Source organism: Pseudomonas promysalinigenes, from assembly GCF_014269025.2.
Classification (GTDB): Bacteria; Pseudomonadota; Gammaproteobacteria; order Pseudomonadales; family Pseudomonadaceae; genus Aquipseudomonas; species Aquipseudomonas promysalinigenes.
The window spans coordinates 112,115-169,785 of sequence record NZ_CP077094.1 but is presented as its reverse complement, the minus strand read 5'-3'; the positions used below and the strand labels follow the sequence as shown (position 1 = coordinate 169,785).

The following is a 57,671-nucleotide window of genomic DNA, read 5'->3' as shown; positions in this document are numbered from 1 at the left end:
CCAAGCACGGCGTACCTGAAGCTCTAATTGTCACCTTAGAAGGGACAATGTTTCTCCGTTGCAGCAGATTGTTTGAACCGTGCTCACCCGCCAGAATGGTCCGCAACTTTGTTCAATCGCTGCCCCCGGCAGCTCATGGAGTACGAGCCAATGCCACACGAAGGCAGCCTTCTACAGACTGCGGTAATTTTTCTGCTAGCCGCAGTCGTTGCCGTCCCATTGGCCAAACGCCTGCAACTGGGCGCCGTAATTGGTTACTTGCTTGCCGGCGTGGCCATCGGCCCTCAGGCCCTGGGCTTGATCCGTGACACCGAAAGCGTTGCGCACATTTCCGAGCTGGGCGTGGTCTTGCTGTTGTTCATAATCGGTCTGGAGCTGTCGCCCAAACGCCTGTGGCTGATGCGCAAGGCGGTGTTTGGCGTCGGAGCTGCCCAGGTGCTGCTGACAGGCGCTGTGCTCGGTGCCATCGCGCTGTTCGGCTTCGGTCAGTCGCTGCCGGCAGCCGTCGTGCTCGGCCTGGGCCTGGCCTTGTCGTCCACCGCCCTCGGCCTGCAAAGCCTGGCCGAAAACAAACAACTCAACGCCCCTCATGGCCGCTTGGCGTTCGCCATCCTGCTGTTTCAGGATATCGCCGCTATCCCTCTGATCGCCCTGGTGCCCCTGCTGGCCGCCAGCGGCCCGGACAGCAGCCACGGCGACAGCCTGCAACATGGGCTAAGGGTGTTGGCCAGTATCGCCGTGGTCATTATCGGTGGCCGGTACCTACTACGCCCCGTGTTTCGCACAGTGGCCCGCACCGGGCTGCCGGAGGTATCCACCGCCACCGCGTTGCTGGTGGTCATCGGTACTGCTTGGTTGATGGAAGAAGCTGGCATCTCCATGGCCTTGGGAGCCTTCCTGGCAGGCTTGCTTTTGGCCGACTCGGAATACCGGCACGAACTGGAGTCGCAGATCGAGCCGTTCAAGGGCCTACTGCTTGGGCTGTTCTTCATCAGTGTGGGCATGGGTGCCAATCTGAGCCTGCTGCTTGAGATGCCCTGGGTGCTACTGGGCCTGACCTTGCTGCTAGTTGCCGTGAAGCTAGTGCTGCTGATCGGCGTGGGGCGCCTGGCTGGCGGCCTGAACAGCGCCAGCGCACTGCGCTTGGGCATGGTGCTGGCCGCTGGCGGGGAGTTCGCCTTCGTAGTGTTCAAGTTGGGCAAGGATCAAGGCTTGTTCGATACCCAGACCTACGACCTGCTGCTGATGACCATCACCCTTTCAATGGCCATCACTCCGCTGTTGATGCTTGCCTGCGCCCGCGCCCTGAAGCGCCCGCAACCAGCGCGAGAGGTACCCGAGCAGTACAAAGCCATCGACGCCGGCACGCCGCGTGTGGTGATCGTCGGCATGGGGCGCATGGGGCAGATCGTGGCGCGCATTCTGCGGGCGCAGAAAATCCCCTTCCTTGCCTTGGAAACCTCGGTGGACGCCATCGAAATGACGCGCATGTTCGAACAGGTACCCGTGTTCTACGGCGATCCCTTGCGCCCCGAGGTACTGCAAGCGGCCAAGGTGGGCGAGGCTGAGTATTTGATCATCACCATCGACGATCCTGAAGCGGCCATCCATACAGCGGAACGGGTCAAACGCCAGTATCCCCACTTGAAAGTGCTGGCCCGGGCGCGCAATCGCCAGCACGTGCACAAGCTGGCCGATGTCGGTGCCGAGCCGATTCGCGAGACATTCTATTCAAGCTTGGAGATGACCCGCAGAGCGCTGGTCGGGCTTGGCTTGAGCAATGAGCAGGCGGCCGATCGCATCGAGCGCTTTGCCCAGCATGATGAAGAAGTATTGCAAGCCCAGGGATTGGTCCGCGACGACCGTGCCAAGGTCATGCAGACAGCCATGGAGGCGCGAGTAGAGTTGGCGCGGTTGTTTGACTCTGACGCGGACTGATTGCACCTGCCTGAGGCTGAGGCCCCAGGCAGTTCGGGGAGCACGCAGTCAACGCCTGGCAACGTCCTTCCAGCCGCCACCCAAGGCCAGGAACACGCCAATCTGCCCCAGTGCCACTTGGCTGTTGGCCGCCGCCAACTGTGAGCGCACATCGGTGTATGTACGGGTCGCCTGCAAATCCGCCAGGAACGAGGCGCGCCCCGCCTGGTAGAACCGATGCGTTTGGTCCGCCGCTTCCTTTGCCGACTGCGCAGCCTCCACCAGTGCGTCACGCCGGTCCAGCAGGGCGCTGTACTGCGCCAGACGCGTCTGGGTCTCGCGGATAGCGTTCAGCACAACGCCGTCGAAATGCGCCAAGGCGGCCTGAGTGGACGCCTCGGCCATGCGAATGCGAGCGCGGGTGCCGTTGGTGGGGATGCTCCAGCTGATCTGCGGGCCGAAACCCCAGCGGTTGGTCGACGGGTCGCCAAGGTCTTCAAGGATACCAATAGTGCCCACCTGAGCCCCGATGCTGATATCCGGATACAGCGCACCGGTGGCTACGCCGATTTCAGCGGTGGCGGCAGCCAGCTGCCGTTCCGCCTGGCGTACGTCCGGCCGGCGCTTGAGCAGAGCCGCACCATCACCCACAGGCACGAGCTGGGCAAGGCGCGGCAGCTCGGCGCAATCTGCGGTGCCAGCGGGCAACTTGTCCACAGGCTGGGCGAGCAGCGCCGCAAGGGTGTAGAGGCCCGTTTCGCGTTCAGCCTTGAAACGCGGCAACTCGGCGCGCAATGACTTGAACTGGGTCTGCGAGCGGGTGACCTGAGTTTCATCGCCGCGGCCCGCATCGCGCAGGCGCTGGTTGAGTGTCACGCTCTGCTGCTGCAGGTCAAGGGACTCGTGGGCGATGTGGTATTCCTCGTTAGCCGAACACACTTGGGTGTAAGCCTTGACTACGTCAGCCACCAAGGTGATACGCGCGGTGTCGGCCGCAGCCTGCACTGCATCGGCATTGGCCTTGGCCGCCTCGGTGCCGCGCTTGAAAGTGCCCCACAGGTCGAACTGGTACGACGCGCTGATGATCGCCTCGCCGATGTTGGCCACAGGCACTTTTTCTGGGAGCAAGAAGGCTTGGCCGGACTCTTGCAGCCGCTGGGCGCCAGCCTTGATGCCACCATTGAAGCCACCCTGCGACTCGGCCACTTCGACCTGGGCCCGGGCTTTGGCGATATTGGCCGCTGCTACGCGCAGCTCGGTGTTGGCACGCAAAGCCTGGCGCACCAGCTCATTGAGGCGCTGATCCTGGTACAACTGCCACCAGTCCTCGGGCACCGGCGCCGACACCACGCTATCGGCATCCTGGCGCAGTGGGCCGTTGAGATCGCTGCGCTGTACCGCGGCGTCCTGGGGCACTTGGTAATCGGGGCCGACCATCATGCACGCCCCCAAAGACAGGCAGAACCCTGCCAGGACCAACTGTTTCATGGGCGCTCGCCCTCAAGAATCGATACCGTGGCGGTGCGCCCGGCGATCATGCGGAAGTCTTGCGGCACTTGGTCGAAAGCGATACGCACAGGAATGCGCTGGGCCAGGCGCACCCAGCTGAACGCCGGGTTGACGTTGGGCAACAGATTGCTGCCACTGCTGCGATCACGGTCTTCGATACCGGCAGCAAAGCTCTGCACGTGGCCACGCAAACGCGTGTTGTCCCCCATCACACGGATGTCCACAGCGTCGCCAACGTGGATTTTACCGAGCTTGGTCTCTTCGAAATAACCATCGACGTGGTACGAAGCGCTATCGACTACTGACAGCACTGGGCGCCCGGCGCTGACGAATTCATGGTCGCGCGGAGCACGGTCGTTCAGGTAGCCATCTACCGGGCTACGCACTACCGAGCGGTCCAGGTTGAGCTGTGCGGTGTCCACCGCCACCTGGGCTTCGCTGACCGCTGAGCGTGCGCGGGCTTCACGGGACTGGCTTTCTTCCAGCTGCTCGGCTGCCACCAGGTTGCCCAGTTTGCGATTACGCTGCGCTTCGCGGGAGGCCTGTGCCAGCGTTTCTTGGCGTTCGCCAAGGGTCGCCTTGGCTTGACGCAATGCCAGCGTGAAGCGGTCCTGGTCGATGGTGAACAGCACGTCGCCGCGCTTGACGGTCTGGTTGTCGCGTACCTCGACCTTCTGGATCAGCCCGGACACATCCGGGGCGATCTGGATCACATCAGCGCGGATGTGGCCGTCACGGGTCCAAGGGGCGAACATGTAGTACACCACCATCTGCCACACGAGCACTGCGGCGAAAGTCACTACCAGCAAAGTCAGGACCACACGGCCCAAGGTCAATAAAGGTTTTTTCATGGCAGCATCAGGCTTCGGCAAAAATGATCCACCGCGCCTAGGAGCACGGCATACAGGGCAACGTTGAACAGCGCCCGGTGCCAGACCAGGCGGTAGAAATGCAAGCGCAGCAGCACCGCATGCACCCCTAGAAACAGCAGGTAGGTGCCAAACATCATCACCAGCAGCGTGGGCAGGAAGACCCCACTGATATCCACTTCACCGATCACAGGGGCGCTCCATCCAGCCCGGGGGGCAGTTGCGGTTGTTCGGCAGGCTCGAGCATCACCTCTACACCCGGCAACAGCGCCAGGCGCAGGCCGCTCAGGGCATGCAGCAGATGGGTACGGGCATTGCCGCGTTCGTAGAGTTCATCCAGGTTCAGCGCCAGGCGCGCACGCTCCATGTTGCGCAGCAGTGCGGGCGGCGCATGCAGGCGCTCCCCTGCACGCAAGCAAGCCGCGTAGTGCGCGCCCACTTCTTCGATGACCGTGCGCAGCCTGGCGCGAGCTGGCTGGCTGGCTCGCGGCATGTAGGCCAGCAGGTCGAGCAAGTTCAGCCCCACACGCAAGTCGCGCAGCGCAACACCGCTGTCCTGGCCGGTTTGCGACAAGCGCGGCAAGTGCTGCATCAGCCTGTCGAGCATCTGTACCCCGACTTGGCGGTGCTCGGCCAGCGTCGCGGTCTCGGTCATGCCGACGATGTCACGCCAGGCGAAGCGAGTCATGCGCTTGGCTGCCAGCTCGACACCGAACGGGCGCATCACCAAGGTCCAGATGAAAGCAAACAGCAGGCCCACGGGGCCCGCCAGATTGGCGTTGAGGAAGGTGAAAAAGTCAGCGTCGTAGGCACCCTGGATGCTGATGAAGGTCGAGGTGTTGACGATGGTCAGCAAGGTGCCGAGATAAAAGCGCGGCTGGACGGTCAGGGTTCCGATACAGATGAACGGGACGGCGAAGGCCAGCACCAGCATCGGGAAGTCGTGCAGGTTGGGCAGCACCAGAAACAGGTAAAGGCTTGAGAAGATCACCGACATCAAGGTCCAGAAGAAGAACCGGTAGATCTGCGGTGCTGGGTCGTCCATGGCGGCGAAAAAACTGCACGACACGGCTGCGAGAATCACCGCACTGGCGCCATCGTTCCAGCCAAGGCCGATCCACAGGCCACACGCGACGATGATCGCCAGCACCGTGGAGGCCACCGAATAGAGCATCAGCCCTCGGTCGAAGAACGCAGTCAGCCGGCCTAGCCGCCAATGCCGGTACACCGCACGCCAGGGCTTGGCGTCGTCAGTGCGCAGCGCATGCTGCAGCGAACAGCAGTCCTGCCACAGGTCGGCCCACTCGGTAAGCCGGTAAAGCGCGTTGGACAGCAGCAACTCGGCGCGCTGATCAAGCGCCGCAGCGCCCGGCTGCAAGCGGTCGATCTGCTCATGCAGGCTAGCCCAACGCGTCACCGAGGCACTGTCGGCAGTGCCCTTGAGCCACTGCCGGGCTGCTTCGAGCACTGGTTGAAGCTGGGCAAAATGAGCCGGAGCGCGGCCCTCGAGGGCGACGAGTGCGTCGTCGAGGGCATCGATCACCGGCAACAGGTGGATCATCCGTCCGCGCAATTCACGCGCGTTCTTGAGGGTGTGTGGGCCCGCACCTTCGTGGCCGAGTTGGCCGATCATCAACTCCAGCGAATTGAAGGTGGTCACCATCGCGACACGCATGCCCCCGACTTTGTCGGCGCTGGCATCGCGGGAAAGGTAGGTATCGCTGTAGCGAATCGCTTCGCTGAACCAGTTGCCGGTCGCACCGACCACCACAGGGGCCAGCCGGCGCGGCCAGAATACCGCCCCGACCACTGCTGCGCAGACGATCCCCAAACAGATTTCCTGAGCCCGAGACGATGCCACATCGAACACCGCCAACGGGTTGTCGACTACCGCCAAGGCAATCATTGGCAAGGTGTAGCCGGCCAGCATCAGCACGTAGTTGTTGGCCGTGCGCAAGTTCAGCGAAAGAAACAGCAAGGTGCCGGTCCACAAGGCAATGGCGATGCTCAACAGCAATGGCGACTGCACCAAGGGTGGAACCAGGAAGATCGCCCCGGCGGCACCGAGCAAGGTGCCCAGCGCACGGTACAGTGCTTTGGAGCTGGTCGGCCCGACGAATGGGCTCGAGACGATGTAAACCGTGGCCATGGCCCAGTACGGACGCGGCAACTGCAGCAGTAGCGCAATGTACAAGGCGATCATCGATGCGGCGAAGGTGCGCACCCCGTAGAACCAGTCACGAGCCGGCGGGACCGAGCTGAAGAAACCGTTCATGCCACCCCACCGGCGGTGCCGAGGCCAGCGGCCTCGAAGGCTCGCAACACACGCAGAGCAGCTTGCAGGTCGGCCTCGTCGATGCCTTTGAGCACCTCATGGCGCACGCGTACCAGTTCGGCCTCAATGGCTTCGGCCAGGCGTCGGCCTTCGGCAGTCAAGCTCAAAGCCTTGGCGCGGCGGTCGAGGGGGTCTTCACTACGGCAGACCAGCCCAGCCTTGCACAACTGATCAAGCAGGCGTACCAGCGACGGGCTTTCCAGGCCGGCCGCCTGAGCGACGGCCACTTGGTGCACGCCGTCGCCCAGACGCACGATCATCAACAGCGGTGCGGCGCAGGCTTCGGAGATGCCGTAGCCAATCAGTGCGTTGTGGCAGATCCGCCGCCAGTGGCGGGCGGCCACCACCATGCCACTGCTGACTTGCAGGCGCAGGGAGTCAATAGACATTCAGGGAACCAAGGATATTCATAGTTTGCTAACTATCAATATACGCCTGTGCCTCCCCCTGTCGTCAACCGCGACCGACGACAGGCGTCGATCACATGCTGGTTTTCAGGTTGCCGCCCTGCGTGGGTAAATCCGCTCCTGCAGACACCTCAGGCCTGGGTACTGTGCATAGCTGGATGAACGGATTACCTACGAACGGCCGCACCAACATCTGATCGATCAGGGCTGAACTTGATCCTCCAGCTTCATGGTCAAGGCCAAGCTGCTACCCATTTGCACTGCCCGGTCGCGCCAATCTCGGTAACGCGCGTCATCCCCGCGGCTGAAATGGACAGCCAACTCCTCGGCCGCCTGTATTACGCCGGTTGCCGCTGCAAGCTCCAGCCAGTACAACGCTGCCCTGGTGTCTGGGTTCACATGTAGGCCATGCAACAAACGGTAACCCACTTCGAACCGGCAACGCGCCTCACCCTCCTCGGCCCCGCGGAAAAACCATTGGTAGGCCTGATCCATGTCCACCTGCCAGCCCAGCGCGGCATCGCAGACTTCTTCTTCGTACAGGTCACCCAGCGCAGCAGCGGCATGCAGTAAGCCGCGCTCGAAGGCCTGCCGGTAACACGCCTCGGCCTGCACGTAGGAGGTTGCAACGCCCTTGCCGAAGTAGTGCTGCTGCCCCAGGTTGAACCAAGCCGCTGCATTTCCCTGCAGCGCCGCCATGCGCAGCAGGTGCCCCGCCAGCCCGGTGTCGGCCCGCCAATATTTGCCGTTGAGCCATATCCAGCCCAGATCGTTGAGAGCTGCCACGCTACCGGCCAGCGCCAGCTCGCGTAGGTCGGCATAGATCACCTGCAGGTCGTGGGCCTCGTCCAGTCGGTTGACCAATAAAGCCCGCTGGCTGGGTAGACCAACCCCTACGAACTGCCGCTGTCGCCTTCCGGGCGATGCTGGTGGGCAATTGATCTGCTCAGGCAGAAGACGGGCGAGCAGCGAATGGATATTGCTGGCAGCAGACATGTTCATCCTCATTGAACGACCCACAGGCCCGACCACGGCTGTGACGAGGGATGATTCTGCGCGACGCCACGTCAAAACCTGTCGCGAACAATCTTGGTAAGGCAACCAAATGAGTATTCCTTGATCCTAACCAGTTATGGCTAATTGCCATGACCCGCCCCAGCCGCCATCCTGATGTGGCAAGCCTAGACAAGGACGTTATCTTTTGCCGTTCGCCAGCACCCGCGCCACCCTCAGCCGCCAATGGGCATTACTGCGTCAGCTACCCCACCGCTCCCCCGGCATTACGAGTGCCGAATTGGTGTGGCGCCTGCGTGACGTAGGCTTCACTGTCAGCAAGCGCACGGTCGAGCGCGATCTGAACGAGCTGTCGCTGATTTTTCCGCTCGATCGCAATGACAAGAGCATTCCATTTGGCTGGCATTGGTCGGCCAGTGTAGTAGGCGAAGTGCGCGGCAACTTCGATCTGCAAGGGTACCTGCGAGGTGATTCGCTTAAGCCAGTGGCCGGTGAAGGAATCGAGATACTGGCCTGGGTCAGCGACCCGTTGGCTCGACAGCTGCGCGAAGCGCCTTTGAGCGCAGACATGCAATTGACCGCCCTGGAACAGGGCCACCGGCTAACGGCCACCGTGGAAGATGGATGGGCACTGCGCTTGTGGGTGCTTAGTCAGGGGGCCGGCGTGGTGATAGAACAGCCCAGCGAACTTCGCACTGAGATATCGAGAACACTGTTTGAGGCGGCTGCGCAGTATCTAGGTATAGATTTAGCTTGACCGTTTGGCCATAAAAGTGAAGTCAGCAGGCTAAAAACCCTTTACTTTGTAGTCAGCTTCGGAAGGTCCCGATCCATAAGCAGAGTACTGTTAGCGATTCAAGCAAAAGCAGATGAAGCAGCCACAACGTAACAAGCAATTTTTTAATCTGGTCTGGAACTGTCTCCACCTCCCCAGGATCTACTAGGCCTTTACCAACACAGAATCGACTCATGGACAACATTGCGGATATAGCACCGATTCGCATTACACGTCCTAGCAAACCAACACTGGCCCAATTATGTCGATTACTAACAACTATCTTGCTACATTTAAAAAAGCCTCCACTTGATAGAGATAGCGGTAGGCCACAACAATCCAGACAGTGAACATCTTTACTGGAGCCGCAATCATACCGATACCCAGGATGGCTATCTGCATATCTTTCGTTTTCTAGCCTCATACAAAATCTGCCCGAGCCCTTCACCGCCCATAGATCCTAACCCAGCACCCGCCATGCCACTCACGCCGCCTACTATCACAACGCAAGCGAGCGAACCCATTCCAGCGGTCGGTACGCCAACGGCTCCACAGATGATAGGAGCTACGAAGCCTGCCACTGCTCCTGCGAAAGTTCCGAGGCTCACGCTGCCGATAAAATTACTCGAATTGTGCGCCCATTATGCCCCCAACTGAAAAAACATTGTAATAACCTGGAGGGAATAAGTTTAAAAAAATTAGGTCAGAGCGTCGCGGGTGCACACTATCAAAAATATCCGAGCGCAAGGAAAGCAATTGATGCACCACACATCGTGCACCACGCCACTACAAGAATTCTTCTCAATGAGCGTGGAAAGATTTGTAATTGCGGCTCATTAACCAGCCCTCTTCGAGCGAATAGGCGTGGTGTAGTTAACAGCGTTGCAATAGTGCAAATACGCATGATCCGCCCCAAAACGCCCGCGTGCAAATAAAGCTTTCTATTTCCAGCTACAAATAGACTTCCCGATAGCGAACTTTCAATTTCATCAAGATATCTAAAAGACACAAATGTAAGCACGCAAAATGCCAGTAGCCCCAAGACGAAGAAACCTATAGCAGCCACGTTCATATCATATGTGCTCATGGTTGAACGCGCTCATAAAGGACTTCACCAAACCACTCGCCGCCCGCTTTACCTTTTTCGCCACCCACCTCCCCACCTACAACGCCCCCCGCTACGGCACATCCTAGTGCGCCAAGCCCACCGGACGGTAGTCCAAACACTACTGCACATACAAAGGTACCGGCGGCTCCGCCTACTGCCCCCATCATAACGCTTGCACCGACACCTCCAATTAACCCACCTCCTTCCACATATTTAGCCTTTCTACACGCTTCCTCCCGACCGACTGTGCATGCCCTATGGATAGACAGCCCCGTTGCCCCCACATCTAATGCAACCCCAACATATGATCCCTTCTTAATCAAATTCGCAGCCTTCGCCACCCCAGTCACTTTCTCTGCGTAGCCGGAAATCTCCCCGCTACTCAGGTAGCGTTTGGTAGAAAGCTGCAGCATGCGCTTGATCGACCCCTGATTTCTAAGACCAGCGCCGAAGGCGGCAGCCCTTCCTAGCTGTTTATCCAACGTGCTGAACAACCCCGCACGCTTGGCGTAGAACGCCTCCCGTGCCCTTAAAACACCTCCACTGATATGCTCGCGGTGTACTTGCTCAATCTGTTCCAGCGTGATTCTGATCGCATCCAGATACCTGGCCCAGCCATCGCTCGCAACCCCCGCCCCCATCGAGGCATGGGCTAGCAAGCTCTGCAACATCTCGAAGTTTTCCAGCATGAACCCGTCGACACCTCCACCGTTAAGCACAATATCGCGGTGGATGCCCATCGCTTTACCCATGAGATAGGCTTCATGGCCGGTGCACAAGGGCGTGCCGGGATCACCCACGATCACCAGCTCCCCTGCCAGCACCACGGTGTTCACGATATGCCCATTGAGCACATCGAACTTGGCCTGCTGGTTGGCATTCATCGGCGTGCCATGCTTCAGGGACGCGTAATTCTGAGCTGTGGGATTTATGAAACTGCGTGCCTCGGACATGGGCGCCCCTCACGCATGTTTTCTGTTGGCGATCCGGTCCCAACCGCCGGTGACATTGCCACCGGCACGCCCGTCAGCACGCTGTTGCCGGGTGTAGGTGGTTTTGATGCGGCCGTAGTCAAGCTGGATGATCTCAATCGGCACGCCGGTTTGGGCGCTTTGTGCGTAGTCGGCGATGATCACTTCCTCAAGCACCAACTCATAGTATTTGAGCTTGTCACCACCTGCGCGACAGACCACCAACCTGACCTGCTTCAGATGCTGCCCAGCGCAACTGGCTTCGAGCAACTTGCAGCTGGCGTTGTCCAGGTATTTGGTAAAGCAGAGTTTGCTGAGGCTTGTGCGCCCCGAGGTGGCGCCGCCTGCCGAACTTGCAGTGGCAGAAGTGCTTTGGCTGGTGCCGAACGAGTAGCCGAGGATTTCGATCCAGTTGGCGTATTGCGCGTCCTTCGCTTCACCAGCGATTTCATCGATTTGAATGTAAGCGTCGAAAGCCATTGTCACTGTTCCCTGTAAACGACTGAAAGGAACAGGCTAGGCATTAGAAAATGCAATTCACAATAGTTTGCCGGAGATCAAGCTATTATTCGGACGTTTCCTACAATTTCGACGGAATCCGGGTTTAGGCACACATTCAGTTCTATCGGGTGGTTCATGGCCCTGCTATCTGTCGAATAACGAAAGGGCCATTACCAGCTTTCCTCATTAACGCTGCATCCCCCAACGCCGCACAGTCAGCCGCTCCACAGTATTGAACACCAGCCCCTCCACCAGTAGGCCGATGAGAATCACTACCGCCAGCCCGGCAAACACCTTGTCGGTATACAGCTCGTTGCGGTTCTGGAAAATGTACCAACCCAGCCCACCCTTTCCGCTGCTGGCACCGAACACCAGCTCGGCGGCGATCAGGGTACGCCATGCGAACGCCCAGCCGATCTTCAGCCCGGAGAGAATCGACGGCAAGGCAGCTGGCACCAGGATGTGCAGCACCAGACGCAGGCCTTTGAGGCCGTAATTGCGCCCGGCCATGCGTAAGGTTTCCGACACGCCTAGAAAGCCCGCGTAGGTATTGAGCGCCAGTGCCCACAGCACCGAATGCACCAGTACGAAGATCAGGCTGTTGTCACCCAGCCCGAACCACAGCAGTGCCAACGGCAGCAAGGCGATTGCCGGCAGCGGATTGAACATCGAGGTCAGAGTGCCGAGTAAGTCGCGGCCAAGCTGGGTCGATACGGCAAGGCTGGTCAAGCCAAAGGCCAGAACGATACCCAGCACGTAGCCTTTGAGCAGAATCACCAGCGATACGCCAACCTTGGCCGGCAGTTCACCACTGACCAGGCCGTCCCACAGCGCGGCGGCGGTTTGCAGGAAAGTAGGCAGCAGCAGGTCGTTGTCCTGGTAGCGGGCGATCGCTTCCCAAAAAATTGCGAGCACCAGCAGGATCACCGCCTTGCGCAGCCAGCCGTGCTGCCACAAGCGCTGTGCCAGAGGTAGGTTACGCGCTACAGGTACGCTGAGCAGTGGCTCCAGCTGCACCTCGTATTCCTGGCGCACAGGTCTAGAAATCATGAGGCAAATTCCTGTCAGTAGGCTATGCGGATATCGTTGAAGCTCAGATCGGTGGGCTGCTCTGGGGCTTGCGCTTCGTCGAACAGCAAGCGGTGGATACGCCGCGCACTGGCCTGAAAGTCCGCAGCGCCAAGGCTGCCAAGGTCGTACTGGTGGCTATGCACCTCCCCCCGGACTCTCCCTGGATGGGGGGAGAGCAACAGGATGCGGTTGCCCACCACCAGCGCCTCCTCAATCGAATGGGTAACGAACAGCAGCGTAAAGCGCACTTCCTCCCATAGCTGCAGGAGCTCTTCCTGCATTTTGCGCCGGGTCAGTGCGTCGAGCGCTGCGAAAGGCTCGTCCATCAGCAGTATCTTTGGCTGGGTCGCTAGCGCCCGGGCGATTGCCACTCGGGCCTTCATGCCGCCCGACAGCGTGTGCGGGTAGGCGTCTGCAAAGGCCGCCAGCCCAACTTTGTCCAGATAATGCAGGGCTCGGTCCTGAGCTTCAGCCCGCTTTAACTGCCCAGACACGACCAGCGGAAACATGATGTTCTCTTTCACCGTCTTCCACGGTGGCAATTGGTCGAACTCTTGAAACACCACGATGCGATCAGGCCCAGGGCTGCTGACCGGGTGGCCTTGCAGGAGGATTTCTCCTTCCTGGGGAGCGATGAAACCGGCAACGGCCTTGAGCAATGTGGACTTGCCGCAGCCGGAGGGCCCAAGCAGGACAAACCGGTCGGCTTGATCCACTTCAAAGCTGACCTGATGGGTGGCCCGCACCACGCGCTGCGCGGTGCGGTATTCGAGGCTAAGGCTGTGCACCTCAAGCAACGGCGGCGGTGTCTCACGGCTCAGGTTGCTGGCCGTGTGGCCTGGCAATGGGGCGGTCATGGTCGATCAGCTCCCCTGCAGCGGGCGTTCATCCTGGAAGAAGTAATCCTTCCAAGACGCCGGCTTGTGCTTGATGGCGCCTACCCGGTACAGGAACTCGGCAAGCTTGTAGGTGTTCTTTGGGGTGACGGTGAACTCGTACTGCGGGTTGTCGATCAACTTGATCAGCGTGTCGCGGTCGATCTTGGCCTTGGTCACGCGAATGTAGGTATCGGCCGCCGCAGCCTTGTCCTTCTGGGCAAAGTCCGCCGCCTCGGCCAGGGCGTCGACGAAAGCCTTGTATGTCTTGGGGTTGTCCTTGCGGAATTTTTCGGTGGCGAACAGCAGGGTCGGCGAATTGGGGCCGAGCAGATCATAGCTGTTGAGCACCACGTGCACGCTCTTGTTGGCCAGCGCCTGGTCCTGGAATGGCGGGTTAGAGAAGTGCCCATTCAGCTCAGTGCCACCGGCCAGAAGCGCTGCGGTAGCATCCGGGTGGGGTACAGCCAGGGTGTACTTGTCGAGACGGTTGTATTGCTCGTCGCCCCACTGCTGGGCGGCAGCGTACTGCAGAAACCGCGACTGCACCGACACCCCAACGGCAGGCACGGCGATGCGGTCCTTTTCTGAAATGTCGGCGATGGTCTTCACGTTCGGGTTGCTACTGACCAAGTAGTACGGGAAGTTACCCAGCGAGGCGACGGCCTTGACGTTCTGCCGCCCGTACGTGCGATCCCAAACAGTCAGCAACGGCCCAACCCCGGCACCCGCAATGTCCACCGAACCGGACAGCAGTGCGTCATTGATCGCCGAGCCGCCGGACAACTGGGCCCAGTCGACTTCAATATCGATACCCTGCTGCTTGCCGTGCTTTTCGATCAGATGTTGGTCACGCACTACGTTGAGCAGCAGATAGACGATGCCAAACTGCTCGGCGATGCGAATCTTGCCTTCGGCTTGGGCCGCGACGGGGGCCGCCAGGCTGCCTAGAACCAAGCTGGCACCCAGGCCAATGGATGCCGCCAGGCGGCTGATGGATTTACGCATGATGAATTCCTCAGTCGTCAGAACGGGGCATCGCCCTGGATGGTGGTGCGGTACAGTTTGCGCCGCAGATGCGCGGGGCATCCGCTGGCGAGATGGATCAGCGACCGGTTGTCCCAGAACACCAGGTCATGTGGCTGCCACTGGTGGCGGTAGATGTTCTGCTCCAGGACGCTCAAACCGTAGAGCTGCTGCAGCACGTCGTGGCTTTCATCGTCCGGCAGGCCGATGATGCGGGTGGTGAAGCCCTCGCTGACGAATAGCGCCTGGCGGCCGTTTTCAGGGTGAGTGCGTACAACGGGGTGGATGACTTCCTTGACCTGCGCCAGTTGCTCGGCGGTCAGAGTTGGCCGCCAGTTGCCTTCGAACTTGGTTTCGGCGTAACGCGCTGTGTAGGAATGAGCGGCACTGCGACCCTCGACCACCTTGCGCAAGGCCCCGGGTACCGCTTCCCAGGCTTTGTGCATGTCGGCGAACAAGGTGTCGCCGCCTTCACTGGGCAGTTCCTGGGCATGCAGCATGGAGCCGAGGCTTGGCAGCTCTTTGTACGAGAGGTCCGAGTGCCAGAATTTACCGGCATCGCCCAAGCCGATGTTCTGACCATTTTCGATGATATTGGAGACGATCAGGATTTCCGGATGGCCCGCCAGTAGAAACTGTTTGAGCACATGGATCTGCAGCTCGCCGAAACGGCGGCTGAAGCTAATTTGTTGCTCCGGGCTGATTCGCTGTTCACGGAACACCAGCACGTGGTGGTCGAGGTGGGCGCGATGGATACGGGTGAAATCCTCGGCAGTGACCGGTTTGGCCAGGTCCAGGCCGATGATCTCGGCGCCAACGGCGCCGGAGAACGGGCGAATTTCAAAACTTTGCGGCTGGGCGCTGTCGATGGTCGACAAGGCGTTCGAGGCTGGCATGTGTCACTCCCACGCAGTGCGCGACTCAATGGCGCGCAACGATCAGAAACGCACGGGGTTCACCCGTGTGGATTCAAGTCGTGCGGCGCATCGATTGGTCGACGGGTACGCAGTGAGAGCGACTATAGAGGCATAAGAAATATAATTTAAATATCTTTAAAGAATATACATATGAAGTCACGCTTTACGGGGAGCCCGTAAAGCGTGCTGGCAGGGATCAACGCTCGCGCAGCGCCTCAGCCCGAGCCTTCATGATCGGTTTGAGCAGATAGCTCATGATGGTCTTCTTGCCCGTCATGATGTCCACCGTCGCGACCATGCCTGGGATGATCAGTAGCGGTTTCTGATCAGTTCCTAGGTGGCTCTTCTCGGTTCGCAACCTGATCAGGTAGTAGGTGGTTTTCTTGTCTTCGTCAGTGATGGTGTCTGCGCCGATCTGCTCGAGCTTGGCCTTCAGGCCGCCGTAGATGGTGTAGTCGTAGGCGGTGAACTTGACGGTCGCTTCCTGGCCAGGGTGCAGGAATGCGATGTCTTTTGGCAGGATCTTGGCTTCGACCACCAGCGAGTCATCCAGCGGCACGATTTCGATGATATCGCTGCCTGGCTGGATCACGCCGCCGATGGTATTGACCAGCAGTTGCTTGACGACGCCACGCACTGGCGAGGTGACCAGCGTTCGGCTCACGCGATCATCCAGCGCCTTGCTGGTCGCGGTGGCCTTGTTGAGTTCCGTGCGGGCCTCATTGAGCTTGGTCAGGGCCTCACTGCGGAACTTGCCACGGGTCTCTTCAATCTTGCTTTCGACTTCCTTGATGGCCGCCTCGGCACGTGGAATGGCGAGGGCCGTCGAGTCCATCTGACCCCGGGTTTCCACCTCCGCGCGGCGAAGCCGCAGGATTTCGACCTGAGACACCGCGCCCTGAGCGACCAAAGGTTCGGACATGCCGATTTCCTGGCGCAGCAGCTGCAGGCTGTTGGCGTACTGAGCACGCTTAGAGGTGAATTCGCGCAGTTCCTGCTGTTTTTGCACCAATTGCTGCTGCAGACCACCGAGCTCATCTTGCAGTTGCTGGCGGCGGCTCTGGTACAGCGACTCCTCATCCGCTGCCTGGCTGGGGGCAGCTTTGCGCAGCTCTTCATCGATCTTCAGCGGTCGGTCTTCGACTTCCGCGCTCAGGCGCTGCACCCGAAGGGCCATGGCCAGGCGATCGGCTTCGGTTTCACCTACGTTGGAAGCGAAACGGGTCTCGTCAAGGCGCAGCAGCGGTTGGCCAACCTCGACCACCTGCCCTTCCTTGGCGAAGATCTCGGCGACGATGCCACCTTCGAGGTTCTGAATTTTCTGCACCTTGGACGAAGGGATTGCCTTGCCCTCGCCACGGGTCACCTCATCGATGGGGGCGAAGCAGGCCCAGATAATCAAGAACAGGAAGAACGCGATCACCCCCCAGATGGTCAGGCGCACGATACGAGGCGCGTCCTCGATCAGCGCTTTGCTGACCTCTGGCAGCGGTTGCCCGTGCAATGACTCGGAACCTTTGAAATAGCGGCGCAGGCCGTTCTTGAACACGCTGAAATCCAGGTTACGCAACACTGATCTGCCCCTTCTTCAGTGCATCCATGACCGAAGCTTTCGGGCCATCGGCAACAATTTGGCCGCGATCGATAACGATCAGCCGGTCCACCAGCGTCAGCAGCGAAGCACGGTGAGTCACCAGCAGCACCGTCTTGTGCTCGATGACCGCCTGCAGGCGCTGTTTGAGGCGTTCCTCACCCGTGTTGTCCATGGCAGCAGTGGGCTCATCGAGCAGCAGGATCTGCGGGTTGAGCAACAGGGCGCGGCCCAGCGCGACGTTCTGCCGCTGACCGCCGGAGAGGTTTTGCCCACGCTCACCCACTTGCAGCTCGTAACCGTCCGGGTGCAGACGGGCGAATTCGTGGACCCCGGCCAGTTCGGCGGCCTGCAGGATCAGCTCGTCCTCAATGTAACGGGCACCGCTGACCAAGTTATCGCGCAAGGTGCCAGCCAACAGCTGAATATCCTGAGGTACATAGCCCACATTGTGACGCAGCTCGCTGACGTCGATCTGGCGTATGTCTACGCCGTCGACCAGCAGCGAGCCGTTGTCGGCTTCGTAGAGGCCGACGATGAGCTTGGCCAGCGAGCTCTTGCCCGAGCCGCTACGGCCGATGATGCCGATTTTTTCGCCTGGGCGGACACTGAGGTTGATGCCTTTTAGCGCGAGGTTTTGCTGGTTCGGGTAGGTGAAGTCGACGCCACGGAATTCGATAGCGCCCTGCAACACCTGGCGGCTCAAAGGGCGCTCTTCGAAGTTGCGCTCTTGGGGCAGCTCCATCATCTGATTGGTCGAGGCCATGGTGACCTTGGCCTGCTGGTAGCGGGCAAGCAGGCCGTTCAGCGAACTCAGCGGGCCCAACGCGCGGCCGCTGAGCATGTAGCACGCCACAAGGCCGCCCATGCTCAGGTTGCCGTCGATGATCAAGTACACGCCGACGCAGATCATCGCCACACCAGCCAGTTGCTGAATCAGCAAGGTAATGTTCATCGCCAGGCTAGACAGCACCTTGACGCGCAATTCCAGGCGGCTGAGGGTGCCAAGCGTCTGCTCCCACATGTACTGGCGCTCGCTTTCGGCATTGTTGACCTTGACCGCGTCCAACCCAGCCAAGGTTTCAATCAGGCTCGATTGACGTTCCGAGGCCAGTGCCATGGTGCGTTCCATGGTCGCCATGAGTGGCCGTTGCAGGGCATATCCAATGCCCAGAGCCAGGGGGAAGGCGAGGATAGGGATCCACACCAAATGCCCACCGATGATGGCAATGACCAGCAGAATGATGAAGGTGAACGGCAGATCGATCAGGCTGGTCAGAGTCAGCGAAGCTAGAAAGTCACGAAGCCCCTGAAACTCATGGATGTTCTGGGCAAAGCTGCCGACCCGGGCCGGGCGGTACTTCATCGACATACCGACGATGCGCTCGAACAATGTCGCAGAGATGATCAAGTCGGTCTTCTTGCCAGCCAGGTCCAGGCATAACCCTCGCAGCCCCTTGAGGATCAGGTCGAACAAGTAGGCCCCGGTGATGCCCACCGCCAGCACCCATAGCGTGGAGGTGGCCTGGTTGGGGACGACGCGGTCGTAGACGTTCATCACGAACAATGGGGCAGCCAGCGCGATCAGGTTGATCACCAGGCTTGCAGCAATGGCATCGATGTACAGCCACTTGCTGCGCAGCAGCGTGTCGCGGAACCAGGAACGGGCACGCGGGATCAGGTTACCGTGATTGACGTCGAACTTGTGCTGAGGCTGTGCGAAGAACACTTTGCCGCTGTAATCCTCGACAAGCGCCTCACGGCTGATCAAGACCTCGCCACCATCACTCTCGCTGAGCAGCAAGCGCGCATTGTCTTCGCCCTCCCATCCCAGCAGGACGGCAGCGCGACCCTCTTTGAGCAGCAACATGGCCGGCATGGCAATGCTCGGGATCTGCTCGAGCTTGCGCTGCAGCAAACGCCCTTGCAGCCCGGCACGCGCGGCGGCACGTGGCAGCAGTTCGGCATTCAGCCGCTGGGCCGGCAGTGGCAGGCCTGTGGTGAGCATCGCCCGGCTCGCGGGTTTCTGATGCAAGACACACAAGGTCAGCAGGCTATCCAGTAGCGGATCGTCGTGCTGACTACGTGGATCGTGGTTGAGTTGGGCTCGACTGACTTCGGATTCCACGCGGGGCTCTCTTCAACCTGAAGGGTAAGGTTTTGGGTGAACCTCAGTTTGGACCTGACGGGTTCACCTGTGGTTTCAATTGGTTCTGCTCGCTCAAGATGGCGGGCGGTGCGATGACACCCCGGCGCTTGAGCAGTTGGCCAATGGTCGCCTTGATTCGTTACTGAGTAAACAACTGAATGGCCATCACTGCCACTCAATGGAGCTAAGCAGTAGTGGTTTCATTTATCTCTACCCAACCGATTCCCGTGAGTGTCAGGTATTCGGTTCTTCCGGGCAGGGCACTGCCAAATGATCGGCGCCTAGGCTTCGGCGTTTAGTGCGGATCTGGCGATGCTTGGCTTTTCTATGGGTTCAAGCACCCCACTCCCGGCCTCAATTAGGCCGCTTGGCAGGCTTTTGGCATGCACCGTAGAGTGCCAAAATCCCGATGGGGAGCGTCAAACAAACCTATACGAATATTTATGAAATCTATCAGAACACTCATCGTTATGGGTCATGAATGGATTGCTACCGGGGTGCAAAATGCCATCCTCTTTCACCGCTAGATGACCTCCAGTCCGGGCCTTTGAGCGGTATATCAGAACCATCGAATAATTGAAGAAATATCAATGTGACATTATTTCGCCGATTGTTTAGGATGAGAGATATTTGGTCAATAGTTTGGCATAAACGTAATTCCAATTGGTTATAGCCAGTAAGTTGACGCGCATTTTTAACATATTTATTGACACCATTGCGCCTGATGAGCATCAAAGATGCCTTTCGGGTCAGGGACGTCCCACCATCGGGTAAGTCGGAGAGTCTAATGAGCAGCGTTGTTGCCATCGTCAAAAGCATTGTTGGCCAAGTCATCGCAGTATCCCCAGAAGGCATCCGGCGCGTCCTGATCGAAGGCGATCGCCTGTTCGCGGGCGAGCAAGTGTTAACCGGCGCAGGTGGAGCGGTAACGCTGGAGCTGGCTGATGGCCGCTTGCTGGACCTTGGGCGCGATACTCAGTGGAGCGCAGACGCACCGGACAGCAGCACTGACCTGGGCCTGGCCGCCGCGCAAGCTGCGCCGTCGGTTGAAGAACTGCAACAAGCGATTGCCGCCGGCGCTGACCCGACCACCGAGCTCGAAGCTACGGCTGCTGGCGCTACCGCTGCAGGTGGCGGCGCAGCGGGGGGCGGGCATAGTTTCGTTATGCTCGATGCCACGGCGGGCAGTGTCGATCCGACAGTGGGCTTCCCCACCGACCCTCTGAATTTCGCAGCCGCCGCTACTGCCGAGGAAACCGGGGCACTTACCGCAGCGTCCACTACGGCGGACACTCCGATCGCCACGGACCTTACGCTGAGCGCAACCCCTTCGATCAGCGAAGCCGGTGGCGTCATCGTTTATACCGCAACCGTTGGGCAGGCGCCGGCCACCAACCTGACCGTGACCCTCTCGAACGGCGCAGTGATCATCATTCCAGCCGGGCAGACCTCGGGAACAGTCAATTTTCCAGTTGCGGGCAATGATACGCCCTACATTGATGGTGGGCAGATCTCTACAACAGTGACTGGCACTACCGGTGGTGGCAACGTAGTCGTCACGCTGCCGCAGACACCGGTGGTGACTGAAATCACAGACACCATCGACACCACCACCGCCACCCTGACCGCTACTCCAAGCGTGACCGAAGGTGGCGTGATCACTTACACCGTGACGCTGAGCAACCCTGCTCAGACGCCGGTGACCGTGACCCTGTCCAACGGCCAGACCATCACTGTTGCTGCTGGCCAGAGCACCGGTAGCGTCGACTTTCAGACGCCGGCCAACGACGTCTACAACAATGGTTCGACCGTTAACACCACTATCACCGCAGCAACCGGTGGCAACTTCGAACAGCTGACGCCGAATCCAGCCCCGGCCACGACCGTGATCGCGGACTCCGTCGACACCACCACCGCTACCCTGACCGCTACTCCAAGCGTGACCGAAGGTGGCGTGATCACTTACACCGTGACGCTGAGCAACCCTGCTCAAACGCCGGTGACCGTGATCCTGTCCAACGGCCAGACCATCACTGTTGCTGCTGGCCAGAGCACTGGTAGCGTCGATTTCCAGACGCCGGCCAATGACGTCTACAACAATGGTTCGACCGTTAACACCACTATCACTGCAGCAACCGGTGGCAACTTCGAACAGCTGACGCCGAATCCAGCCCCGGCCACGACCGTCATCGCGGACTCCGTCGACACCACCACCGCCACTCTGACCGCTACCCCAAGCGTGACCGAAGGTGGCGTGATCACTTACACCGTGACGCTGAGCAACCCCGCTCAGACGCCGGTGACCGTGACCCTGTCGAACGGCCAGACCATCACTGTTGCTGCTGGGCAGAGCACCGGTAGCGTCGATTTCCAGACGCCGGCCAATGACGTCTACAACAATGGTTCGACCGTTAACACCACTATCACCGCAGCAACCGGTGGCAACTTCGAACAGCTGACGCCGAATCCAGCGCCGGCCACGACCGTGATCGCGGACTCCGTCGACACCACCACCGCTACCCTGACCGCTACTCCAAGCGTGACCGAAGGTGGCGTGATCACTTACACCGTGACGCTGAGCAACCCCGCTCAAACGCCGGTGACCGTGACCCTGTCCAACGGCCAGACCATCACTGTTGCTGCTGGGCAGAGCACCGGTAGCGTCGATTTCCAGACGCCGGCCAACGACGTCTACAACAACGGCTCGACCGTTAACACCACTATCACTGCAGCAACCGGTGGCAACTTCGAACAGCTGACGCCGAACCCGGCGCCGGCCACGACCGTGATCGCGGACTCCGTCGACACCACCACCGCTACTCTGACCGCTACTCCAAGCGTGACCGAAGGTGGCGTGATCACTTACACCGTGACGCTGAGCAACCCCGCTCAAACGCCGGTGACCGTGACCCTGTCCAACGGCCAGACCATCACTGTTGCAGCTGGCCAGAGCACTGGTAGCGTCGATTTCCAGACGCCGGCCAATGACGTCTACAACAATGGTTCGACCGTTAACACCACTATCACTGCAGCAACCGGTGGCAACTTCGAACAGCTGACGCCGAATCCAGCCCCGGCCACGACCGTGATCGCGGACTCCGTCGACACCACCACCGCCACCCTGACCGCTACCCCAAGCGTGACCGAAGGTGGCGTGATCACTTACACCGTGACGCTGAGCAACCCTGCTCAAACGCCGGTGACCGTGACCCTGTCCAACGGCCAGACCATCACTGTTGCTGCTGGGCAGAGAACCGGTAGCGTCGATTTCCAGACGCCGGCCAACGACGTCTACAACAATGGTTCGACCGTTAACACCACTATCACCGCAGCAACCGGTGGCAACTTCGAACAGCTGACGCCGAATCCAGCGCCGGCCACGACCGTGATCGCGGACTCCGTCGACACCACCACCGCTACCCTGACCGCTACTCCAAGCGTGACCGAAGGTGGCGTGATCACTTACACCGTGACGCTGAGCAACCCCGCTCAAACGCCGGTGACCGTGACCCTGTCCAACGGCCAGACCATCACTGTTGCTGCTGGGCAGAGCACCGGTAGCGTCGATTTCCAGACGCCGGCCAACGACGTCTACAACAATGGTTCGACCGTCAGCACCACTATCACTAGCACCACCGGCGGCAATTTCGAGCAGCTTGATGTGAGCTCCACACCTGCCGTTACATCAATCACTGACTCGATAGATATTTCGACCGTAACCCTAACGGCCACCCCAAGCGTGACCGAAGGCGGCACCGTGGTGTACACCGCCACTGTCAGCGCCCCTGTTACCGGTGCCCCACTGGTGATCACCCTGGCCAACGGCCAGACCATTACCATTCCGGTCAACGCAAGCTCCGGCTCGGTCGACTACGTTGCGCCGAACAACGTCTACAACACAAACACGCCGCTGACCAACAGCATCACTAACGTCACTGGCGGTAACTACGAGAAGCTGGAGACTGCTGGTAATCCGACCACTTCGGTTACTGACGATCCGGCGAAGCTCGACAGTACTGGCCTCACCTTGTCCGCCACCGGTACCGTCCAGGAAGGCGGCAGCATCGTTTACACCGCTACTCTGACCAATCCGGCTGGTAGCGAAATGAAGATCACCCTGAGCAATGGTGAAGTCATCACTATTGGCAAGGGTTTGACAGAAGGCTCGATCACTGTCCCAGCACCAGCCAACACCGTCTATGTCGATGCCGGCAATGTCAGTGTGAATGTCACCGGCACCACCGGTGGTGACTTCGAGAAGCTGGACGTCAGCCCAGCGCCGGCTGTGACCGCAATCACCGATACCATCGATACTTCGACGGTAACCCTGACCGCGACCCCAAGCGTGACCGAAGGCGGCACTGTGGTGTACACCGCCACTGTCAACGCCCCGGTTACTGGTGCTCCGCTGGTGATTACTTTGGCTAACGGCCAGACCATCACCATCCCGGTAAACGCCAGCTCTGGCTCGGTTGACTACGTTGCGCCAAACAACGTCTACAACACCAACACCCCGCTGACCAACAGCATCACCAACGTCACCGGTGGCAACTACGAGAAGCTGGAAACGTCTGGTAACCCAACCACTTCGGTTACCGATGATCCGACCCAGCTGGACAGCACTGGCCTCACCTTGTCCGCCACTGGCACCGTCCAGGAAGGTGGCAGCATCGTTTACACCGCCACCCTGACCAATCCAGCCGGTAGCGAGATGACGGTTACCTTGAGCAATGGTGCCGTGATCACCATCGCCAAAGGCCAGACTGAAGGCAGCGTTTCGTTCGATGCACCAGCTAACACCGTCTATGTCGATGCGGGTAATGTCAGTGTGAATGTTACCGGCACCACCGGGGGTGACTTCGAGAAGCTAGACGTCAGCTCAACACCGGCTGTGACCGCAATCACCGATACCATCGATACTTCGACGGTGACCCTGACGGCCACTCCGTCCGCTGTTGAAGGTGGCGTGGTCACCTACACGGCGAGCGTGACTTCGCCAGTTACCGGTACTCCGCTGGTGATCACTCTGGCCAACGGCCAGACCATCACCATCCCGGTCAACGCAAGCTCCGGCTCGGTCGACTACGTTGCACCGAACAACGTCTACAACACCAACACGCCGCTGACCAACAGCATCACCAATGTCACCGGTGGTAACTACGAGAAGCTGGAAACGGCTGGTAACCCAACCACTTCGGTTACCGATGATCCAGCCAAGCTGGACAGCACCGGCTTGAGCCTCAGCGCCACTGGCACCGTTCAGGAAGGCGGCAGCATCGTTTACACCGCTACTCTGACCAATCCGGCTGGCAGCGAGATGAAGATCACCCTGAGCAATGGTGAAGTCATCACCATTGGCAAAGGTTTGACCGAAGGCTCGATCACGGTCCCAGCACCAGCCAACACCGTGTATGTCGATGCTGGCAATGTGAGTGTGAGCGTCACTGGAGCTACTGGTGGTGACTTCGAGAAGCTGAACGTCAGCCCGGCACCGGCTGTGACTGCAATCACCGACACCATCGATACTTCCACAGTGACTCTGACGGCCACTCCGTCCGCTGTTGAAGGTGGCGTGGTCACCTACACCGCGAGCGTGACTTCGCCAGTCACCGGCACTCCTCTGGTGATCACTCTGGCCAACGGACAGACCATCACCATCCCGGTCAACGCAAGCTCCGGCTCGGTTGATTTCACAGCGCCGAACAACGTCTACAACACCAACACGCCGCTGACTAACAGCATCACTAACGTCACCGGTGGCAACTACGAGAAGCTGGAAACCGCTGGTAACCCGACCACTTCGGTTACCGATGATCCGGCGAAGCTGGACAGCACTGGCCTCACCTTGTCCGCCACCGGTACCGTCCAGGAAGGCGGCAGCATCGTTTACACCGCTACTCTGACCAATCCGGCCGGTAGCGAAATGACGGTTACCTTGAGCAATGGTGCAGTGATCACCATCGCCAAAGGCCAGACTCAAGGCAGCGTGTCGTTCGATGCCCCAGCCAACACTGTCTATGTCGATGCCGGCAATGTGAGTGTGAATGTCACCGGCACCACAGGTGGTGACTTCGAGAAGCTGAACGTCAGCCCGGCACCGGCTGTGACCGCCATCACCGACACCATCGATACCTCGACGATGACTCTGACCGCGACCCCAAGCGTGACCGAAGGCGGCACCGTGGTGTACACCGCCACCGTCAACGCACCGGTTACTGGTGCTCCGCTGGTGATCACCCTGGCCAACGGCCAGACCATCACCATCCCGGTCAACGCCAGCTCTGGCTCGGTTGACTACGTTGCACCGAACAACGTCTACAACACCAACACGCCGCTGACTAACAGCATCACCAACGTCACCGGTGGCAACTACGAGAAGCTGGAAACGGCTGGTAACCCGACCACTTCGGTTACCGATGATCCGGCGAAGCTCGACAGCACTGGCCTCACCTTGTCCGCCACCGGCACCGTCCAGGAAGGTGGCAGCATCGTCTATACCGCGACCCTGACCAATCCGGCCGGTAGCGAGATGACGGTCACCTTGAGCAACGGTGCCGTGATCACCATCGCGAAAGGCCAGACTGAAGGCAGCGTGTCGTTCGATGCCCCAGCCAACACTGTCTATGTCGATGCCGGTAATATCAGTGTGAATGTCACCAGCACCACCGGTGGTGACTTCGAGAAGCTGGACGTCAGCCCGGCACCGGCTGTGACTGCAATCACCGACACCATCGATACTTCCACAGTGACCCTGACGGCCACTCCGTCCGCTGTTGAAGGTGGCGTGGTCACCTACACCGCGAGCGTGACTTCGCCAGTTACCGGTACTCCGCTGGTAATCACCCTGGCTAACGGTCAGACCATCACCATCCCGGTCAACGCAAGCTCCGGCTCGGTCGACTACGTTGCGCCAAACAACGTCTACAACACCAATACGCCGCTGACCAACAGCATCACTAACGTCACCGGTGGCAACTACGAGAAGCTGGAAACGGCTGGTAACCCAACCACTTCGGTTACCGATGATCCGGCGAAGCTCGACAGCACTGGCCTCACCTTGTCCGCCACCGGCACCGTCCAGGAAGGCGGCAGCATCGTCTACACCGCGACCCTGACCAATCCGGCCGGTAGCGAGATGACGGTTACCTTGAGCAATGGTGCAGTGATCACCATCGCCAAAGGCCAGACTGAAGGCAGCGTTTCGTTCGATGCGCCAGCTAACACCGTGTATGTCGATGCGGGTAATGTCAGTGTGAATGTCACCGGCACCACCGGGGGTGACTTCGAGAAGCTAGACGTCAGCTCAACACCGGCTGTGACCGCAATCACCGATACCATCGATACTTCGACGGTGACCCTGACGGCCACTCCGTCCGCTGTTGAAGGTGGCGTGGTCACCTACACGGCGAGCGTGACTTCGCCAGTTACCGGTACTCCGCTGGTGATCACTCTGGCCAACGGCCAGACCATCACCATCCCGGTCAACGCAAGCTCCGGCTCGGTCGACTACGTTGCACCGAACAACGTCTACAACACCAACACGCCGCTGACCAACAGCATCACCAATGTCACCGGTGGTAACTACGAGAAGCTGGAAACGGCTGGTAACCCAACCACTTCGGTTACCGATGATCCAGCCAAGCTGGACAGCACCGGCTTGAGCCTCAGCGCCACTGGCACCGTTCAGGAAGGCGGCAGCATCGTTTACACCGCTACTCTGACCAATCCGGCTGGCAGCGAGATGAAGATCACCCTGAGCAATGGTGAAGTCATCACCATTGGCAAAGGTTTGACCGAAGGCTCGATCACGGTCCCAGCACCAGCCAACACCGTGTATGTCGATGCCGGCAATGTGAGTGTGAGCGTCACTGGAGCTACTGGTGGTGACTTCGAGAAGCTGAACGTCAGCCCAACACCGGCTGTGACCGCTATCACCGACACCATCGATACCTCGACGGTGACCCTGACGGCCACTCCGTCCGCTGTTGAAGGTGGCGTGGTCACCTACACCGCGAGCGTGACTTCGCCAGTTACCGGTACTCCGCTGGTAATCACCCTGGCCAACGGCCAGACCATTACCATCCCGGTCAACGCCAGCTCCGGCTCGGTCGACTACGTCGCACCGAACAACGTCTACACCACCAATACCCCACTGACGAACAGCATCACTAACGTCACTGGCGGCAACTACGAGAAGCTGGAAACCGCTGGTAACCCAACCACTTCGGTTACCGATGATCCGGCGAAGCTCGACAGCACTGGCCTCACCTTGTCCGCCACCGGCACCGTCCAGGAAGGCGGCAGCATCGTCTACACCGCTACCCTGACCAATCCGGCTGGCAGCGAGATGAAGATCACCCTGAGCAATGGTGAAGTCATCACCATTGGCAAAGGTTTGACCGAAGGCTCGATCACGGTCCCAGCACCAGCCAACACCGTGTATGTCGATGCCGGCAATGTGAGTGTGAGCGTCACTGGAGCTACTGGTGGTGACTTCGAGAAGCTGAACGTCAGCCCAACACCGGCTGTGACCGCTATCACCGACACCATCGATACCTCGACGGTGACCCTGACGGCCACTCCGTCCGCTGTTGAAGGTGGCGTGGTCACCTACACCGCGAGCGTGACTTCGCCAGTTACCGGTACTCCGCTGGTAATCACCCTGGCCAACGGCCAGACCATTACCATCCCGGTCAACGCCAGCTCCGGCTCGGTCGACTACGTCGCACCGAACAACGTCTACACCACCAATACCCCACTGACGAACAGCATCACTAACGTCACTGGCGGCAACTACGAGAAGCTGGAAACCGCTGGTAACCCAACCACTTCGGTTACCGATGATCCGGCGAAGCTCGACAGCACTGGCCTCACCTTGTCCGCCACCGGCACCGTCCAGGAAGGCGGCAGCATCGTCTACACCGCTACCCTGACCAATCCGGCTGGCAGCGAGATGAAGATCACCCTGAGCAATGGTGAAGTCATCACCATTGGCAAAGGTTTGACCGAAGGCTCGATCACGGTCCCAGCACCAGCCAACACCGTGTATGTCGATGCCGGCAATGTGAGTGTGAGCGTCACTGGAGCTACTGGTGGTGACTTCGAGAAGCTGAACGTCAGCCCAACACCGGCTGTGACCGCTATCACCGACACCATCGATACCTCGACGGTGACCCTGACGGCCACTCCGTCCGCTGTTGAAGGTGGCGTGGTCACCTACACCGCGAGCGTGACTTCGCCAGTTACCGGTACTCCGCTGGTAATCACCCTGGCCAACGGCCAGACCATTACCATCCCGGTCAACGCCAGCTCCGGCTCGGTCGACTACGTCGCACCGAACAACGTCTACACCACCAATACCCCACTGACGAACAGCATCACTAACGTCACTGGCGGCAACTACGAGAAGCTGGAAACCGCTGGTAACCCAACCACTTCGGTTACCGATGATCCGGCGAAGCTCGACAGCACTGGCCTCACCTTGTCCGCCACCGGCACCGTCCAGGAAGGCGGCAGCATCGTCTACACCGCTACCCTGACCAATCCGGCTGGCAGCGAGATGAAGATCACCCTGAGCAATGGTGAAGTCATCACCATTGGCAAAGGTTTGACCGAAGGCTCGATCACGGTCCCAGCACCAGCCAACACCGTGTATGTCGATGCCGGCAATGTGAGTGTGAGCGTCACTGGAGCTACTGGTGGTGACTTCGAGAAGCTGAACGTCAGCCCAACACCGGCTGTGACCGCTATCACCGACACCATCGATACCTCGACGGTGACCCTGACGGCCACTCCGTCCGCTGTTGAAGGTGGCGTGGTCACCTACACCGCGAGCGTGACTTCGCCAGTTACCGGTACTCCGCTGGTAATCACCCTGGCCAACGGCCAGACCATTACCATCCCGGTCAACGCCAGCTCCGGCTCGGTCGACTACGTCGCACCGAACAACGTCTACACCACCAATACCCCACTGACGAACAGCATCACTAACGTCACTGGCGGCAACTACGAGAAGCTGGAAACCGCTGGTAACCCAACCACTTCGGTTACCGATGATCCGGCGAAGCTCGACAGCACTGGCCTCACCTTGTCCGCCACCGGCACCGTCCAGGAAGGCGGCAGCATCGTCTACACCGCTACCCTGACCAATCCGGCTGGCAGCGAGATGAAGATCACCCTGAGCAATGGTGAAGTCATCACCATTGGCAAAGGTTTGACCGAAGGCTCGATCACGGTCCCAGCACCAGCCAACACCGTGTATGTCGATGCCGGCAATGTGAGTGTGAGCGTCACTGGAGCTACTGGTGGTGACTTCGAGAAGCTGAACGTCAGCCCAACACCGGCTGTGACCGCTATCACCGACACCATCGATACCTCGACGGTGACCCTGACGGCCACTCCGTCCGCTGTTGAAGGTGGCGTGGTCACCTACACCGCGAGCGTGACTTCGCCAGTTACCGGTACTCCGCTGGTAATCACCCTGGCCAACGGCCAGACCATTACCATCCCGGTCAACGCCAGCTCCGGCTCGGTTGACTACGTTGCACCGAACAACGTCTACAACACGAACACGCCGCTGACCAACAGCATCACTAACGTCACTGGCGGCAACTACGAGAAGCTGGAAACCGCGGGTAACCCGACCACTTCGGTTACCGATGATCCAGCCAAGCTGGACAGCACTGGCTTGAGCCTCAGCGCCACCGGCACCGTTCAGGAAGGCGGCAGCATCGTTTACACCGCTACCCTGACCAATCCGGCCGGTAGCGAGATGAAGATCACCCTGAGCAATGGTGAAGTCATCACTATTGGCAAAGGTTTGACCGAAGGCTCTATCACCGTCCCAGCACCAGCCAACACCGTCTATGTCGATGCCGGCAATGTGAGTGTGAATGTCACCGGCACCACCGGTGGTGACTTCGAGAAGCTGGACGTCAGCCCGGCACCGGCTGTGACCGCCATCACCGATACCATCGATACTTCGACGGTGACCCTGACCGCGACCCCAAGCGTGACCGAAGGCGGCACTGTGGTGTACACCGCCACTGTCAACGCCCCGGTTACTGGTGCTCCGCTGGTGATTACTTTGGCAAACGGCCAGACCATCACCATCCCAGTCAACGCAAGCTCTGGCTCGGTCGACTACGTTGCGCCAAACAACGTCTACAACACCAATACGCCGCTGACCAACAGCATCACTAACGTCACCGGTGGCAACTACGAGAAGCTGGAAACGGCTGGTAACCCAACCACTTCGGTTACGGATGATCCGGCGAAGCTCGATAGCACTGGCCTCACCCTGTCCGCTACCGGCACCGTCCAGGAAGGCGGCAGCATCGTCTACACCGCTACCCTGACCAATCCGGCTGGTAGCGAGATGAAGATCACCCTGAGCAATGGTGAAGTCATCACCATTGGCAAAGGTTTGACCGAAGGCTCGATCACGGTCCCAGCACCAGCCAACACCGTCTATGTCGATGCTGGCAATGTGAGTGTGAATGTCACCGGCACCACCGGTGGTGACTTCGAGAAACTGGACGTCAGCCCGGCACCGGCTGTGACCGCTATCACCGACACCATCGATACCTCGACGGTGACTCTGACCGCGACCCCAAGCGTGACCGAAGGCGGCACCGTGGTTTACACCGCCACCGTCAACGCCCCGGTTACTGGTGCTCCGCTGGTGATCACCCTGGCCAACGGCCAGACCATCACCATTCCGGTCAACGCAAGCTCCGGCTCGGTCGACTACTTTGCACCGAACAACGTCTACAACACGAACACGCCGCTGACCAACAGCATCACCAATGTCACTGGCGGCAACTACGAGAAGCTGGAGACTGCTGGTAACCCAACCACTTCGGTTACGGATGATCCGGCGAAGCTCGATAGCACTGGCCTCACCCTGTCCGCTACCGGCACCGTCCAGGAAGGTGGCAGCATCGTTTATACCGCTACCCTGACCAATCCAGCCGGTAGCGAGATGACGGTTACGTTGAGCAATGGTGCCGTAATCACCATCGCCAAAGGCCAGACTCAAGGCAGCGTGTCGTTCGATGCGCCAGCCAACACCGTTTATGTCGATGCTGGCAATGTCAGTGTGAATGTCACCAGCACCACAGGTGGTGACTTCGAGAAGCTGGACGTCAGCCCAGCGCCGGCTGTGACCGCCATCACCGACACCATCGATACTTCGACGGTGACTCTGACCGCGACCCCAAGCGTGACCGAAGGCGGCACTGTGGTGTACACCGCCACTGTCAACGCCCCGGTTACTGGTGCTCCGCTGGTGATCACTCTGGCCAACGGCCAGACCATTACCATCCCGGTCAACGCCAGCTCTGGCTCGGTTGACTACGTTGCGCCAAACAACGTCTACAACACCAACACGCCGCTGACCAACAGCATCACTAACGTCACTGGCGGCAACTACGAGAAGCTGGAAACCGCTGGTAACCCAACCACTTCGGTTACCGATGATCCGGCGAAGCTCGACAGCACTGGCCTCACCTTGTCCGCCACCGGCACCGTCCAGGAAGGCGGCAGCATCGTCTACACCGCTACCCTGACCAATCCGGCTGGCAGCGAGATGAAGATCACCCTGAGCAATGGTGAAGTCATCACCATTGGCAAAGGTTTGACCGAAGGCTCTATCACGGTTCCAGCACCAGCCAACACCGTCTATGTCGATGCTGGCAATGTGAGTGTGAGCGTCACTGGAGCTACTGGTGGTGACTTCGAGAAGCTGAACGTCAGCCCAACACCGGCTGTGACCGCTATCACCGACACCATCGATACCTCGACGGTGACCCTGACGGCCACTCCGTCCGCTGTTGAAGGTGGCGTGGTCACCTACACCGCGAGCGTGACTTCGCCAGTTACCGGTACTCCGCTGGTGATTACTTTGGCAAACGGCCAGACCATCACCATCCCAGTCAACGCCAGCTCCGGCTCGGTCGACTACGTTGCGCCAAACAACGTCTACAACACCAACACCCCGCTGACCAACAGCATCACCAATGTCACTGGCGGCAACTACGAGAAGCTGGAGACTGCTGGTAACCCAACCACTTCGGTTACCGATGATCCAGCCAAGCTGGACAGCACCGGCTTGAGCCTCAGCGCCACTGGCACCGTTCAAGAAGGTGGCAGCATCGTTTACACCGCGACCCTGACCAATCCGGCTGGTAGCGAAATGACGGTCACCCTGAGCAATGGTGCAGTAATCACCATCGCCAAAGGCCAGACTGAAGGCAGCGTGTCGTTCGATGCCCCAGCCAACACTGTCTATGTCGATGCCGGCAATGTGAGTGTGAATGTCACCGGCACCACAGGTGGTGACTTCGAGAAGCTGAACGTCAGCCCAACACCGGCTGTGACCGCCATCACCGACACCATCGATACCTCGACGGTGACTCTGACCGCGACCCCAAGCGTGACCGAAGGCGGCACCGTGGTGTACACCGCCACCGTCAACGCACCGGTTACTGGTGCTCCGCTGGTGATCACCCTGGCCAACGGCCAGACCATCACCATCCCGGTCAACGCAAGCTCCGGCTCGGTCGACTACGTTGCACCGAACAACGTCTACAACACAAACACGCCGCTGACCAACAGCATCACCAACGTCACCGGTGGCAACTACGAGAAGCTGGAAACGGCTGGTAACCCGACCACTTCGATTACCGATGATCCAGCCAAGCTGGACACTACCGGCGTGAGCCTCACCGCTACAGGCACCGTTCAAGAAGGCGGCCAAATCACCTACACCGCCAAGCTGACCAACCCAGCCGGCAGCGAGATGAAGGTCACCCTCAGCAATGGTGAAGTCATCACTATTGGCAAAGGTTTGACCGAAGGCTCGATCACGGTCCCAGCGCCAGCAAACACCGTGTACGTCGACGCCGGCAGCGTCAGCACGACCATTACCGGCACCACCGGCGGTGACTTCGAGAAGCTGAGCGTCAGCCCAACCCCGGCGGTAACCGCCGTGACCGACACCATCGACACCAGCACCGTAACCCTGACGGCCACCCCAAGCGTGACCGAGGGCGGCGTTGTGACCTACACCGCCACCGTGACCGCGCCTGTGACGGAGAAACCGCTGGTGATCACTTTGGCTAATGGCCAGACCATCACCATCCCAGTCAACGCAAGCTCTGGCTCGGTCGACTACGTTGCGCCAAACAACGTCTACAACACCAATGCACCGCTGACCAACAGCATCACCAATGTCACCGGCGGCAACTACGAGAAACTGGTTACCACCGGTACTCCTAGCACCACGGTCACCGACGACCCGGCGAAGCTGGACACCACCGGTGTCACCTTGACGGCTACCAACACCGTCCAGGAAGGCGGCCAAATCACCTACACCGCCAAGCTGACCAACCCAGCCGGTAGTGAGATGAAGGTCACCCTCAGCAATGGTGCGGTCATCACCATCGCCAAGGGCCTGAGCGAAGGCACCATCACCGTCGACGCACCGAAAAACACCGTGTACGTCGACGCCGGTAAGGTTGAAGCGACCATCACCGGCACGACCGGTGGTGACTTCGAGAAGCTCAACGTCAGTTCGACGCCGGCGGTTACTTCGGTCACCGACACCATCGACACCAGCACCGTGACCCTGAGCGCCACGCCATCGGCCGTCGAGGGTGGAGTGGTCACCTACACCGCTACCGTCAGCGCGCCGGTCACTGGTTCGCCATTGGTGATCTCCCTGGCCAACGGCCAAAGCATCACCATTGGCCTGAATCAGACCACCGGCTCCGTGGACTTCGTGGCACCTAACAACGTATATGCCACCAACCCGACGCTGACTAACAGCATCACGGGCGTAACGGGCGGCAACTACGAAAAACTGGTCACCGCTGGTACACCGACCACCACGGTAACCGACAACCCTGCCAACCTGGACACCACTACCGTCAGCCTCAGCGCCACCGGTACCGTCCAGGAAGGCGGCCAGATCACCTACACCGCCAAGCTGACCAACCCGGCCGGCAGCGCGATGACGGTGACCCTGAGCAACGGTGCAGTCATCAATATCGCCAAGGGCCAGAGCCAAGGTACTGTCACTGTCGATGCACCGAAAAACACCGTGTACGTCGATGCCGGCAGCGTCAGCACGACCATTACCGGCACCACCGGCGGTGACTTCGAGAAGCTGAGCGTCAGCCCAACCCCGGCGGTAACCGCCGTGACCGACACCATCGACACCAGCACCGTAACCCTGACGGCCACCCCAAGCGTGACCGAGGGCGGCGTTGTGACCTACACCGCCACCGTGACCGCGCCTGTGACGGAGAAACCGCTGGTAATCAGCTTGGCCAACGGCCAGACCATCACTATCGGCGTGAACGAGACCAGCGGGTCGGTCAACTACACCGCACCGAACAACGTCTACAACACCAATGCCCCGCTGACCAACAGCATCACCAATGTCACTGGCGGCAACTACGAGAAACTGGTTACCACCGGCACACCAAGCACCACGGTTGTCGATGGCGCCAACACCAAGGACACCACCGGCCTCAGCCTGACCGCCACACCGACCGTTGCCGAAGGCGGCCAGATCACCTATACCGCCAAGTTGACCAACCCAGCTGGCACCGAAATGAAGATCACCCTGAGCAATGGGGAAGTCATCACCATCGGCAAAGGCATGAGCGAAGGCAGCGTGACCATCAACGCGCCAGCCGATGATCCGTACATCGATGCCAGCACACTGAAGGTCAATATCACTGGCTCTACAGGCGGTGATTTCGAGCAGCTGGTTACCGACGGGGCGTTCATCGAAACCAAGGTCACCGACACCATCGACAACACAGGCCTGAGCCTGAGCGCCACGCAAACTGTCGCTGAAGGTGGTCAGATCACCTACACCGCCACCTTGACCAACAAGGCTGGTACCGACATGACCGTCACGCTGAGCAACGGCGCGGTAATCAACATTGCTGCTGGCAAGACCTCCGGCACCGTCACCGTCCCTGCCCCGGCAGACGATGTGTACATCGATGCAGGTAACGTCTCGGCCAAGATCACCGGCACCAGCGGTGGCAACTTCGAGCAACTGACCGTCAGCGACACGGCGGCAGTCACTGCCGTCACCGATACCATTCAGACCACCACACTGAGCATCAACGGCACTGCCGCGGTGGCTGAGGGCGGTACCGCGACCTACACCCTGTCGCTCACCAACCCTGCGCAAACCGACGTCACCGTGAAACTGAGCTACAGCGGCACCGCCACCAACGGTGCCGATTACACTGGCGTGGTCAGCGTGGTGATCAAGGCCAACAGTTCGTCTGCGACCTTCAGCATCCCGACGATCAAGGACAACATTACCGAGGGCACCGAGCAATTCACCGTCAAGATCGACTCGGCCAGTGGCGGCAACTTCGAGAACCTGGCCATCAGCGGTAGCGCCGGTAGCGCAACCACGGTCATCTTCGAACCCGCCCCAGTACTGGACCTGGATGCCAACGACTCCAGCGGCAAGACTGGCGCGGACTACCAGACCACCTTCACCGAGAACGGCAAGGGTGTGTCCATCGGCGATGTCGACCTGAGCATCACCGACTACGACAGCTCGATGCTGACCGGCGCTACGGTTACCCTGACCAACCGTCAGCCGGGCGATGCGCTGAACCTGGGCAACAGCGTCAATGGCATCACCATCAACGCCAACAGCACTGATGGCAAGGTGGTACTGACCCTGAGCGGCACCGCGTCGCTGGCTGACTACATCCAGGCGTTGAAGAACATCACCTTCATCAACAGCAGTGAGGACCCAAGCACCACGCCACGCACCATCACGGTGACAGTGACCGATGGTGTGAACACCTCCAACGTCGCCACCACCACGGTAAACGTGATTGCCGTAAACGATGCGCCGACCACAACCGGGGGCGCGGTCACTGGTACCGAGGACACCGACCTCGTGCTGGGCTGGAGCGACTTCAACGTTAGTGATGTCGACTCCCCACTGAGCAGCCTGGGTGTGACCATCACCAAGCTACCGGATGCCGGGAACCTCAAACTGCTGGTGGGCTCCACCTGGACCGACGTCAAAGCTGGCCAGACCATCAGCCAGGCCGACATCGCCGCTGGCAAGCTCAAGTTCGTGCCGCTTGCCAATCAGTCGGGTGTGGATGCCTATGGCGGTACCGGCGTGGGCAACAAGCAGGCTGACTATGCACAGATCAAGTACACGCCTACCGACGGCAAGGATGCGGGCAGTGAAGCGACGCTGAAGGTCGATATCAGGCCTGTGGCTGACGCCCCGTCCCTGAGCATCGGCAACAACAACGTCGAGTCTCTGGGCCTGACCAAGCAAACCTGGACCAGCCTCACTGGCCTGGGCACCAACGGCAATGGCATTACGGGTGACGCGCTGAAGAACGTCTTCGCCAACTCTGGCAACGCCAGCAAGAGCGAGTTGGTCAATACGGTCGATACCTCGTCCACCATCACCCCCGGTTCAGGTTCCAAGACCTCCGGGCTGATCTACCTGGAAGCCGGCAAGACCTATACCTTCAGCGGCACCGCTGACGACAGCCTGCAGATCGTCGTTGGCGGTAACAACGTAGCGGGAGCGACCTGGGGCTCGGCCAGCGGCAAGATCACTGGCAGCTTCACGCCGACCACCAGTGGCTACTACACCCTGGAGATCTACAGCGCCAACCAGGCAGGGCCAGGTAGCCTGGATGTCAACATTCAGGTGGGCAGCGGTGCGGTCACTGACCTGAACAGCGCCAACATTCCGATGTACCCCAACGTCGCTGCGCTGGCCAACACCGGTGTAACCGTATCCGACCTGCATGGCAGCAACGGTGCTGGTTACTACGATGGCTACAAGCTCAACGAAGGTGGCGAGAACGGCGCGCCGATCAAGCTCGTGAGCATCAGCACCGCGCTCACCGACACGGATGGCTCCGAGAGCCTCAGCGTCAAGCTTTCCGGTATCCCGGCAGGCTCGGTGCTGGCCGACAGCGCTGGCCATACCGTAACCGTGGGCAGCGCTGCAGTGGACGTCACTGGCTGGAACCTTGGTAGCCTGACCATCAAGCCACCGGCCTACTACCAAGGCCAGTTCGATGTGAAGGTATCTTCGACCTCGAGCGAAAGCGTTGGCGGCAGCACGGCGACCACCGAAGGCACGTTCAAAGTCACGGTTTACCCACAGGCCTACACCACCAGTAACCTGTCGGCAGAAAACGACACCCTCACCGGCACCGATGGCAACGACATCATCGTGTCGGACGTCAATGGCCTGCACGTGGTGCCGGGGCAGAACTACAACATCGCGTTCATCGTCGATACCTCGGGCTCGATGGGATCCTCTGGTGTGGATGCGGCCAAGTCGTCGCTGGAGTCGGTATTCAAGACACTGGCAGCGAGCGTCAAAGGCGCCCAGTCGGGTGTGGTCAATATCCTGCTGGTAGATTTCGCGACCCAGGTCAAGAGCAATGTGTCGGTCACCCTCAACGATGCGGGCCTCAAGACCTTGCTGTCGGCCCTGAACACCCTGCAGTCGGGCGGCGGCACCAACTATGAAGATGCCTTCAAAACCACTGCCAACTGGTTCCAGGCGCTCAAGAATGCAGGTAGCACTGGCAGCAATCAGACATTCTTCATTACCGATGGCCAACCGACTTACTACCAGACTGGTGAGAAGACCAACCCGACCCTGGGCTACAGCAGCGTCACGCTGGACAACTACCTGAGTTCGGTCAACTACAAGTTGGGTGATTCGCTTACCAACGCTACCGTGGACAGCACCACCCGAGTGTCCATCCAAACCGACGGGTCGATCACGGTCCAGTACAAGAACGTCTATGGCAACTGGAGAACCTACGAAACCGGCACGCTACACGCCCAGGGTGACGGTACCTACGAGATGTCGACCCGCGCGGGTACCGGTAGCACTACTAACGACGCCACCCTGAGCAACTCGCTGGAAAGCTTCAAAATCCTCTCGGCGCTCTCGGGTGTAGAAGCAATCGGCCTGAACAGCGGTGTCAACACCGACGATCTGAAGCCGTACGACACTGATGGCAAGCCTCAGACCAACATCGACCCGAGCAAGCTCGCCGATGCCATCCTGGGCCATACCGAAGCCACTCTGCCAGGCAATGATACGGTGAACGGGGGTGACGGCAATGACATCATCTTCGGCGACCTGGTGACCTTCCCGTCTATTGCAGGTACGGGTGTCGAGGCCATCCAGGCCTATGTCGCCGGCAAGACTGGGGTCGACATCGGTGACGTAGACGCGCGGGCGATGCACAAGTACGTCAGCGAGCACTACACCGAGTTCGACATTTCCGGGGCCAATGACGGCAGTGACACGCTCATGGGTGGGGCAGGCAATGACATCATCTTCGGCCAGGGTGGCAACGATTACCTCGATGGCGGCAAGGGCAATGACATCCTGCTTGGTGGCAGTGGCAACGACACCCTCATCGGCGGCCAGGGTAACGACATCCTGATCGGCGGCAGCGGTGCCGACCTGTTCGTGTGGAAGGCGGGTGACCTTGGCAACGACGTGATCAAGGACTTCAAAGCCAGTGAAGGTGACCGTCTGGACCTGCGCGACCTGCTGCAGGGCGAGACAGCTAGCACCATCGACAACTACTTGAAGATCACCACCACGGCAGACGGCACGTCCACCTTGCAAGTCAGCACAGAAGGCAAACTCAATGCTGGCGGCAGCGCCGACGTGACCATCAAGCTCGAAGGCGTTAACTGGTCGAATACCACGGTCAACTCGTTGATCAGTGGTGCAGACCCGACCATCAAGGTCGATCACTGATATCCCCTCTACGGTGGCCAGGGATGGCCACCGTAGAGTGGCTTTTCCAGTTCCCTTTCACAGCGCATACTCATGCACCGGGCCTAACCTGCCCGGTGAACTTTGCCTATGCTGCGGATAACCAATAAGGAACCATCGTGACGAGGGATGACGCTATGTTCTACGTGCAACGCAACGCCGACGGCCAGTTGCAGCGGGTAGAAGCTGCCCCCTATGCCGAGTACACGGAAATCCTCGAGGCCGACCATACCGATATCCTCGAATGGTTCGCCGATGATGTGGTCGAGAACAGCCTGCGTCAGCTGAAACAGAGCGACCTGGACATGATTCGCGTGCTGGAGGATTTGATCGAGGTACTGACCACCAAGGGTGTGATCAGCATCACCGACCTGCCACCTGGTGCCCAGGCCAAGCTGCTCAACCGCTCCACAGCGCGCATGGCGCTGGGCAGCTTGAACAACCTGATCCAAGAGGATGAGGACAGCGGGCTGATCTGAGCCGCCCCCTGAGGCCTGCCGTCAGGGGGCTACTGCGCCGCCGCTGGGGTCAATGCCAGGGGGCCGGCTCACCGACCAATTGCCCCTGTACGCCGCCCACGCCCATTTCCACAAGAATGCGGCGTTCACCTTCGGTTTCTACGCGCTCGGCGATCAACGGCAGGTCGATACTGTGCGCAGCACGCTGGATAGCTTCGATGAAGAGGCGCTTGTGCTGCTCCTGTTCGATATTGCGGATATAACTGCCGTCGATCTTTAGGTAGGCCAGGCCCAAGTGTGCCAGGTTGCCAATCATGCTGAACCTGCCGCCGAAACGCTGCAGCGCCAAGCCGAAGCCCAGGCCATGCAAGCGCCGGGTGATGTTCTCCAGGGTGGCATGCTCAGGTAACTGCTCTTCGCCGATCTCGAAGATCAATCGAGGGCCCAAAGCAGCATGCTGACCCAGCAATTCATACACACGCTGCAAGGCAGCAGGGTCGGCCAAGGTGGCGGCCGAAAGGTTCAACGCCAGGACGTGGTTGTGGGTTTGCAAATGAGCCAGCACCTTCTCCAGCACAAGCACATCAAGCCGCGGCATCCAGCCAAAACGCTCAAGCCATGGTAAGAAGCGGCCGGCTGGCAGTGCCTCGCCTTGGTCATCGTGAAGGCGCGAGATCACCTTATAGTGAAGGATGTGGTCGGTCTGATTGGCATCCACCACAGGTTGGAAGAACAGTTCGAACTGCCCGTTGGCGAACGCTTGGTCCAGTCGTGTATGCCAGCCATGCTGGGTATCCCCTGCCACCGCGGCAACGCCTTGCTCAAGGCACACCCACCCAGGAGTGGGCTGGTTCTCGGCCCGGGCCAAGGCTTCGTCCGCCAGTTTCAGCAACGCTTGGGGTGCATCGCCAGGGGTAAAGGGTGCAAGACCGATGCAGGCCACCGGGTCGACGTCACTAGCCCCGGTCACATGCAAACTTTGCAGCGTGGCCTCCAACGCCTGAGCAAGCTGCACGGCCTCTTCGTGGACCATACCAGGGGCCAGAACGGCGAACTCGCCGCCACGGCTGCGAGAGATCAGGTCATTGGTTTCTGGGAAATTGGCACAAGTACGCCGCAGTTGCTCGCCTACCGCCTGCAGCAGTTGGTCGGTACGCTGGCCACCCAGGCGGGCGTTGAGCCCTGCCAGGTCCTGCACGCGCAGCAGCAGCAGGTAGCCAGAGCGGGCCTCTTCCATATTGCTGACCCGTGCCGCCAACTGCATTTCGAAATAGCGCCGATTGGAAAGCCCTGTGAGGCTGTCCTGGTAGGACTCGGCGCGCAGCCGCTCACTGCGCTCGGCCTGCTCGGTAAACAGCGCTTTGAGCTTCTCCACCATCTGGTTCATGGCCTGCACCACACGAGCCAGTTCAGGTGTGCGCGGCAGTTCTGGCAGGCTGAGGAATTCACGCCGTGCGATGGCATGGGACTGCTCGACCATATAATCCAGCGGACGCAATTGACGGCGCAGCAACAGCGCACCAAGCACCGCGCTTGCAACGCCACACAGCAGTAACCAACCAAGGCTGCCCAAGGCGCTCTGCCACAGCTTGGCAATCGCGAACATCGGGTGGCTGATGACTTCCACGCGAGCAGCCTGCTGCCAGCCACGGCTGACGATTGCATCGCCGCCAGCAGCCTCCAGGCCTATCAAGTGGATGAACCACGCCGGTACACCTCCAGGGTCGGGCTCGGCATGCCGCTCCACCAGCACGGCATTGGATTCAATGTCCACGACCTTGATGCTGGCGTAGTAGCCACTGTCGAAGATCGAGCTGACCATCAGCTCGACCATTGCCGGGTCATCGATGTTCGGCGTCAGCGACAAGGCCAAGGCTGTCGCTGCGTCCTGAGCGTGGGACCGCAACTGGTTGACGTATTGGCTGCGCGAGCTTTCCAGGCTGACCATGAAACTGCCGCTGAACGCGACTATCAGGAACAGGCAAATGGCCAACAGCAATTGTTTGAACAGTGACATCTGTGCTCCTTCAGTAAACCGGTTCGGCCGGGAACCCTTCGGCCTGCATTTTCTTCAGCAAATCCTGCCAACGGGACAACCGTTTGGTATCACCCACTTTCTTGTTGCCGGTAGCGCCCGTCAGCCACAGGCCTTCGCCATTGAAGGCGTATACCGGCAGCAAGTCGGTTCGCTGGCTGGCAGGCTTGATCGCATCCATGAGGCTGTCCAGTACAAGCGGTTGTGACTGCGGGCTTGAATAATAGGTCAGTACCATATGCGCGCGGTTCTGGCGCAGGGCTTTGACGTAGGTGATGCGCAGCTTTTCACTGGGTATGCCCATACGCCGCAAACTGAAGTATTTGGCGATGGCGTAGTCCTCGCAGTCGCCTGCACCTTTGATCAGCGCTTGAATCGGGGTAGCCCAGTAATCGACTTCATGCCAAAGGTCGATGTCCTCGACATAACGCAGCTGCTGGTTGAAGAACTGGTTAACCACTTGCAGCCGCTGCATCTCGCTCCCCTGGCTTTGTGTGGCCATCAACCGCTGCCAGGCATCGATACGGCCCTTGCCAGCACCCAAAGGCCCGTACAGTGCCTGGGATTTGCGGCTGATCTCGGCAAAGTCCCAATCGGCATTCAGGCCGCTCAGCAGCAGAGTACCCATCAGCAGGGCTAGGCCGAGACGTCGCACTGCGGTTTTGAGTAGCCAAGTGAACGCCACTTGCTAGGCCCTGTTCAGTTCATTCCAAAGCAGCGATGGTGGGGCCTGTCCACTCAAAAGACAATGGCACCATGCAATCATCCCGTCTGCGACTTGGAGCTATATTACTTTATGGTTATTCACCCCCTACTACAGGCTGCGTTGGATCGTTGATAGGTGCAGCTGCGTTTGCCGAGGCTCCCTGCCTATAATGCGGCTTATTGGATCCAACTTTTATAGTCGAGGCGTTCTTTGGCTGAGAAAATCAAACTCAGTAATGTGCTAGCTAGCGAGCAGCTATCACCCCACCTGGCCCGCAGCGTGATTGAAGAGCGCCTACGCAACGCCATCGTTGATGGTCGCTTGCCACCTGGCACCGCCGTTCGCCAGCAGGAAATTGCTGACTTATATGGCGTCAGCCGCATGCCTGTGCGCGAGGCGCTCCGCCAATTGGAAGCACAGTCGTTACTGCGAGTAGAGATGCACAAAGGGGCAGTCGTTGCCCCGTTGATTGGTGAGGACGCGGTCGACACCTATGAGCTGCGCGTACTCCTTGAAAGCCAAGCGCTGCGCCAGTCGATACCGTTGCTTGAGGAAAGCGACATAGCTAGCGCTCGTAGCTACATCGAGCAGCTGGAACACGAAACCAGTCATGCGCAAATCGGCCGTCTCAATCGGCTGCTGCATATGACGCTCTATAGCAAGGCCTCCAATCAAAAACTGCTGCGCTTGATCGAGAACGAGCTGAACGAAGAAGAACGTTTTTTGCGTTTCCACCTATCGTCCATGGGCTTGGGCAAGCTCACTCAGGACGATCATAATGCCCTTGTGGACGCTGCTGCGTCCAAGCAGGTCGAGGAGGCAGTGGGGGTGTTGCAGCAGCACCTGAATAACGGCGCACGTGTGATTAGAAACTACCTGAACAAACAGCGCGCTGTTTAGAAGCGTGACGGGTTGGGGTGCACCCTTGCCTAGAAAAGAAAAAGCCCCTGTCTGCAATGCAGACAGGGGCTTTTTGTTTGAATCTTGACGATGACCTACTCTCACATGGGGAAACCCCACACTACCATCGGCGATGCATCGTTTCACTGCTGAGTTCGGGATGGGATCAGGTGGTTCCAATGCTCTATGGTCGTCAAGAAATTCTGTGTGCTGATCCGTCCTGAGGACGTACCTGCGAATCTCTGTAGTTCCTACTTAAAGACAAAACCCCTACCTGCATACGCAGATAGGGGTTTTGCGAAATGAATCTTGACGATGACCTACTCTCACATGGGGAAACCCCACACTACCATCGGCGATGCATCGTTTCACTACTGAGTTCGGGATGGGATCAGGTGGTTCCAATGCTCTATGGTCGTCAAGAAATTCTGTAGCCAGAATGTCCTGTTGGACAGCCCAGCGAATTCGGATATGCGATTTGTGATGTTGCGAATTTTCGGGTCTTTCGTCTTCACCACCACAATCTGCACTGCAGATTGCTTGGGTGTTATATGGTCAAGCCTCACGGGCAATTAGTATTGGTTAGCTCAACGCCTCACAGCGCTTACACACCCAACCTATCAACGTCGTAGTCTTCGACGGCCCTTTAGGGGATTCAAGATCCCAGTGAGATCTCATCTTGAGGCAAGTTTCCCGCTTAGATGCTTTCAGCGGTTATCTCTTCCGAACATAGCTACCCGGCAATGCCACTGGCGTGACAACCGGAACACCAGAGGTTCGTCCACTCCGGTCCTCTCGTACTAGGAGCAGCCCCTCTCAAATCTCAAACGTCCACGGCAGATAGGGACCGAACTGTCTCACGACGTTCTAAACCCAGCTCGCGTACCACTTTAAATGGCGAACAGCCATACCCTTGGGACCGGCTTCAGCCCCAGGATGTGATGAGCCGACATCGAGGTGCCAAACACCGCCGTCGATATGAACTCTTGGGCGGTATCAGCCTGTTATCCCCGGAGTACCTTTTATCCGTTGAGCGATGGCCCTTCCATACAGAACCACCGGATCACTAAGACCTACTTTCGTACCTGCTCGACGTGTTTGTCTCGCAGTCAAGCGCGCTTTTGCCTTTATACTCTACGACCGATTTCCGACCGGTCTGAGCGCACCTTCGTACTCCTCCGTTACTCTTTGGGAGGAGACCGCCCCAGTCAAACTACCCACCATACACTGTCCTCGATCCGGATAACGGACCTGAGTTAGAACCTCAAAGTTGCCAGGGTGGTATTTCAAGGATGGCTCCATGAGAACTGGCGTCCCCACTTCAAAGCCTCCCACCTATCCTACACAAGCAAATTCAAAGTCCAGTGCAAAGCTATAGTAAAGGTTCACGGGGTCTTTCCGTCTAGCCGCGGATACACTGCATCTTCACAGCGATTTCAATTTCACTGAGTCTCGGGTGGAGACAGCGCCGCCATCGTTACGCCATTCGTGCAGGTCGGAACTTACCCGACAAGGAATTTCGCTACCTTAGGACCGTTATAGTTACGGCCGCCGTTTACCGGGGCTTCGATCAAGAGCTTCGCTTGCGCTAACCCCATCAATTAACCTTCCGGCACCGGGCAGGCGTCACACCCTATACGTCCACTTTCGTGTTTGCAGAGTGCTGTGTTTTTAATAAACAGTCGCAGCGGCCTGGTATCTTCGACCGGCATGGGCTTACGGAGCAAGTCCTTCACCCTCGCCGGCGCACCTTCTCCCGAAGTTACGGTGCCATTTTGCCTAGTTCCTTCACCCGAGTTCTCTCAAGCGCCTTGGTATTCTCTACCTAACCACCTGTGTCGGTTTGGGGTACGGTTCCCAGTTATCTGAAGCTTAGGAGCTTTTCTTGGAAGCATGGCATCAACCACTTCGCGCTCTAAAGAGCACTCGTCATCAGCTCTCGGCCTTAAGATCCCGGATTTGCCTAAGATCTCAGCCTACCACCTTAAACTTGGACAACCAACGCCAAGCTGGCCTAGCCTTCTCCGTCCCTCCATCGCAATAACTGGAAGTACAGGAATATTAACCTGTTTTCCATCGACTACGCTTTTCAGCCTCGCCTTAGGGACCGACTAACCCTGCGTCGATTAACGTTGCGCAGGAAACCTTGGTCTTTCGGCGTGCGAGTTTTTCACTCGCATTGTCGTTACTCATGTCAGCATTCGCACTTCTGATACCTCCAGCAAGCTTCTCAACTCACCTTCACAGGCTTACAGAACGCTCCTCTACCGCATCACCAAAGGTGATACCCGTAGCTTCGGTGCATGGTTTGAGCCCCGTTACATCTTCCGCGCAGGCCGACTCGACTAGTGAGCTATTACGCTTTCTTTAAAGGATGGCTGCTTCTAAGCCAACCTCCTAGCTGTCTAAGCCTTCCCACATCGTTTCCCACTTAACCATGACTTTGGGACCTTAGCTGACGGTCTGGGTTGTTTCCCTTTTCACGACGGACGTTAGCACCCGCCGTGTGTCTCCCATGCTCGGCACTTGTAGGTATTCGGAGTTTGCATCGGTTTGGTAAGTCGGGATGACCCCCTAGCCGAAACAGTGCTCTACCCCCTACAGTGATACATGAGGCGCTACCTAAATAGCTTTCGAGGAGAACCAGCTATCTCCGAGCTTGATTAGCCTTTCACTCCGATCCACAGGTCATCCGCTAACTTTTCAACGGTAGTCGGTTCGGTCCTCCAGTCAGTGTTACCTAACCTTCAACCTGCCCATGGATAGATCGCCCGGTTTCGGGTCTATACCCAGCGACTAAACGCCCTATTAAGACTCGCTTTCGCTACGCCTCCCCTATTCGGTTAAGCTCGCCACTGAATATAAGTCGCTGACCCATTATACAAAAGGTACGCAGTCACCTAACAAAGTAGGCTCCCACTGCTTGTACGCATACGGTTTCAGGTTCTATTTCACTCCCCTCTCCGGGGTTCTTTTCGCCTTTCCCTCACGGTACTGGTTCACTATCGGTCAGTCAGTAGTATTTAGCCTTGGAGGATGGTCCCCCCATGTTCAGACAAAGTTTCTCGTGCTCCGTCCTACTCGATTTCATTGATAAGAGACTTTCGTGTACGGGGCTATCACCCACTATGGCCGCACTTTCCAGAGCGTTCCACTAATCTCAAACCAACTTAAGGGCTGGTCCCCGTTCGCTCGCCACTACTAAGGGAATCTCGGTTGATTTCTTTTCCTCAGGGTACTTAGATGTTTCAGTTCCCCTGGTTCGCCTCTTGCACCTATGTATTCAGTACAAGATACTCAGCTTATGCTGAGTGGGTTCCCCCATTCAGAGATCTCTGGATCACAGTCTGTTTGCCGACTCCCCAAAGCTTATCGCAGGCTACCACGTCTTTCATCGCCTCTGACTGCCAAGGCATCCACCGTATGCGCTTCTTCACTTGACCATATAACCCCAAGCAATCTGGTTATACTGTGAAGACGACATTCGCCGAAAATTCGCATGTTGCGCTTACGCGCAGAACTCACAAATTTTACCTTAGCCTGATACCCAGCAGTGAAACTGGCTATCAGTCTATATCTATCACATATCCGAATTTTTAAAGAACGATCTGACAAAAGCCAGAAATCAACATTCGAACTGAATGTTCATTTCTGAATTCTGATCAAGTAGAGCAGAAGTGGTGGAGCCAAGCGGGATCGAACCGCTGACCTCCTGCGTGCAAGGCAGGCGCTCTCCCAGCTGAGCTATGGCCCCGTATCCTACGGCTGAACCATGTAATGGTAGGTCTGGGCAGATTTGAACTGCCGACCTCACCCTTATCAGGGGTGCGCTCTAACCAACTGAGCTACAGACCTATAACAAGGTTGCGTTACAGCATCGTCTTTTACAATGAATCAAGCAATTCGTGTGGGAGCTCATCAGCAGGCTGATGTCGTCGATTAAGGAGGTGATCCAGCCGCAGGTTCCCCTACGGCTACCTTGTTACGACTTCACCCCAGTCATGAATCACACCGTGGTAACCGTCCTCCCGAAGGTTAGACTAGCTACTTCTGGTGCAACCCACTCCCATGGTGTGACGGGCGGTGTGTACAAGGCCCGGGAACGTATTCACCGCGACATTCTGATTCGCGATTACTAGCGATTCCGACTTCACGCAGTCGAGTTGCAGACTGCGATCCGGACTACGATCGGTTTTGTGAGATTAGCTCCACCTCGCGGCTTGGCAACCCTCTGTACCGACCATTGTAGCACGTGTGTAGCCCAGGCCGTAAGGGCCATGATGACTTGACGTCATCCCCACCTTCCTCCGGTTTGTCACCGGCAGTCTCCTTAGAGTGCCCACCATAACGTGCTGGTAACTAAGGACAAGGGTTGCGCTCGTTACGGGACTTAACCCAACATCTCACGACACGAGCTGACGACAGCCATGCAGCACCTGTGTCAGAGTTCCCGAAGGCACCAATCCATCTCTGGAAAGTTCTCTGCATGTCAAGGCCTGGTAAGGTTCTTCGCGTTGCTTCGAATTAAACCACATGCTCCACCGCTTGTGCGGGCCCCCGTCAATTCATTTGAGTTTTAACCTTGCGGCCGTACTCCCCAGGCGGTCAACTTAATGCGTTAGCTGCGCCACTAAAATCTCAAGGATTCCAACGGCTAGTTGACATCGTTTACGGCGTGGACTACCAGGGTATCTAATCCTGTTTGCTCCCCACGCTTTCGCACCTCAGTGTCAGTATCAGTCCAGGTGGTCGCCTTCGCCACTGGTGTTCCTTCCTATATCTACGCATTTCACCGCTACACAGGAAATTCCACCACCCTCTACCGTACTCTAGCTTGCCAGTTTTGGATGCAGTTCCCAGGTTGAGCCCGGGGCTTTCACATCCAACTTAACAAACCACCTACGCGCGCTTTACGCCCAGTAATTCCGATTAACGCTTGCACCCTCTGTATTACCGCGGCTGCTGGCACAGAGTTAGCCGGTGCTTATTCTGTCGGTAACGTCAAAACAGCAAGGTATTAGCTTACTGCCCTTCCTCCCAACTTAAAGTGCTTTACAATCCGAAGACCTTCTTCACACACGCGGCATGGCTGGATCAGGCTTTCGCCCATTGTCCAATATTCCCCACTGCTGCCTCCCGTAGGAGTCTGGACCGTGTCTCAGTTCCAGTGTGACTGATCATCCTCTCAGACCAGTTACGGATCGTCGCCTTGGTGAGCCATTACCTCACCAACTAGCTAATCCGACCTAGGCTCATCTGATAGCGCAAGGCCCGAAGGTCCCCTGCTTTCTCCCGTAGGACGTATGCGGTATTAGCGTTCCTTTCGAAACGTTGTCCCCCACTACCAGGCAGATTCCTAGGCATTACTCACCCGTCCGCCGCTAAATCAAGGAGCAAGCTCCCGTCATCCGCTCGACTTGCATGTGTTAGGCCTGCCGCCAGCGTTCAATCTGAGCCATGATCAAACTCTTCAGTTCAATACTGCTTGGGTTTTTAAGAAACCCTAAACTTGGCTCAGCAATCTCAAATGACTATGTGATTTCTCGCATGGTCACTTGTGATGCTGATAATCTTTGTGACTATCAGTCCGTACTCACAAGCACCCACACGAATTGCTTGATTCGATTTGTTAAAGAGCGTTTGGTTAAGAGCGTTTCGTCCCAACCGAGGCGCGCATTCTACGCTTTCCTCATTTGCTGTCAAGCGTTTATTTTGAAGTTTTTGCGAGAAACTCGTTTAGCTTCAAACACTTAACTCGCTTCGATCTCTCGTCGCGGGAGGTGAATACTACAGCATTCAAAAATGCTGTCAACCACCTTTTACAACCACTGGCGGCCTTCAGCCTACCAGGAGAAGCGACAGCTTCTACTTAAAGACAAAACCCCTACCTGCATGCGCAGATAGGGGTTTTGCGAAATAAATCTTGACGATGACCTACTCTCACATGGGGAAACCCCACACTACCATCGGCGATGCATCGTTTCACTACTGAGTTCGGGATGGGATCAGGTGGTTCCAATGCTCTATGGTCGTCAAGAAATTCTGTAGCCAGAATGTCCTGTTGGACAGCCCAGCGAATTCGGATATGCGATTTGTGATGTTGCGAATTTTCGGGTCTTTCGTCTTCACCACCACAATCTGCGCTGCAGATTGCTTGGGTGTTATATGGTCAAGCCTCACGGGCAATTAGTATTGGTTAGCTCAACGCCTCACAGCGCTTACACACCCAACCTATCAACGTCGTAGTCTTCGACGGCCCTTTAGGGGATTCAAGATCCCAGTGAGATCTCATCTTGAGGCAAGTTTCCCGCTTAGATGCTTTCAGCGGTTATCTCTTCCGAACATAGCTACCCGGCAATGCCACTGGCGTGACAACCGGAACACCAGAGGTTCGTCCACTCCGGTCCTCTCGTACTAGGAGCAGCCCCTCTCAAATCTCAAACGTCCACGGCAGATAGGGACCGAACTGTCTCACGACGTTCTAAACCCAGCTCGCGTACCACTTTAAATGGCGAACAGCCATACCCTTGGGACCGGCTTCAGCCCCAGGATGTGATGAGCCGACATCGAGGTGCCAAACACCGCCGTCGATATGAACTCTTGGGCGGTATCAGCCTGTTATCCCCGGAGTACCTTTTATCCGTTGAGCGATGGCCCTTCCATACAGAACCACCGGATCACTAAGACCTACTTTCGTACCTGCTCGACGTGTTTGTCTCGCAGTCAAGCGCGCTTTTGCCTTTATACTCTACGACCGATTTCCGACCGGTCTGAGCGCACCTTCGTACTCCTCCGTTACTCTTTGGGAGGAGACCGCCCCAGTCAAACTACCCACCATACACTGTCCTCGATCCGGATAACGGACCTGAGTTAGAACCTCAAAGTTGCCAGGGTGGTATTTCAAGGATGGCTCCATGAGAACTGGCGTCCCCACTTCAAAGCCTCCCACCTATCCTACACAAGCAAATTCAAAGTCCAGTGCAAAGCTATAGTAAAGGTTCACGGGGTCTTTCCGTCTAGCCGCGGATACACTGCATCTTCACAGCGATTTCAATTTCACTGAGTCTCGGGTGGAGACAGCGCCGCCATCGTTACGCCATTCGTGCAGGTCGGAACTTACCCGACAAGGAATTTCGCTACCTTAGGACCGTTATAGTTACGGCCGCCGTTTACCGGGGCTTCGATCAAGAGCTTCGCTTGCGCTAACCCCATCAATTAACCTTCCGGCACCGGGCAGGCGTCACACCCTATACGTCCACTTTCGTGTTTGCAGAGTGCTGTGTTTTTAATAAACAGTCGCAGCGGCCTGGTATCTTCGACCGGCATGGGCTTACGGAGCAAGTCCTTCACCCTCGCCGGCGCACCTTCTCCCGAAGTTACGGTGCCATTTTGCCTAGTTCCTTCACCCGAGTTCTCTCAAGCGCCTTGGTATTCTCTACCTAACCACCTGTGTCGGTTTGGGGTACGGTTCCCAGTTATCTGAAGCTTAGGAGCTTTTCTTGGAAGCATGGCATCAACCACTTCGCGCTCTAAAGAGCACTCGTCATCAGCTCTCGGCCTTAAGATCCCGGATTTGCCTAAGATCTCAGCCTACCACCTTAAACTTGGACAACCAACGCCAAGCTGGCCTAGCCTTCTCCGTCCCTCCATCGCAATAACTGGAAGTACAGGAATATTAACCTGTTTTCCATCGACTACGCTTTTCAGCCTCGCCTTAGGGACCGACTAACCCTGCGTCGATTAACGTTGCGCAGGAAACCTTGGTCTTTCGGCGTGCGAGTTTTTCACTCGCATTGTCGTTACTCATGTCAGCATTCGCACTTCTGATACCTCCAGCAAGCTTCTCAACTCACCTTCACAGGCTTACAGAACGCTCCTCTACCGCATCACCAAAGGTGATACCCGTAGCTTCGGTGCATGGTTTGAGCCCCGTTACATCTTCCGCGCAGGCCGACTCGACTAGTGAGCTATTACGCTTTCTTTAAAGGATGGCTGCTTCTAAGCCAACCTCCTAGCTGTCTAAGCCTTCCCACATCGTTTCCCACTTAACCATGACTTTGGGACCTTAGCTGACGGTCTGGGTTGTTTCCCTTTTCACGACGGACGTTAGCACCCGCCGTGTGTCTCCCATGCTCGGCACTTGTAGGTATTCGGAGTTTGCATCGGTTTGGTAAGTCGGGATGACCCCCTAGCCGAAACAGTGCTCTACCCCCTACAGTGATACATGAGGCGCTACCTAAATAGCTTTCGAGGAGAACCAGCTATCTCCGAGCTTGATTAGCCTTTCACTCCGATCCACAGGTCATCCGCTAACTTTTCAACGGTAGTCGGTTCGGTCCTCCAGTCAGTGTTACCTAACCTTCAACCTGCCCATGGATAGATCGCCCGGTTTCGGGTCTATACCCAGCGACTAAACGCCCTATTAAGACTCGCTTTCGCTACGCCTCCCCTATTCGGTTAAGCTCGCCACTGAATATAAGTCGCTGACCCATTATACAAAAGGTACGCAGTCACCTAACAAAGTAGGCTCCCACTGCTTGTACGCATACGGTTTCAGGTTCTATTTCACTCCCCTCTCCGGGGTTCTTTTCGCCTTTCCCTCACGGTACTGGTTCACTATCGGTCAGTCAGTAGTATTTAGCCTTGGAGGATGGTCCCCCCATGTTCAGACAAAGTTTCTCGTGCTCCGTCCTACTCGATTTCATTGATAAGAGACTTTCGTGTACGGGGCTATCACCCACTATGGCCGCACTTTCCAGAGCGTTCCACTAATCTCAAACCAACTTAAGGGCTGGTCCCCGTTCGCTCGCCACTACTAAGGGAATCTCGGTTGATTTCTTTTCCTCAGGGTACTTAGATGTTTCAGTTCCCCTGGTTCGCCTCTTGCACCTATGTATTCAGTACAAGATACTCAGCTTATGCTGAGTGGGTTCCCCCATTCAGAGATCTCTGGATCACAGTCTGTTTGCCGACTCCCCAAAGCTTATCGCAGGCTACCACGTCTTTCATCGCCTCTGACTGCCAAGGCATCCACCGTATGCGCTTCTTCACTTGACCATATAACCCCAAGCAATCTGGTTATACTGTGAAGACGACATTCGCCGAAAATTCGCATGTTGCGCTTACGCGCAGAACTCACAAATTTTACCTTAGCCTGATACCCAGCAGTGAAACTGGCTATCAGTCTATATCTATCACATATCCGAATTTTTAAAGAACGATCTGACAAAGTCAGAAATCAACATTCGACGCGAATGTTCATTTCTGAATTCGATCAGGTGCAACGTCTTCAACCATGAATCAAGCAATTCGTGTGGGAGCTCATCAGCAGGCTGATGTCGTCGATTAAGGAGGTGATCCAGCCGCAGGTTCCCCTACGGCTACCTTGTTACGACTTCACCCCAGTCATGAATCACACCGTGGTAACCGTCCTCCCGAAGGTTAGACTAGCTACTTCTGGTGCAACCCACTCCCATGGTGTGACGGGCGGTGTGTACAAGGCCCGGGAACGTATTCACCGCGACATTCTGATTCGCGATTACTAGCGATTCCGACTTCACGCAGTCGAGTTGCAGACTGCGATCCGGACTACGATCGGTTTTGTGAGATTAGCTCCACCTCGCGGCTTGGCAACCCTCTGTACCGACCATTGTAGCACGTGTGTAGCCCAGGCCGTAAGGGCCATGATGACTTGACGTCATCCCCACCTTCCTCCGGTTTGTCACCGGCAGTCTCCTTAGAGTGCCCACCATAACGTGCTGGTAACTAAGGACAAGGGTTGCGCTCGTTACGGGACTTAACCCAACATCTCACGACACGAGCTGACGACAGCCATGCAGCACCTGTGTCAGAGTTCCCGAAGGCACCAATCCATCTCTGGAAAGTTCTCTGCATGTCAAGGCCTGGTAAGGTTCTTCGCGTTGCTTCGAATTAAACCACATGCTCCACCGCTTGTGCGGGCCCCCGTCAATTCATTTGAGTTTTAACCTTGCGGCCGTACTCCCCAGGCGGTCAACTTAATGCGTTAGCTGCGCCACTAAAATCTCAAGGATTCCAACGGCTAGTTGACATCGTTTACGGCGTGGACTACCAGGGTATCTAATCCTGTTTGCTCCCCACGCTTTCGCACCTCAGTGTCAGTATCAGTCCAGGTGGTCGCCTTCGCCACTGGTGTTCCTTCCTATATCTACGCATTTCACCGCTACACAGGAAATTCCACCACCCTCTACCGTACTCTAGCTTGCCAGTTTTGGATGCAGTTCCCAGGTTGAGCCCGGGGCTTTCACATCCAACTTAACAAACCACCTACGCGCGCTTTACGCCCAGTAATTCCGATTAACGCTTGCACCCTCTGTATTACCGCGGCTGCTGGCACAGAGTTAGCCGGTGCTTATTCTGTCGGTAACGTCAAAACAGCAAGGTATTAGCTTACTGCCCTTCCTCCCAACTTAAAGTGCTTTACAATCCGAAGACCTTCTTCACACACGCGGCATGGCTGGATCAGGCTTTCGCCCATTGTCCAATATTCCCCACTGCTGCCTCCCGTAGGAGTCTGGACCGTGTCTCAGTTCCAGTGTGACTGATCATCCTCTCAGACCAGTTACGGATCGTCGCCTTGGTGAGCCATTACCTCACCAACTAGCTAATCCGACCTAGGCTCATCTGATAGCGCAAGGCCCGAAGGTCCCCTGCTTTCTCCCGTAGGACGTATGCGGTATTAGCGTTCCTTTCGAAACGTTGTCCCCCACTACCAGGCAGATTCCTAGGCATTACTCACCCGTCCGCCGCTGAATCAAGGAGCAAGCTCCCGTCATCCGCTCGACTTGCATGTGTTAGGCCTGCCGCCAGCGTTCAATCTGAGCCATGATCAAACTCTTCAGTTCAATACTGCTTGGGTTTTTAAGAAACCCTAAACTTGGCTCAGCAATCTCAAATGACTATGTGATTTCTCGCATGGCCACTTGTGATGCTGATAATCTTTGTGACTATCAGTCCGTACTCACAAGCACCCACACGAATTGCTTGATTCGATTTGTTAAAGAGCGTTTGGCTAAGAGCGTTTCGTCTCAACCGAGGCGCGCATTCTACGCTTTCCTCATTTGCTGTCAAGCGTTTATTTTGAAGTTTTTTGCGAGAAACTCGTTTAGCTTCAAACACTTGACTCGCTGCGATCTCTCGTAGCGGGAGGCGAATCATACAGCGTTTAAAACCGCTGTCAACCTTCATCTCCACCGCTATCGATCAGTCGACCGAAGCGCTTCCAAGTTCGCCCAAACTAATTAACTCGTTGAATCTCAAGGAGTTTTTCGTTCCGATGTCGCTGGAAGTGGGGCGCATTATAAGGGGATTCGAAAGCTCGTCAACCTTTAATTTCAAGAAAGTTCAATATTGCTGAAAAACGAAGCGGGGGCCTAACGGCCCCCGCTTTTCTATATAACTGCGGCGCTTCGCAAACGCTGGATATCATCGGCACTTATGCCCAGCACCTGCGCCAGCACGGTTTCCGTATGCTCGCCAAGTAAAGGTGGCGCATGGCGGTACTCAACTGGCGTTTCGGAAAGCCTGATTGGGCTCGCCACCAGCGGCACGCTTCCCGCCAAGCCATGAGGCATCGAAACCGCCAACCCACGAGCCAGCACCTGAGGGTCCTGGAACACCTGTGCGAGGTCATTGATTGGCCCGCAAGGCACACCTGCAGCTTCCAACTGGCTCACCCACTCTGCGGTCGTCTTGAAAACCGTAGCCTGACGAATCAAAGGGATCAACTCAGCCCGGTTCGCCACTCTCTGCTTATTAGTAGCGAAGCGCGGGTCATCCGCCCATTGCGGCTGACCGGCAACCTCGGCGAACTTGCGAAACTGACCATCATTGCCCACGGTGAGAATGAAGTCCCCATCTGCCGTGGGGAAGTCCTGATACGGCACAATATTAGGGTGAGCATTCCCTAGCCGCCGCGGCGCAGTACCGGTTGCCAGATAGTTCATGGCCTGGTTGGCCAGGCAGGCCACCTGAACATCAAGCAGGGCCATGTCGATATGCTGCCCGACACCATGCTGATCGCGGTAGGCGAGGGCAGCCAGTATCGCGACAGTCGAGTACAGCCCGGTAAGAATGTCGGTGAGCGCTACGCCTACCTTTACCGGCCCAGCACCTTCCTCTCCATCCGGGCGACCGGTCAGACTCATGAGCCCACCCAGGCCCTGAATCATGAAATCATAGCCGGCACGCTTGGCGTAGGGCCCGGTCTGGCCGAAGCCCGTGATCGAGCAATAGATAAGCCGCGGGTTGATCGCCTTCAGGCTCTGGTAATCCAACCCGTAAGCGGCCAGCCCACCGACCTTGAAGTTCTCGATGACGATATCTGACTCGCCCGCCAGCTCACGCACCAGGCGTTGACCTTCGGGCTGGGTGAAATCAATAGTCACCGACCGTTTATTGCGGTTTGCCGAAAGGTAATAGGCAGCTTCACTGGTGCTCTGACCATCGGCATCCTTGAGGAAGGGCGGCCCCCAGAAGCGGGTGTCGTCGCCAGTACCGGGGCGCTCCACCTTGATCACATCAGCGCCGAGGTCGGCCAGGATCTGGCCAGACCAAGGCCCCGCCAACACTCGAGAAAGGTCCAACACTCGCAGATGAGATAGCGCGCCCATGCTGGCTCCTTATCAGTAGAAGGCCTGAATGCCGGTTTGCGCCCGCCCCAGGATCAGCGCATGCACATCGTGGGTACCCTCATAGGTGTTGACTACTTCGAGATTGACCAGGTGTCGGGCTACACCGAACTCATCGGAGATACCGTTTCCGCCGAGCATGTCGCGGGCCATCCGGGCTATATCGAGGGCCTTGCCACATGAGTTGCGCTTCATGATCGACGTGATCTCCACTGCCGCAGTGCCGTCGTCCTTCATGCGCCCCAGACGCAGGCAGCCTTGCAGCGCCAGGGTAATCTCAGTCTGCATATCGGCCAGTTTTTTCTGGATCAGTTGGTTAGCAGCCAGCGGCCGACCGAACTGCTGGCGGTCCAGGGTGTACTGGCGGGCGGTGTGCCAACAGGCCTCCGCAGCTCCGAGCGCACCCCAGGAGATGCCATAGCGGGCCGAGTTCAGGCAGGTGAACGGACCTTTCAAGCCACGCACCTGCGGGAAAATGTTCTCTTCTGGAACAAATACATTGTCCATGACGATTTCGCCGGTGATGGAGGCACGTAACCCAACCTTGCCATGGATTGCCGGGGCGCTGAGACCTTCCCAGCCTTTCTCCAGGACGAAGCCACGAATATCGCCAGCGTCATCTTTGGCCCACACAACGAACACATCGGCGATAGGGCTGTTGGTGATCCACATTTTGCTGCCACTGAGCCGATAGCCGCCATCGACCTTCTTCGCACGGGTAATCATCGAACCTGGATCGGAGCCATGGTTAGGCTCGGTCAGGCCAAAGCAACCAATCCACTCGCCAGTGGCCAACTTGGGCAGGTACTTCTGCTTCTGTGCCTCTGTGCCAAATTCATTGATCGGCACCATGACCAGTGAAGACTGCACGCTCATCATCGAACGGTAGCCGGAGTCGATGCGCTCCACTTCCCGAGCAATCAGCCCGTAGCACACATAATTGAGGCCACTGCCACCGTACTGTTCAGGGATGGTCGCCCCGAGCAAGCCAACCTCACCCATCTCACGGAAAATAGCCGGGTCGGTTTGCTCGTGACGGAAAGCTTCCAGCACACGCGGAGCCAGCTTGTCCTGGGCGAACTGGTAAGCGCTGTCACGGACCATACGCTCCTCTTCAGTCAGCTGCTGATCCAGCAGCAGCGGGTCGATCCAGTTGAAGCTTGCTTTACCGGCCATGAGCGAAATCCTCGAAATAGGGGAGCAGTTTCTTGTGCCATTGATCCTAGGCCCGATCTAGCAACGCTACAAACGAGGATTGCGCACGTATCAGTGATATTTTGTCACTCCGAAACACTGAAAACAGCCATACCCATGGCTCAATGAGTGAGGTTACCGTACATGCGGCGCAAGATTCCTAGTACTACAGCGCTGGTCTGCTTCGAGGCGGCGGCACGCCATGAGAGCTTCACCAAGGCCGCTCAGGAACTGGCGCTGACCCAGGGCGCCGTCTGTCGTCAGATCGGCGCACTCGAAGCCTTTCTCAATGTCGAGTTGTTCAGGCGCTCTCGCCGCGGCGTGCGCCTGACCGAAGCTGGGCTGTCATATAGCAGGCGAGTTGCTGCGCAACTGGATGCCGTGGAGCGAGACACTTTGTCGGTGATGCGTCAGCAGGGCGCTAATGTGATCGAACTGGCCGTCGTACCCACATTCGGCACTCAGTGGCTGCTACCACGACTTAAGGATTTTCAACAAAGGCATCCAGAAGTCACAGTCAACCTGACCAACCGTACCCGGCCATTCCTGTTCGCCGACACGCCCTTCGATGCCGCCATCTACTTCGGCGACGCCGATTGGTCGGGCACGCAGTCCCATCGCCTGATGGGTGAAAACCCCATGCCGGTGTGTAGCCCGGCCTTGCTGGATGGGCAAGGGGGGCTGGAGGCTGAGCAAATAGCCAGACTACCGTTGCTGCAACAAACCACCAGGCCCTATGCATGGCGCCAATGGTTCAATGGCCTGGGCCTGAATATAGCCGGCGACATGAATGGCCCGCGCTATGAGCTGTTCTCCATGTTGGCCCAAGCGGCGATGC

Annotated in this window: 25 protein-coding genes, 2 tRNA genes and 7 rRNA genes (1 of these 34 cut by a window edge); 6 read left to right on the top strand and 28 right to left on the bottom strand. The window is 57.9% G+C overall.

The features are described from left to right. Window positions 1–150 precede the first annotated feature (150 nt). Entirely contained in the window at window positions 151–1,938 is a 1,788-nt protein-coding gene (locus HU725_RS00720; protein WP_186478332.1) for a monovalent cation:proton antiporter-2 (CPA2) family protein, read from the top strand. A 48-nt stretch (window positions 1,939–1,986) separates the two neighbouring features. Here HU725_RS00720 and HU725_RS00715 read toward each other — a convergent pair whose 3' ends face one another. The 6 genes from HU725_RS00715 to HU725_RS00690 all read right to left on the bottom strand — a co-directional run bounded on the left by HU725_RS00715 (window position 1,987) and on the right by HU725_RS00690 (window position 8,033). Beyond that, entirely contained in the window at window positions 1,987–3,405 is a 1,419-nt protein-coding gene (locus tag HU725_RS00715) for an efflux transporter outer membrane subunit (RefSeq protein ID WP_186478331.1), read from the bottom strand. Further along, window positions 3,402–4,277, bottom strand: coding sequence for an efflux RND transporter periplasmic adaptor subunit (locus HU725_RS00710; protein ID WP_060479963.1), 876 nt, complete (start codon window positions 4,275–4,277; stop codon window positions 3,402–3,404). Before HU725_RS00710 ends, HU725_RS00715 begins: the two co-directional genes overlap by 4 nt. Then, window positions 4,274–4,486: a DUF1656 domain-containing protein gene (locus HU725_RS00705; protein ID WP_060479964.1), complete on the bottom strand. Its 213-nt coding sequence runs from the start codon at window positions 4,484–4,486 to the stop codon at window positions 4,274–4,276. Before HU725_RS00705 ends, HU725_RS00710 begins: the two co-directional genes overlap by 4 nt. Beyond that, window positions 4,483–6,570 (bottom strand): FUSC family protein, encoded by a 2,088-nt coding sequence (locus HU725_RS00700; protein WP_186478330.1) that lies wholly within the window; start codon window positions 6,568–6,570, stop codon window positions 4,483–4,485. The genes HU725_RS00705 and HU725_RS00700 overlap by 4 nt, the downstream gene beginning before the upstream one ends. After that, window positions 6,567–7,019 (bottom strand): MarR family winged helix-turn-helix transcriptional regulator, encoded by a 453-nt coding sequence (locus HU725_RS00695; protein WP_060479966.1) that lies wholly within the window; start codon window positions 7,017–7,019, stop codon window positions 6,567–6,569. The genes HU725_RS00700 and HU725_RS00695 overlap by 4 nt, the downstream gene beginning before the upstream one ends. Before the next feature lie 219 nt (window positions 7,020–7,238). Continuing rightward, entirely contained in the window at window positions 7,239–8,033 is a 795-nt protein-coding gene (locus HU725_RS00690; protein ID WP_186478329.1) for a tetratricopeptide repeat protein, read from the bottom strand. A 205-nt stretch (window positions 8,034–8,238) separates the two neighbouring features. Between HU725_RS00690 and HU725_RS00685 the strand changes: the two genes are divergently transcribed. Continuing rightward, window positions 8,239–8,808, top strand: a complete 570-nt coding sequence (locus tag HU725_RS00685) for a WCX domain-containing protein (protein WP_186478328.1) — start codon at window positions 8,239–8,241, stop codon at window positions 8,806–8,808. 745 nt (window positions 8,809–9,553) lie between these two features. Here the strand turns inward: HU725_RS00685 and HU725_RS00680 are convergent. The 9 genes from HU725_RS00680 to HU725_RS00640 form a co-directional block, all read right to left on the bottom strand. Beyond that, a complete protein-coding gene (locus HU725_RS00680; protein WP_225915509.1) occupies window positions 9,554–9,913 on the bottom strand; it encodes a hypothetical protein in 360 nt (119 codons plus the stop codon). Beyond that, a complete protein-coding gene (locus tag HU725_RS00675; RefSeq protein ID WP_186478327.1) occupies window positions 9,910–10,887 on the bottom strand; it encodes a hypothetical protein in 978 nt (325 codons plus the stop codon). The genes HU725_RS00680 and HU725_RS00675 overlap by 4 nt, the downstream gene beginning before the upstream one ends. A 9-nt stretch (window positions 10,888–10,896) precedes the next feature. Next, window positions 10,897–11,385 (bottom strand): Hcp family type VI secretion system effector, encoded by a 489-nt coding sequence (locus HU725_RS00670; RefSeq protein WP_186478326.1) that lies wholly within the window; start codon window positions 11,383–11,385, stop codon window positions 10,897–10,899. A gap of 207 nt (window positions 11,386–11,592) precedes the next feature. Beyond that, window positions 11,593–12,456: an ABC transporter permease gene (locus HU725_RS00665; protein WP_189658081.1), complete on the bottom strand. Its 864-nt coding sequence runs from the start codon at window positions 12,454–12,456 to the stop codon at window positions 11,593–11,595. 14 nt (window positions 12,457–12,470) lie between these two features. Beyond that, window positions 12,471–13,334 carry an ABC transporter ATP-binding protein gene (locus HU725_RS00660; protein WP_186478325.1) on the bottom strand — a complete coding sequence of 288 codons (864 nt, stop codon included), beginning with the start codon at window positions 13,332–13,334 and terminating at the stop codon, window positions 12,471–12,473. Between the two features lie 6 nt (window positions 13,335–13,340). Beyond that, on the bottom strand, window positions 13,341–14,360 hold the full coding sequence (locus HU725_RS00655) for an ABC transporter substrate-binding protein (RefSeq protein ID WP_186478324.1): 1,020 nt from the start codon (window positions 14,358–14,360) through the stop codon (window positions 13,341–13,343). A 17-nt stretch (window positions 14,361–14,377) separates the two neighbouring features. Beyond that, window positions 14,378–15,274 carry a TauD/TfdA dioxygenase family protein gene (locus HU725_RS00650; protein WP_186478323.1) on the bottom strand — a complete coding sequence of 299 codons (897 nt, stop codon included), beginning with the start codon at window positions 15,272–15,274 and terminating at the stop codon, window positions 14,378–14,380. A gap of 217 nt (window positions 15,275–15,491) precedes the next feature. Beyond that, the gene (locus tag HU725_RS00645) at window positions 15,492–16,856 is read right to left on the bottom strand and encodes an HlyD family type I secretion periplasmic adaptor subunit (RefSeq protein ID WP_155500306.1); all 1,365 of its coding nucleotides are present in this window, start codon (window positions 16,854–16,856) and stop codon (window positions 15,492–15,494) included. 1 nt (window position 16,857) lies between these two features. After that, the gene (locus tag HU725_RS00640) at window positions 16,858–19,014 is read right to left on the bottom strand and encodes a type I secretion system permease/ATPase (protein ID WP_186478322.1); all 2,157 of its coding nucleotides are present in this window, start codon (window positions 19,012–19,014) and stop codon (window positions 16,858–16,860) included. An 808-nt stretch (window positions 19,015–19,822) separates the two neighbouring features. Between HU725_RS00640 and HU725_RS00635 the strand changes: the two genes are divergently transcribed. Both HU725_RS00635 and HU725_RS00630 read left to right on the top strand, forming a co-directional pair. Beyond that, complete coding sequence (locus HU725_RS00635; RefSeq protein WP_217872370.1) at window positions 19,823–38,854, top strand: retention module-containing protein; 19,032 nt, start codon at window positions 19,823–19,825, stop codon at window positions 38,852–38,854. Between the two features lie 155 nt (window positions 38,855–39,009). Beyond that, on the top strand, window positions 39,010–39,351 hold the full coding sequence (locus tag HU725_RS00630) for a tryptophan synthase subunit beta (protein ID WP_186479022.1): 342 nt from the start codon (window positions 39,010–39,012) through the stop codon (window positions 39,349–39,351). A 49-nt stretch (window positions 39,352–39,400) separates the two neighbouring features. Here HU725_RS00630 and lapD read toward each other — a convergent pair whose 3' ends face one another. After that, the gene (lapD, locus tag HU725_RS00625; RefSeq protein WP_186479020.1) at window positions 39,401–41,347 is read right to left on the bottom strand and encodes a cyclic di-GMP receptor LapD; all 1,947 of its coding nucleotides are present in this window, start codon (window positions 41,345–41,347) and stop codon (window positions 39,401–39,403) included. A gap of 10 nt (window positions 41,348–41,357) precedes the next feature. Then, on the bottom strand, window positions 41,358–42,050 hold the full coding sequence (gene lapG / locus HU725_RS00620) for a cysteine protease LapG (protein ID WP_060480546.1): 693 nt from the start codon (window positions 42,048–42,050) through the stop codon (window positions 41,358–41,360). A gap of 231 nt (window positions 42,051–42,281) precedes the next feature. On the opposite strand from lapG, the gene HU725_RS00615 reads away from it, so the two are divergent. Then, entirely contained in the window at window positions 42,282–42,971 is a 690-nt protein-coding gene (locus HU725_RS00615) for a GntR family transcriptional regulator (RefSeq protein ID WP_060480545.1), read from the top strand. A gap of 82 nt (window positions 42,972–43,053) precedes the next feature. Here the strand turns inward: HU725_RS00615 and rrf (HU725_RS00610) are convergent. The 11 genes from rrf (HU725_RS00610) to HU725_RS00560 form a co-directional block, all read right to left on the bottom strand. Next, a 5S ribosomal RNA gene (rrf, locus tag HU725_RS00610) occupies window positions 43,054–43,169 on the bottom strand. Window positions 43,170–43,278: 109 nt separating this feature from the next. Continuing rightward, window positions 43,279–43,394 (bottom strand): 5S ribosomal RNA (gene rrf / locus HU725_RS00605). Between the two features lie 128 nt (window positions 43,395–43,522). Next, window positions 43,523–46,414 (bottom strand): 23S ribosomal RNA (locus HU725_RS00600). 235 nt (window positions 46,415–46,649) lie between these two features. Further along, a tRNA-Ala gene (locus HU725_RS00595) sits at window positions 46,650–46,725 on the bottom strand. Window positions 46,726–46,749: 24 nt separating this feature from the next. After that, a tRNA-Ile gene (locus HU725_RS00590) sits at window positions 46,750–46,826 on the bottom strand. 85 nt (window positions 46,827–46,911) lie between these two features. Then, window positions 46,912–48,448: ribosomal RNA gene (locus HU725_RS00585) — 16S ribosomal RNA — on the bottom strand. A gap of 444 nt (window positions 48,449–48,892) precedes the next feature. Next, window positions 48,893–49,008 (bottom strand): 5S ribosomal RNA (gene rrf / locus HU725_RS00580). 128 nt (window positions 49,009–49,136) lie between these two features. Then, window positions 49,137–52,028, bottom strand: a 23S ribosomal RNA gene (locus HU725_RS00575). Window positions 52,029–52,317: 289 nt separating this feature from the next. After that, window positions 52,318–53,854 (bottom strand): 16S ribosomal RNA (locus HU725_RS00570). Together the 16S, 23S and 5S rRNA genes with 2 tRNA genes alongside form the textbook arrangement of a ribosomal RNA operon. A gap of 546 nt (window positions 53,855–54,400) precedes the next feature. Further along, window positions 54,401–55,621 carry a CaiB/BaiF CoA transferase family protein gene (locus tag HU725_RS00565; RefSeq protein ID WP_186476041.1) on the bottom strand — a complete coding sequence of 407 codons (1,221 nt, stop codon included), beginning with the start codon at window positions 55,619–55,621 and terminating at the stop codon, window positions 54,401–54,403. Window positions 55,622–55,633: 12 nt separating this feature from the next. Beyond that, window positions 55,634–56,815: an acyl-CoA dehydrogenase gene (locus tag HU725_RS00560; RefSeq protein WP_186476042.1), complete on the bottom strand. Its 1,182-nt coding sequence runs from the start codon at window positions 56,813–56,815 to the stop codon at window positions 55,634–55,636. Between the two features lie 162 nt (window positions 56,816–56,977). Here HU725_RS00560 and HU725_RS00555 point away from each other — a divergent pair, with 162 nt between their 5' ends. Next, window positions 56,978–57,671: the 5' portion of a LysR family transcriptional regulator gene (locus HU725_RS00555; protein ID WP_186476043.1), read on the top strand. It continues 233 nt past the right edge of the window; 694 of the gene's 927 nt are visible here — the first part of the coding sequence; it begins with the start codon at window positions 56,978–56,980; its stop codon lies off the right edge, out of view.

Excerpts from the sequence above, each read along its gene's own strand:
- HU725_RS00720 (WP_186478332.1), top strand. The coding sequence starts at position 151 with ATGCCACACGAAGGCAGCCTTCTACAGACTGCGGTAATTTTTCTGCTA.
- HU725_RS00565 (WP_186476041.1), bottom strand. The coding sequence starts at position 55,621 with ATGGGCGCGCTATCTCATCTGCGAGTGTTGGACCTTTCTCGAGTGTTG.
- HU725_RS00655 (WP_186478324.1), bottom strand. The coding sequence starts at position 14,360 with ATGCGTAAATCCATCAGCCGCCTGGCGGCATCCATTGGCCTGGGTGCC.
- HU725_RS00695 (WP_060479966.1), bottom strand. The coding sequence starts at position 7,019 with ATGTCTATTGACTCCCTGCGCCTGCAAGTCAGCAGTGGCATGGTGGTG.
- HU725_RS00675 (WP_186478327.1), bottom strand. The coding sequence starts at position 10,887 with ATGTCCGAGGCACGCAGTTTCATAAATCCCACAGCTCAGAATTACGCG.
- lapD (WP_186479020.1), bottom strand. The coding sequence starts at position 41,347 with ATGTCACTGTTCAAACAATTGCTGTTGGCCATTTGCCTGTTCCTGATA.
- HU725_RS00700 (WP_186478330.1), bottom strand. The coding sequence starts at position 6,570 with ATGAACGGTTTCTTCAGCTCGGTCCCGCCGGCTCGTGACTGGTTCTAC.
- HU725_RS00680 (WP_225915509.1), bottom strand. The coding sequence starts at position 9,913 with ATGAGCACATATGATATGAACGTGGCTGCTATAGGTTTCTTCGTCTTG.
- HU725_RS00660 (WP_186478325.1), bottom strand. The coding sequence starts at position 13,334 with ATGACCGCCCCATTGCCAGGCCACACGGCCAGCAACCTGAGCCGTGAG.
- HU725_RS00665 (WP_189658081.1), bottom strand. The coding sequence starts at position 12,456 with ATGATTTCTAGACCTGTGCGCCAGGAATACGAGGTGCAGCTGGAGCCA.
- HU725_RS00670 (WP_186478326.1), bottom strand. The coding sequence starts at position 11,385 with ATGGCTTTCGACGCTTACATTCAAATCGATGAAATCGCTGGTGAAGCG.
- HU725_RS00715 (WP_186478331.1), bottom strand. The coding sequence starts at position 3,405 with ATGAAACAGTTGGTCCTGGCAGGGTTCTGCCTGTCTTTGGGGGCGTGC.
- HU725_RS00710 (WP_060479963.1), bottom strand. The coding sequence starts at position 4,277 with ATGAAAAAACCTTTATTGACCTTGGGCCGTGTGGTCCTGACTTTGCTG.
- HU725_RS00635 (WP_217872370.1), top strand. The coding sequence starts at position 19,823 with ATGAGCAGCGTTGTTGCCATCGTCAAAAGCATTGTTGGCCAAGTCATC.
- HU725_RS00630 (WP_186479022.1), top strand. The coding sequence starts at position 39,010 with ATGTTCTACGTGCAACGCAACGCCGACGGCCAGTTGCAGCGGGTAGAA.
- HU725_RS00690 (WP_186478329.1), bottom strand. The coding sequence starts at position 8,033 with ATGTCTGCTGCCAGCAATATCCATTCGCTGCTCGCCCGTCTTCTGCCT.
- HU725_RS00650 (WP_186478323.1), bottom strand. The coding sequence starts at position 15,274 with ATGCCAGCCTCGAACGCCTTGTCGACCATCGACAGCGCCCAGCCGCAA.
- HU725_RS00560 (WP_186476042.1), bottom strand. The coding sequence starts at position 56,815 with ATGGCCGGTAAAGCAAGCTTCAACTGGATCGACCCGCTGCTGCTGGAT.